This window comes from Weissella sp. ESL1139 (assembly GCF_058506735.1).
Window position 1 is genome coordinate 230687 of the sequence record NZ_CP196375.1, and the last position, 57671, is coordinate 288357.

Genomic DNA, 57671 nt, shown 5'->3' on the forward strand with positions numbered 1-57671 from the left:
CGGAAACTGCGAGGACCATCTCGTAAGGCTAAATACTCTCTAGTGACCGATAGTGAACCAGTACCGTGAGGGAAAGGTGAAAAGCACCCCGGAAGGGGAGTGAAAAAGTTCCTGAAACCATGTGCCTACAACAAGTTAGAGCCCGTTAATGGGTGATAGCGTGCCTTTTGTAGAATGAACCGGCGAGTTACGATACCATGCGAGGTTAAGGTGGAAAGCCCGGAGCCGTAGCGAAAGCGAGTCTGAAATGGGCGCTTAAGTATGTTGTTGTAGACCCGAAACCAGGTGACCTACCCATGTCCAGGGTGAAGGTGTGGTAAAACGCACTGGAGGCCCGAACCCGTACATGTTGAAAAATGTTGGGATGAGGTGTGGGTAGCGGTGAAATTCCAATCGAACTTGGAGATAGCTGGTTCTCTCCGAAATAGCTTTAGGGCTAGCCTCGGAAGATAGCGTGTTGGAGGTAGAGCACTGTTTTGATGCGGGGCCCATCTCGGGTTACTAAATTAAGATAAACTCCGAATGCCAATCACGTATGTCCGGGAGTCAGACAGTGAGTGATAAGATCCATTGTCGAAAGGGGAACAGCCCAGATCGTCAGTTAAGGTCCCTAAGTGTGTGTTAAGTGGAAAAGGATGTGAAGTTGCATAGACAACTAGGATGTTGGCTCAGAAGCAGCCACCATTTAAAGAGTGCGTAATAGCTCACTAGTCGAGTGATTCTGCGCCGAAAATGTACCGGGGCTAAACACACCACCGAAACTACGGGTGCCACGTAAGTGGCGCGATAGGAGAGCGTTCTAAGGGCAGTGAAGTCAGACCGTGAGGACTGGTGGAGCACTTAGAAGTGAGAATGCCGGTATGAGTAGCGAAAGACAGGTGAGAATCCTGTCCACCGTATGACTAAGGTTTCCTGGGGAAGGCTCGTCCTCCCAGGGTTAGTCGGGACCTAAGGCGAGGCCGAAAGGCGTAGTCGATGGCTAACAGGTTGAGATTCCTGTACCAGGTGAACATGTTTGAACAATGGAGGGACGCAGAAGGCTAACAGATCCCAGCGATTGGAAATGCTGGGTCAAGCAATAAGTCTTGAGGTGAGTTAAATGCTTGCTTCTTATAGGACAAGTTGTGATGAGGACCGAAATAAAGTAGGGAAGTCTGTGATGTCACGCTGCCGAGAAAAGCTTCTAGTTAGTGTTTACCTGCCCGTACCGCAAACCGACACAGGTAGTCGAGGAGAGCATCCTAAGGTGAGCGAGTGAACTCTCGTTAAGGAACTCGGCAAAATGACCCCGTAACTTCGGGAGAAGGGGTGCTCAGCGCAAGCTGAGCCGCAGTGAATAGGCCCAGGCGACTGTTTATCAAAAACACAGGTTTCTGCAAAATCGTAAGATGACGTATAGGGGCTGACGCCTGCCCGGTGCTGGAAGGTTAAAAGGAGTGCTTAGCTTCGGCGAAGGTACGAATTGAAGCCCCAGTAAACGGCGGCCGTAACTATAACGGTCCTAAGGTAGCGAAATTCCTTGTCGGGTAAGTTCCGACCCGCACGAAAGGCGTAACGATCTGGGCGCTGTCTCAACGAGAGACTCGGTGAAATTTAAAGACCCGTGAAGATGCGGGGTACCCGCGACAGGACGGAAAGACCCCATGGAGCTTTACTGTAGCTTGATATTGAGTGTTTGTGCAGCTTGTACAGCATAGGTAGGAGCCGTAGAAATCGGGACGCTAGTTTCGATGGAGGCACACGTGGGATACTACCCTCGTTGTATGAACACTCTAACTCACACCACTAAGCGTGGTGGAAGACAGTGTCTGGCAGGCAGTTTGACTGGGGCGGTCGCCTCCCAAAGAGTAACGGAGGCGCCCAAAGGTTCCCTCAGAATGGTTGGAAATCATTCACAGAGTGTAAAGGCACAAGGGAGCTTGACTGTGAGACTTACCAGTCGAGCAGGTACGAAAGTAGGGCTTAGTGATCCGGTGGTTCCGCATGGAAGGGCCATCGCTCAACGGACAAAAGCTACCCTGGGGATAACAGGCTTATCTCCCCCAAGAGTCCACATCGACGGGGAGGTTTGGCACCTCGATGTCGGCTCATCGCATCCTGGGGCTGTAGTCGGTCCCAAGGGTTGGGCTGTTCGCCCATTAAAGCGGTACGCGAGCTGGGTTCAGAACGTCGTGAGACAGTTCGGTCCCTATCCGTCGCGGGCGTAGGAAATTTGAGAGGAGCTGCCCTTAGTACGAGAGGACCGGGGTGGACGTACCACTGGTGTATCAGTTGTTCCGCCAGGAGCATCGCTGAGTAGCTATGTACGGATGAGATAAACGCTGAAAGCATCTAAGTGTGAAACTCGCCTCGAGATGAGATTTCCCATTCAGTAATGAAGTAAGACCCCTTATAGATGATAAGGTAGATAGGCTAGAAGTGGCAGTACGGTGACGTATGGAGCGGACTAGTACTAATGGTTCGAGGACTTAACCAAGTAGCAAGTGGTGTAAGGCAAGAAAATTTAATTATGATTCAGTTTTGAGAGAACTAAGTTCACTCAATAAATACGTGTCGTGATGATGGCACTGAGGTCACACCTGTTCCCATACCGAACACAGCAGTTAAGCTCAGTAGCGCCAAAAGTAGTTGGAGGATCGCCTCCTGCGAGGATAGGACGTCGCGATGCAATTGAAGAAAGACTCACAGTAAAATGTGAGTCTTTTTTGTGTGCCTGATTTCTGAAGTAAAATAATGCATAGCAAAAATATAGACAATAAGTTAGTTTTTGAATTAAATTAACGGCATTGTGTAACCAAGAAGAATATTAATTCGTTATGAACATAAATTATTAATAAATAATTATAAGAGGGGCAGAGAAGAAAAAATTTAGGTATAATGAATTAGAATAATAAGATCGTAGAGGTAATATGATGAGTCATATTGATTTACAAAATAGTATTGATTATCGTAATTTGGGTGCTGAGTTTAAAGGCATGACTAATGATGAAATTATGCAGGCATTAGATCAGCGACGCGGGTACATGATTACGGTTTTGCAAAATTTAAGTCATGATTTTAATAAAGCAACGGCAGTTAGAAACCATAATGCTTTTTCAGGACGAGAAATCGTTTTTTTGAATCCAGATAATCCAATGGATAAGGAGAATGCTGAAGGCGCTAAAAAGTGGAATAAGCGTGGTACTGTTGGAACACAACATTATGAACATATCAGCCATCATCGTATATTAGACTATCAAAAATTATTTGATAAGTGGCATGAAGAAGGATATGTGATTTATGCGGTAGATAATACACCAGGTTATGAATTACATAATGTCTTTGAGACTAAGTTTCCTGAAAAAAGTGTTTTTGTATTTGGTGAAGAACAAATTGGGTTAGCAGATGAATTAATTGAAGCTGCTGATAAAATGATATATATACCACAGACTGGATCGGTTCGATCGTTAAATGTGTCCGTTGCACATGGTATTATTGCAGCGTTGTATACGGCGCAGCATCCAGTTCCTGTAAATTAAAAAAACGAAGTGCAAAAATATTAGCACTTCGTTTTTTAGTTATTACCGATTATAATTTTAGTTCAAATTCTAAGTTATTGTATTGATCACGTTCGCGTATTTGACGATAGCCAAATTCTTGGTTATCCCTATCTAATAAATCAGTATGCCAAGTAATTTTTTCATTAAAATTAGCAAACATCTTTTCTTTCAGCTTGTTAATTAATGAAAGAAAACTCTGGCCTTCTTCTGCTGTCATTGCAGCATAAAGACGTTCATCATTGCCATATTTTTTTGAGATACGCTTTAGTTTAACATTCATGACTTGACGCGTGTAGGCAGGGTTTCTATTTAAACGAACATTGACGTTGATATGATTATAGTGAAAATCACGACTATATTGTAATAACATTGCTAAAAATTTTTCAGCATCTAGCTTGCTTTTTTTGTTTGACATATATATATCCTTAATCTGTTAAAGTTCTCTTAATAGTATAACACGTAATAAATATTATTATTATAAACAAAATTGTAAAAAGGGGTTGCATTATATTTCTTTTGGGGGTATTATATAAAAGTTGTCTTGTGAGGGACATCTTGATTATTAATAATGAACAAAAGTCTGCTGTATATTGATGCTATTTATTTTATAGTAAATCGTATAAAACTTGCAAGCTTTCTTAAAAAACATGTTGACAAATCATTTTAAGTTCTGTATTATTAATTAAGTTGTTAGCAAAACAACAAATGTTGATCATTGAAAACTGAATATCGTTTCGATAGAACAAATGTGTAGGGTTATCAAGCAATTTGCTTGATACAAAAAACATTTGCGAAGTCAATTCGCTAATAAATTCGTTTAACTTCTGTTAAACAAATAACAAATATTGAGTTATACTCAAACTTTTAAAATGAGAGTTTGATCCTGGCTCAGGATGAACGCTGGCGGCGTGCCTAATACATGCAAGTCGAACGCTTTGTGCAAATTGATATGACGAGCTTGCTCTGATTTGATTTTTGATTTCAAAGAGTGGCGAACGGGTGAGTAACACGTGGGTAACCTACCTTTTAGCAGGGGATAACATTTGGAAACAAGTGCTAATACCGTATAATACCAACAACCGCATGGTTGTTGGTTGAAAGATGGTTCTGCTATCACTAAGAGATGGACCCGCGGTGCATTAGCTAGTTGGTAAGGTAATGGCTTACCAAGGCGATGATGCGTAGCCGAGTTGAGAGACTGATCGGCCACAATGGGACTGAGACACGGCCCATACTCCTACGGGAGGCAGCAGTAGGGAATCTTCCACAATGGGCGCAAGCCTGATGGAGCAACGCCGCGTGTGTGATGAAGGGTTTCGGCTCGTAAAACACTGTTATAAGAGAAGAACGGCACTGAGAGTAACTGTTCAGTGTGTGACGGTATCTTACCAGAAAGGAACGGCTAAATACGTGCCAGCAGCCGCGGTAATACGTATGTTCCAAGCGTTATCCGGATTTATTGGGCGTAAAGCGAGCGCAGACGGTTATTTAAGTCTGAAGTGAAAGCCCTCAGCTCAACTGAGGAGTTGCTTTGGAAACTGGATAACTTGAGTGCAGTAGAGGAAAGTGGAACTCCATGTGTAGCGGTGAAATGCGTAGATATATGGAAGAACACCAGTGGCGAAGGCGGCTTTCTGGACTGTAACTGACGTTGAGGCTCGAAAGTGTGGGTAGCAAACAGGATTAGATACCCTGGTAGTCCACACCGTAAACGATGAGTGCTAGATGTTCGAGGGTTTCCGCCCTTGAGTGTCGCAGCTAACGCATTAAGCACTCCGCCTGGGGAGTACGACCGCAAGGTTGAAACTCAAAGGAATTGACGGGGACCCGCACAAGCGGTGGAGCATGTGGTTTAATTCGAAGCAACGCGAAGAACCTTACCAGGTCTTGACATCCCTTGCAAACATTAGAAATAGTGTGTTCCCTTCGGGGACAAGGTGACAGGTGGTGCATGGTTGTCGTCAGCTCGTGTCGTGAGATGTTGGGTTAAGTCCCGCAACGAGCGCAACCCTTATTATTAGTTGCCAGCATTCAGTTGGGCACTCTAGTGAGACTGCCGGTGACAAACCGGAGGAAGGTGGGGATGACGCCAAATCATCATGCCCCTTATGACCTGGGCTACACACGTGCTACAATGGCATATACAACGAGCCGCTAACCCGCGAGGGTACGCTAATCTCTTAAAGTATGTCTCAGTTCGGATTGTAGGCTGCAACTCGCCTACATGAAGTCGGAATCGCTAGTAATCGCGGATCAGCACGCCGCGGTGAATACGTTCCCGGGTCTTGTACACACCGCCCGTCACACCATGAGAGTTTGTAACACCCAAAGCCGGTGGGGTAACCTTTTAGGAGCCAGCCGTCTAAGGTGGGACAGATGATTAGGGTGAAGTCGTAACAAGGTAGCCGTAGGAGAACCTGCGGCTGGATCACCTCCTTTCTAAGGAAAATCGGAACCTACACATTCTATACGAAACGATATTTGGTTTTGAGTGATTAACACTCAATTGAATCATAAGATTCGACCTGGGACTGTAGCTCAGCTGGTTAGAGCGCACCCCTGATAAGGGTGAGGTCGGAGGTTCGAGTCCTCTCAGTCCCATGAAATGGGGAATTAGCTCAGCTGGGAGAGCGCCTGCTTTGCAAGCAGGAGGTCATCGGTTCGATCCCGATATTCTCCATAACAACCTACGGGTTGTTTATTAGTTCTTTGAAAACTGAATCATAATTGTAAATTTTTAAATTCATTTATATTGATAGTATCAATAAAATTGAGCCGAAAAAATACACCGCGTAATTTTTTGAGTTTTTTAAATAAGTTTAAAATCGCTTGTGACCATTGAGTCACAATACTCAAACGAAATCATCAACGAAAGTTGATCGGTTAAGTTATTAAGGGCGTATGGTGAATGCCTTGGCACTAGAAGCCGATGAAGGACGGGACTAACACCGATATGCCTCGGGGAGCTGTAAGTAAGCTTTGATCCGGGGATTTCCGAATGGGGGAACCCAGCTTGTTATGCAAGTTATCGTTTAGTCAATACATAGCTAAACGAAGGTAGACGTTGTGAACTGAAACATCTCATTAGCAACAGGAGCAGAAAGAAAAATCGATTCCGTCAGTAGCGGCGAGCGAACGCGGAGTAGCCCAAACCAGAGTGCTTGCACTCTGGGGTTGTAGGACTACCGTTGTGGAGTTACAAATTTGTTTATTAACAGAATCAGTTGGGAAACTGAGCGAGACAGGGTGATAGCCCCGTATGTGAAAGTAAGCAAACTCCCGTGTAGGATCCTGAGTACGGCCGGACACGTGAAATCCGGTCGGAAACTGCGAGGACCATCTCGTAAGGCTAAATACTCTCTAGTGACCGATAGTGAACCAGTACCGTGAGGGAAAGGTGAAAAGCACCCCGGAAGGGGAGTGAAAAAGTTCCTGAAACCATGTGCCTACAACAAGTTAGAGCCCGTTAATGGGTGATAGCGTGCCTTTTGTAGAATGAACCGGCGAGTTACGATACCATGCGAGGTTAAGGTGGAAAGCCCGGAGCCGTAGCGAAAGCGAGTCTGAAATGGGCGCTTAAGTATGTTGTTGTAGACCCGAAACCAGGTGACCTACCCATGTCCAGGGTGAAGGTGTGGTAAAACGCACTGGAGGCCCGAACCCGTACATGTTGAAAAATGTTGGGATGAGGTGTGGGTAGCGGTGAAATTCCAATCGAACTTGGAGATAGCTGGTTCTCTCCGAAATAGCTTTAGGGCTAGCCTCGGAAGATAGCGTGTTGGAGGTAGAGCACTGTTTTGATGCGGGGCCCATCTCGGGTTACTAAATTAAGATAAACTCCGAATGCCAATCACGTATGTCCGGGAGTCAGACAGTGAGTGATAAGATCCATTGTCGAAAGGGGAACAGCCCAGATCGTCAGTTAAGGTCCCTAAGTGTGTGTTAAGTGGAAAAGGATGTGAAGTTGCATAGACAACTAGGATGTTGGCTCAGAAGCAGCCACCATTTAAAGAGTGCGTAATAGCTCACTAGTCGAGTGATTCTGCGCCGAAAATGTACCGGGGCTAAACACACCACCGAAACTACGGGTGCCACGTAAGTGGCGCGATAGGAGAGCGTTCTAAGGGCAGTGAAGTCAGACCGTGAGGACTGGTGGAGCACTTAGAAGTGAGAATGCCGGTATGAGTAGCGAAAGACAGGTGAGAATCCTGTCCACCGTATGACTAAGGTTTCCTGGGGAAGGCTCGTCCTCCCAGGGTTAGTCGGGACCTAAGGCGAGGCCGAAAGGCGTAGTCGATGGCTAACAGGTTGAGATTCCTGTACCAGGTGAACATGTTTGAACAATGGAGGGACGCAGAAGGCTAACAGATCCCAGCGATTGGAAATGCTGGGTCAAGCAATAAGTCTTGAGGTGAGTTAAATGCTTGCTTCTTATAGGACAAGTTGTGATGAGGACCGAAATAAAGTAGGGAAGTCTGTGATGTCACGCTGCCGAGAAAAGCTTCTAGTTAGTGTTTACCTGCCCGTACCGCAAACCGACACAGGTAGTCGAGGAGAGCATCCTAAGGTGAGCGAGTGAACTCTCGTTAAGGAACTCGGCAAAATGACCCCGTAACTTCGGGAGAAGGGGTGCTCAGCGCAAGCTGAGCCGCAGTGAATAGGCCCAGGCGACTGTTTATCAAAAACACAGGTTTCTGCAAAATCGTAAGATGACGTATAGGGGCTGACGCCTGCCCGGTGCTGGAAGGTTAAAAGGAGTGCTTAGCTTCGGCGAAGGTACGAATTGAAGCCCCAGTAAACGGCGGCCGTAACTATAACGGTCCTAAGGTAGCGAAATTCCTTGTCGGGTAAGTTCCGACCCGCACGAAAGGCGTAACGATCTGGGCGCTGTCTCAACGAGAGACTCGGTGAAATTTAAAGACCCGTGAAGATGCGGGGTACCCGCGACAGGACGGAAAGACCCCATGGAGCTTTACTGTAGCTTGATATTGAGTGTTTGTGCAGCTTGTACAGCATAGGTAGGAGCCGTAGAAATCGGGACGCTAGTTTCGATGGAGGCACACGTGGGATACTACCCTCGTTGTATGAACACTCTAACTCACACCACTAAGCGTGGTGGAAGACAGTGTCTGGCAGGCAGTTTGACTGGGGCGGTCGCCTCCCAAAGAGTAACGGAGGCGCCCAAAGGTTCCCTCAGAATGGTTGGAAATCATTCACAGAGTGTAAAGGCACAAGGGAGCTTGACTGTGAGACTTACCAGTCGAGCAGGTACGAAAGTAGGGCTTAGTGATCCGGTGGTTCCGCATGGAAGGGCCATCGCTCAACGGACAAAAGCTACCCTGGGGATAACAGGCTTATCTCCCCCAAGAGTCCACATCGACGGGGAGGTTTGGCACCTCGATGTCGGCTCATCGCATCCTGGGGCTGTAGTCGGTCCCAAGGGTTGGGCTGTTCGCCCATTAAAGCGGTACGCGAGCTGGGTTCAGAACGTCGTGAGACAGTTCGGTCCCTATCCGTCGCGGGCGTAGGAAATTTGAGAGGAGCTGCCCTTAGTACGAGAGGACCGGGGTGGACGTACCACTGGTGTATCAGTTGTTCCGCCAGGAGCATCGCTGAGTAGCTATGTACGGATGAGATAAACGCTGAAAGCATCTAAGTGTGAAACTCGCCTCGAGATGAGATTTCCCATTCAGTAATGAAGTAAGACCCCTTATAGATGATAAGGTAGATAGGCTAGAAGTGGCAGTACGGTGACGTATGGAGCGGACTAGTACTAATGGTTCGAGGACTTAACCAAGTAGCAAGTGGTGTAAGGCAAGAAAATTTAATTATGATTCAGTTTTGAGAGAACTAAGTTCACTCAATAAATACGTGTCGTGATGATGGCACTGAGGTCACACCTGTTCCCATACCGAACACAGCAGTTAAGCTCAGTAGCGCCAAAAGTAGTTGGAGGATCGCCTCCTGCGAGGATAGGACGTCGCGATGCAATTGAAGAAAGACTCACAGTAAAATGTGAGTCTTTTTTTGTACATAAAAGTTAATGTTGCGTCTTTATAAATAAAAATAAGGAATTAAGTACAACATGAGTTATGAAGATAGCTTATTTTATGGACGGTATATTGTTTGTAATTCAGATGAGTTAATTCATTTACCCCAAGATGCTAAAGTTGAACAAGCGATTAAAAATAAAACTTGCGGGCGTTGCCAAAGTAAAATTTTAAATAATTGGCAATTACCTGATCAAACAACTTATTGTTGGATGTGTGCAAAATTGGGAACAATTACGAGTAATGATTATTTAGTGACCATAGCTGAGCCTAACAAGTTTGATAGGATTATAGAACCATGTGTTTGGCAAGGGGAATTAACAGCTTTACAACAAGAAGTAGCTAATCAACAGATTAAAGCATTAAATGAAGGAACAACTCATTTAACATATGCCGTAACGGGAGCAGGTAAAACAGAAATGATGTTTCCAATGTTAACGCAAGCTATTAAACAAGGTAAACGGATTGCAGTCGTATCGCCACGAGTGGATGTTGTTATTGAACTATATAAACGCATTAAAGCAGCATTTAGCGTGCCGACAATTGCTTTATACGCTAATAGTGATGATCAGTACCACTATACCCAGTTAGTTATTGCAACTACGCATCAACTAATACATTTTAATAAAGCTTTTGATGTTATGGTTATAGATGAAACCGATGCATTTCCATATTCTGGCAATAAGTTTTTAGAAAGTGCTACCCAACATGCCTTGAAAAGTACAGGTGTTAATTTTTATTTGACAGCAACTTTAAATTATAAATTAAGAAAGTTCGTTAAGAAAAACAATGTCGTTGTTTCAATATTACCGCGGCGTTTTCATGGCCAGCCACTACCGAACTTGACGCTTAGCTTCATAAAAAAATGGCGCACAAAGTTGCCAAACAAACTGATTAAGCATGTTTTAAAACTAAAAAAATTAAATATAAAATTTTTACTTTTTGTTCCTGAAATAAAAGATGTCCAGTATGTTATGACGCAATTAATAAATTGTCAGTTGAATGTATTAGGCACTTATTCATCAGATAATCAACGCCTAGAGAAGGTTCAAAAAATGCGTGAAGGAAGTCTAGATGGGTTAATCACAACAACCATATTAGAGCGTGGCGTGACATTTCCAGGTATTGATGTGGTCATTTTAGGCGGAGACGAATCAATTTTTACAACGACAGCACTTATTCAAATTGCAGGTCGTTGTGGACGTAGTTTGGAACGGCCAACAGGAACTATCATGGTCTATTTATGTGAAAAAAATAGACAGATTGTGGATGCAATGTCTGAAATAAATTATTTAAATATGTTGGGTAAAAAATATGAAATGTGAATTATGTCAAAAAAAGATACGACAACCAATGACGTTAAATATGCTAATCAGTTTCTCGAAAAGTAAGAAGTCTCTGTTATGTGATGATTGTTGGGCAGAATTTGAAAACATTGATGGAGCTTCAGGTTGTTTAGAATGTCAAATTGATACTGAATCTGAATACTGCAATGATTGTTTAAAATGGTTTGAGCAAGGGCATACTAAACTACGCAACCAAGCATTGTTTAAGTATAATTTAAAAATGAAAGAATACTTTAAGTGTTATAAATTTGGTGGTGCTTACCATTTACGAAATATTTTTAAAGAGTTGATCCAGGAAAAATTACTGGCAACCCAAGCAGATAAGTTTGTACCGATTCCTATTACTATCGAGACATATAAGGAAAGGGGTTTTAATCAGGTTGTTGGTTGGTTAGAAGGCATAAAATTTGCAGAATTATTAGAATGTCGCTATGCTATAAAAAAGAAACAGTCACATAAGAGTCGTCACGAACGTTTAAGGACAGTACAACCATTTCAATTAGCCGTTTCTTCTTCTGAAGTAAGTGGTCAAGTGATTTGCTTGGTTGATGATGTTTACACAACGGGACGTACTTTGCGGCATGCAAAACAATGTTTATTAGATGCAGGAGCCAAAGATGTGATGTCATTGACTTTAGCTCGATAGTGTTAATTATTCAATGATAACGCTTTCTTTTTTTGTTATTAATGTGTTACAATATAGTTACCGAAGGGATACAAATTTAAACCCTAGGTAGGGCGAGATATAGATTTTTTGGGGATTAATATCTTGCGAATTTAGTCAGACAGGAGACAGAATTATGCTAGAATTTAAGGTACGTGGTGAGAACATTGAAATCACTGATGCAATGGCAGAGTACATCGAAAAGCGTATTTCACGCCTAGAGCGTTACTTAAACACGGAAGCTAAGTATATTGTTCGTGTTAATGTCCGTTCATATAAAGAAGGTACTTTTAAGACTGAAGTAACTATTCAATTGCCATATTTGTTGTTACGTGCAGAAGATACACAAACGGATATGTACCAAACTGTCGATTTTGTTTCTGAAAAATTGGAACGTCAAATCCGTAAGTACAAGACTAAGGTAAACCGTAAGTCTCGTGAAAAGGGATTTAAGGGATTAGCAAATACTGACTTTATGCTTGAACCAGAAGTTGAGGATGAACCTGAGGATAGTTTGAACATTGTTCGTAAGAAGCATGTTGAATTAAAGCCAATGGATGCTGAAGAAGCTGTTCTTCAAATGGAGCTTTTGGGCCACGAATTCTTTATTTTCTTAGATGCAGAAACTGATTTACCTTCTGTTGTCTATAAGCGTCGTGACGGTAAGTACGCTCTAATTGATACGTTGAATGCATAATAAATGTTATATAATTTGTAATCAGGTTTAGTAATTTATATAATTAATTAAGGCTCAATTGCAAATAGCGTGAAAATCATGAAATTGTCTAATTGAGTTTGTGAAATTGGCTCGTAAATTTGATGTTAACTACATCGGATTTATGGGCCTTTTGCTTATTAATAAGCAATTAAAAGTATTTTGTAATGCATGGTGATTAAATAGTTCAAAGCGAATTCTTAAAGCGTAAGCTTTAAAACTATGAAAGCCATAAGATGTACGATTAATTTGCTTAATACGACGATTGATGCCTTCCATACGACCATTTGAGTAGTTGTTTAGGAAGGCATTTTTAATGCCTTTTAAATTCTTTTTGTAACTACTAATAACTGAATCCATTGCGGAATGGTTAAATTGATAGTTTTCTAAAATTGTTTGAAAGTCTTCAAAGGCACGATGACGTTGGGAATTTAAAACAGCTTGATAGACTTCATAAGTCTGTTTGAAGTTGGGAGAAATATCAAATACTAATCGTAATGCATCTTGTGGGTACATAAATTCGTTAATACCTCTAAACCAGCGTGCCTGTTGGAAGTTTAAACGATTTTCATCTGTAATAAAGAAACGCCAGTTTGCTTTGAGCAGTTTATAGATACGACTTTTATGGTTATCTAAACTACGTTGTAAATTAATACGTGTACTTTGAACAGCTTTTAAAGCCAGTTGAATAATGTGAAAACGATCAATAATCAATTGAGCATTGGGAAACATTGTCCGTAAAGGTGTTTGATAGTTTGCATTCATGTCGGTGATAACAAATTGAACATTCTCTCGATTAGCTAGGGCGTAATTGGAAAGGTTCTTTTTAATTTTAGGACCAGTTCGTTTGGAAAATAGTTCAATTAAATCACTGGTCTGGCCATCAATCATTTCAAAACTAAATTGGTTTTTAGCGTAACGAATTTCATCAACACAAATGACACTAGGCAAAGCACGCTCGTAGTTAGTTTGATAGGCTTCAGCAGCATTATTCATTAAGCGATTAATTTTACTAGTAGATAAATGTAAGATGTGTGCAATTTCCTTTTCAGAAATATCACGTTTAGCCAAATCGATAATTTGATAAAGTAATGGACGTGTAATCTTAGAACGTGGCATAAAATCACATGATTGAGCGATTAAACTTTTAAGGCAATTACGACATTGATAACGCTGTTTTTTAACGGATAGTACTTGTTCAAAACCATTAGCTGTGGGTAATTGATAATCGGCTGTATCTTTACCATTTAAATAAACGTTATCTAACAAGGGACAACCACAGCTAGGGCAACGTTCAGGCAGTGTATTTAAACTTGCACGATAGCGCAATACTAAGTGATGATCATGTCCTTTAGGAACCACCTCATTAAAAGTACCGTCATTAGAAATTAAAAAATTGATATTTTTATCTGTCAAACCAACTGAATTTAAGATAGAATCATTTATAGACATCGATAAATACCTCGTTTCTTATTGTGTGGACAACTATATTTTACGCCGGTATTTTTATTGGTGTCTTTTTAATTGTGAAAAAGAGCAAAATAAAAGCGTGAAATTTTTACTTTCACGCTAAAAAGTATAGAGCCTTAATTAAAGAGATAAAGGCTGGGAACTTTTCCTAGTCTTTTTATTATTAAGGAGAGAATTATGGCTAAAAAGAAGTTTATGACGGACAAGCAATACGGCGTTTCGTTAAGCAATTATTTACAAAGTATTGAAGAAGCAGGTAGTGCGGTCGCTCCCTTTTTTGAAAAATTAGATGAAGCTTTAAAATCAGAAAAGTTATCAGAAATGTCAAATGAAGACTTTATTGAGATTGCAACTGAATTTGAGAATACGGTTGAAGTTTATCAAGACGTTGCCATTAAAATTAATCAGATGGCTGCTCCTGTACGATTTATGGGTTCTCATAAAAATTTGCAACAATTATTTGGTTCTTATGTGACTGCCACACAAGCTATGGCCGATTCATTAGATACCACTAATAAGCAAGTAGATATAGCTGCGTTTAGACAATCAGAGAGCGATCAAGATGCTTATCTAGACAAGTTTTTTGCCCAAATCAAACGGATCTTTAGCACGGTGACTGTATAATATGACGAATTTAGATGAGATGACTGATTTGTTGACAATTGATATTGCGCAAACAGTTGGGAAGAATTTATCATTGCCAATTAAAAAAGTAAAAGCGGTTAATAATTTACTTGAAGATGGTAATACTGTACCTTTTATTGCGCGTTATCGAAAAGAAGCAACGGGAAATTTAGATGAAGTACAAATTAGAGACATTCAAGCTGCTACTAAGCAATTAACTGAGTTACAGAGTCGTAAGCAAACGGTGTATAAGGCAATCGACGAGCAAGGTATGTTATCGAAAAATCTACAACAAGCGCTTGTAGATGCCGATTCATTACAAAAAGTCGAAGATATTTATTTACCATATAAGAAAAAACGCCAAACAAAAGCAACTCTTGCTAAAGAAGCTGGCTTAATACCGTTTGCACAGCTAGTCCAAACATTTCCAAATGAAGATTTAAAAAAAGTTGCGCAACAATATGTTAATCTTGAAAAAGGATTAGAAACGGTTGCGGACGTTTTAGCAGGCGTTCATGAAATTTTTGCGGAAGTGATTGGTGAAAATGCCGGCTTACGTGACTGGGTACGTCAGTTTACGTATAAAAATGGTCATTTGACCGCAAAAAAGAAGCGTGGTGCTGATAATAAAGATGGGCAAGGTGTATTTGAGTTGTATTATGATTTCGATACACCACTTAAGAAAGTACAGAATCATCAAATTTTAGCAATTAATCGTGGTGAAAGTGAAGGTGTTTTATCTGGTAATATCAGCATTGATGAAGACGCCATTAATCGCTATTTTAAATTTAGATTAGTGGGGCATAAAACTGGGGATGCTGCTGATATCTTAAATGAGGCAGCCACAGACTCCTATAAACGATTTATTAAACCCGCAATTACGCGTGAAATTCGGAAAGACTTGTTTAAAAAAGCCAGCGATGATGCGATTAAAGTTTTTGGGACAAATTTGTATCATTTATTAATGGCAGCACCTTTACGTGGTCAGATTGTATTAGGGTTTGATCCTGGTATTCGAACAGGTTCTAAATTAGCTGTTGTTGATAAAGCTGGTCAGTTTTTAGATAAAGCTGTTATTTATCCTCACAAGGCCCAGAAATATGATCCACAAGGTGCACGAGACACCATTGTCAGGTTAGTTAAGCAATATAATGTGTCATTAGTTGCTATTGGTAATGGAACGGCCTCACGTGAGTCACAACAATTTATTGCCAATATCATTAAGCATGATTTACCAGAGTTACGTTACGCTGTTGTTAATGAAGCGGGCGCATCGGTATATTCAGCGAGTGATATTGCGCGTTCTGAATTCCCTGAATTACCAGTAGAACAGCGTTCCGCAATTTCAATTGCACGTCGTTTACAAGATCCAATGGCTGAGTTAATTAAAATTGATCCGCAAGCAGTCGGTGTTGGACAGTATCAACATGATTTACCAACCAAAGAATTATCATTGGAACTAGATCATGTATTAGAAAATGCCGTTAATAAAGTTGGAGTGAATTTAAATACGGCTTCTCCACAATTATTGACACACATTGCGGGACTTACAACCACAATTGCGAATAATGTTGTTACTTATCGTAATGAGCATGGCCGTTTTCAATCACGTAATGAGTTAAAGAAGGTAGCTAAATTAGGACCAAAAGCTTTTGAACAAGCCGCTGGATTTTTACGAATTCCAAATGGTAAGAATGCTTTAGATAATACTGATATTCATCCGGAATCTTACAAAATAGCTGAAGAAGTGTGCCAAGCAGCCGGGATTACGACATTGGGTACGCAATCAGAAACTGTCCTCAGGAAGTTTGATACACCGTCATTTGCGACATCAATCAATGTTGGGTATCCGACTTTACATGATATTATTGTTTCGCTAATTCAACCTGGTCGCGATTTACGTGATGATGCACCAATGGCTGCTTTACGGTCGGATGTGTTGACCCTTGATGATTTAAAGGTAGGTATGCAATTACAAGGTACGGTACGCAATGTCGTGGATTTTGGGGCCTTTGTTGATATTGGTGTGCATGAAGATGGTTTGGTGCACATTTCTAAATTATCAAAACAGCATGTAAAGAATCCACATAGTGTTGTTGCTGTAGGCGATATTGTGACGACTTGGGTAACTGAAATTGATAGGAAAAGGCAGAGGATTGGCTTAACTATGGTAGAACCTAATTAAAGGGTATTATGATAGTTATTGCATAGCTAGTTAATATTTGCTAACATGTATGAATATGTTAGTAAATAAGCGAATGTGGCGGAACTGGCAGACGCGCAGGATTAAGGATCCTGTGGTAGAAATACCGTGAGGGTTCGATTCCCTTCGTTCGCATCACGACAAGTTAAAAATTGAGCGCGAGAACAAAGACGGGTTGTATTTGGTGTGTAATGGTGTTTGGCTGTTTTGCGGTCGCCAGACCATAAAGCGGGCAAATCCGTTATATTGAAGGTTTAGCTTTTGTGAACGCGTTTATGCTATAAAACTTACAGGCTTACAATTCAAATAATTTTAGTAAAAAAGGCTGGAACTTTTTCTTCCAACCTCATTTTTTACATACGAATAGCATTGTAAATTAAAATAATAGCGCCAATTGCAAATAAAATGACACCCCAAATAATTTGTGTAATAACACTTTTATCACCAAAATATAAGCGAATGAGGGGAAGTGTATTACCTAAGATTGAAACAAAAATTCCTAGTACTATAAAAGCTAACCCGATTAATCCAAGCATGTTTCCTCCGCAAAAGATAGTTGTGCGTTGACTTTGTATAGCCTACGCACAATAAATTATTTTTTATATGAGGGTTAATGTGGTATTATAGTACCCGAATTAAGGTGTTTTTGTAAACAAAAAATTAATCTTATTTTTCTCAAATCATAAAATAAACAAAAAAATAGTGGTTGTTTGATGATTTTAATTTCATAAAAATATTGACATGTTTCAATTAAAGAGGTAAGATGTTTCTTGTGGTTGCGTTAAGCAATTGTGATTTTGGAGATATACCCAAGTCTGGCTGAAGGGAACGGTCTTGAAAACCGTCAGGTCGGGAAACCGGCGCGAGGGTTCGAATCCCCCTATCTCCTTAGGCATCTGTGATGTCATATCTTAATATTATCGCGGGTTAGAGCAGTCTGGTAGCTCGTCGGGCCCATAACCCGGAGGTCGTAGGTTCAAATCCTACACCCGCAATTTATGGAGATGTACCCAAGTCTGGCTGAAGGGAACGGTCTTGAAAACCGTCAGGTCGGGAAACCGGCGCGAGGGTTCGAATCCCTCCATCTCCTTTTTATAGATAACCGTGTCCTTGGACACGGTTATTTTTGTATTAATGACTTTTGTAAGTATGTGAGAGGTTTAAATTATGCCGATACGTAAAATCCGATATTATCAATACGCGATAGTGATGTTCATTTTGGCGTTGGTAAGTGCTATTTTTCTACCAACCTTCTTAGGTACTACGCCATTAGTGACAACACATATCAGCCATTTAATTATGACGCTATTTGGCGTAGGGGCTGTTATGGTTGTATATTTAGATGACCGTGTGGTTAAGCAAGCATTATATCAACAAAAACAAATGAAGATGGTGACGTTATGGTTGCCAATTTTAGGTCAAACAATTTGGTACCTAGTGGTCTTGTGGTTGTATTTAATTAATTTAAAAGATCATGTCATGTCGACAATGACATTACCAATATTATTTTTGGGGATGTCGTTATTAATGATTTCATTTGGTTTGTTGCAAAACGAAACCTTATCGATCATTGTTAATGAACCTATGAAAAAAACAGCTCGTCGCTTAAATATTGCGACAATCTTTTTGGCAATTTACGCTTTGTTATTCTTTGGGTTAACGGCTAGTTGGGCATATGGCTTAACGATTATGGTTTCTGTGTTAGTCATTGCAGATGCAAATTGGCCCGCACTATGGTCTGGTTGGCATCGTGAAAAGAGTCTAGAAGCATTACCAGAGCAAGGTATTAACTTTAAAGATGTACGGATGATTGAAAAGTTACCTAAGGTGTCATCAATTATTACTGAAAAGAGTGGGGTACTAACAGAAAACCGCATTACAATTCATTCAGTATTGTCATTAGATCCAAGTTATAGTGATTTCGATATTTTAGGCATTGCAACTGGGTTAGTGTCAGCTACACCTTCATCACCATTATCAAAGGCTATTATCGATTATGCAGAAGCACATACAGTTTTCCCGTCAGAAGTTTCTGAACCTGAACTTGTACCAGATGCTGGGGTTCGAGGCGTGATTTTTAATCAACGCCTAGCGATATTGTCAGCTGCTGAAACTATTGCAGAAGGTTACGATGTTGATGAAACCGCTTTGGCTACGTATAAAGAATTAGGAAATTCAGTCAGCTATATCCTTGATGATAAGCATGTTATTGGTGTTATGACTTTTGGTGGCACATTAAAAAAGTCATTGCTTTCATTGAATGATTTCTTGATTGAACGTCACTTATCCATGAAAATTGCCTCAGGAGATACTTCTGGCGCAGTTGAACCATTACAACATTTAATGTCGTCATTAACTGAATTAAAGACCGATTTGACGCCAGTTGAAAAACAGGCACAAATAGATGATTGGTTAGCTGAAGATAATATGATGTTTGTGACCAATCAAGATAATTTGCCTGACGATCCGAATGTGATTACAGTTGCAGTGAATCGGTCGGATATTAATGCGGACATTCATGTGCAAAACATTAACGAATTAAAAAAGGTCTGGGCGACTGCTGATAAGCTAATGCAAATCAATAAAAAGATGTTACGTTGGTCAAGTTTGCCAGTTGTCATTTTGTTATTATTAGCAGCTGGATTAGGTATATTTATTTCACCTTGGTTGTATATATCACCAATTATTTCTGTAGTTATTCGCCTTGTAATGACCTACATTTTACGATTACAAATTAAAAATTAAGAAATAATTCAGATTCGTAAATTAAATGGGCGCTATGTCAGCATGAAAATGTTGATGTGGCGCTTTTTTGTTGTTTACAATAGCGGTCAGTTGCATTGACTTATTTTGTGTAAAAGCCTAAAATTAAATATGTGTTATTAAGCGCAAAAAAACACTATTGATTTGACATAAACGTCAACTCTCTAGACAGGAGAAACAAGATGAACATATTTTTGATCATCCTGTTGTTGCTTGTCGCAATCGTAATTAGTGCTGCAGTTGGTTATCAGGTGGCTAAGACGAGAATTAACCATACACTAACTGTTTCACATCAAACCGCTACAGACATAACGAGTCAAGCTGCTAATGATGCTGAGCAATTAAAAAAGAACGCTCTAGTTGAAGCACGAGATGAAAGCCAACTTTATCAACAACGTATTGAAGGTGAATTACAGGAACGCCGTTCAGCAGTAAAATCACAAGAAGATCGTTTGGTAAGTCGTGAGTCTGTTTTGGATCGAAAAGATGCTTCGTTGCAAAAGCGCGAGGAGGTCATTTCGAGCAAGGAAACAAAGTTAGATCATCAACGACAAAGTGTTAATGATAAGCAGAAGCGTGCTGAAGAGTTAGTTGCTGAACGAGAAGATAAGTTAGTTGAAGTAGCTAATTTGTCTCGTGAAGATGCACGTAATCGTATTTTATCTGAGACTGAAGAGGCTCTTGTAGCTGAACGTGCCGTGATGATTAAGGATAGTGAAGAACAAGCCAGTGCAGAGGCAGATAAGCGTGCTAAGAACTTAGTTGTTAGTGCTATTCAACGTTCTGCTGCTGATATGGTAGCTGAATCTACGGTTTCAGTTGTGACACTTCCTAATGATGATATGAAGGGTCGTATTATTGGTCGTGAAGGCCGTAATATTCGTGCACTTGAAACAGCAACTGGTATTGATTTAATTATCGACGATACACCAGAAGCTGTTGTATTGAGTGGATTTGATCCGGTTCGTCGTGAAATTGCTAAGAATACTTTGGAGAAATTGATTGCTGATGGACGTATCCATCCAGCCCGTATTGAAGAAATGGTTGAGAAGTCTCAAAAAGAGATGGACGAACATATTCGTGAGGTGGGTGAACAAGCTATCTTTGATCTTGGTATTCACAACATGCATCCAGATCTAGTGAAAACAGTTGGTCGGATGAATTATCGAACAAGTTATGGACAAAATGTCCTTGTTCATTCAATAGAAGTCGCAAAACTAACTGGCTTGTTGGCAGCCGAGTTAGGGGAGGACGTTACGCTTGCCAAGCGCGCAGGATTGTTACACGATATTGGTAAGGCTATTGATCATGAGGTAGATGGTTCACACGTAGAATTAGGTGTTGAATTAACAACTAAATACAAAGAACGTCCAGTCGTGATTAATTCGATTGCTTCGCATCATGGTGATGTAGAACCCGAGTCTGTGATTGCCGTACTGGTTGCTGCAGCTGATTCAATTTCAGCAGCACGTCCAGGGGCACGTTCAGAATCTTTGGAAAACTATGTCCAACGTCTACAACAGCTAGAAGCTATTGCAAACGAGTTCAATGGTGTCGAAAAATCATATGCTATTCAAGCAGGCCGAGAGGTTCGTGTTATTGTAGAACCAGCAGCTGTTTCTGATATTGAAGCAACTGTATTGGCTCGTGATATTCGTAATCAGATTGAAAATGATTTAGATTATCCAGGGCACATTAAAGTGACAGTTATTCGTGAATCGCGTGCTATCGAGTATGCTAAATAAGCAATAATTAAACAGGAAAGAGGAGTGTTAGTATAAATGCTAATGCTCCTTTTTTTAATACTTCTTTAATTGAATAGGAATATATAATAAATATGATGATAAAGCTGTTCCAAAAAATGATACTTTTTCTAAAAAAAGGTTTACAAATTTAATGGAAACGCTTACAATAGTATATGTGCTAAGGATACGGGGGAACGTATACAGGACACATGATTTTGAAGTAATTTAACGGAATGGGGACCGTTAAGTTGATATGTCGCATTTCACTCTTACTGTTCGAATTATCATTAAATCTCAAAAAACTTGCTGAAAACTCTTCTCCTTCAGAAAATATGAGAATGGTAATTATAAAATGATTCGAGCAGTAAGAGGGTGATGAGACGACTCAATATCAACATCAACGCTTTCACAATCAAAAAATATTTTGTGGGTCGTCATCCACACCAAATCGTTTTGCGGATACGCAATACGATTTTTTTATTATAAAATAATTAAAAAACAGATTATTAGCATATTTAGTAATTAACGTCTATACTGTACCTATTCCCCGTGGTAGTCAGTGTAATAGCTGGCTGCTTAGTACAATTATTAGTGTACTAGACGTCGTAGATATACGGCGTTTTTTTATTTAATTAAAAAGTGTTGACAAAAATGATAAATATATTAGAATAATAATTATCAATTAAGCAAAGGAGCAAGAATGGTGATTAATATGACGTTAACAACTGAAACGAAGTATTACTTTTGGTTTTTTAGGTGACTATCCGAAATTACCAAAAGCATTTTTGCTAGGTTTCGGATAAAAAAATATCCGAAACCAAATAGATAACAGTTTAGTTGATTAATTAAATTGTACTTTATGAGGAACCGGGTATTTTGATGTAAAATGCCCGGTTTTTTGTGTTTTACATAAATTTAACATCATTGGATAAGGTAGTAGGAATATCAATTTACTAAAAAGGTGGATGAATATGGAGAAGTTAACTAAACGAGAATTTGGAATGGCCATTTTAAATGGTAACGCTAGTGGAATTATTGTTGCGCTAATTCCAGCAGCACTAATTAGTCAGTTATTGGCAGCGATGCCGCAAATAGAAATTGTAAAAACACTAAACATGATGGTATCTTTAGCGCAAAGTGCACTACCTTTGATTGCAGCTTTTGCAGTCGGTGCATTATTGAGATTTGGGACCATTGAAAGTGCTTCAATGGCATTAGCGACATTTATTGCTTCAGGTGTTGTCACAAACCATGGTGGTCAATTTGTTATTAGTGGATCAGGTATTATTTTAAATATTATGCTAACGACTTTAATGGCTAGTTTAGTGACAATCGCTTCGCATAAGTTGTTAGGCCAATTACGAGCAGTCTTCGAACCACTTGCCGTTTTGGTCATTGGTGGTGGTTTAGGTTTGTTAACTTTGCCAATTATGGTGGCGATTCAAAATGCTATTGGGTCAGTTGTTGAAGCTGCAACAAATACGGTCCCACTTGTGATGGGCATCTTGCTAGGTATGTTATTTGCAATTTTGATTGTTTCACCACTTTCATCGGTTGGTATTGCAACTGCAATTGGCTTAGCCGGTGTTGGCTCAGGTGCAGCTAATAGTGGTATTGTGACTGCATCATTGGTCTTGGCTATCATGGGTATGAAAGAAAATTCATGGGGCTTATTTATTGCCCACTTCATGGGTTCACCTAAAATTCAAATGGCTAATATGATTTCTAAACCTAAGTTATTTGTACCAGTGACTGTTGCATCAGCCATCTCAGGTGGTGTTTCGAGTTTGTTAAAAATGGCCGGTACGCCATTTTCAGCAGGATTTGGTATGTCAGGATTTATTGGTCCAATTACTGCTTTAAATGAGTCGACAGGTGGCCATGTTGGGTTACGTGTTGTGATTGCATTCTTCGTGGTGCCAATCGCTTTGGCATTTTTGATGAAGTACATTTTTATAGATAAGTTGCATTTTGTTTCAACAAAAGATGTCAAATTGCCTGAAGTATAAAACAAATAAATCGGTTGCTAAAGCATAATTGCTTTGAGCAGCCGATTTTTTTGAGTAAATTAAATAAATTAATTGACAACATGATATTAGATTGTGTATAGTATTGCTTGTAACATAAATGAAATAATTAAAGTAAACACTAGGAGAAGAACTATGACTGAACCATTACTAATTGCTAATCAGTTAAACAAGAGTTATTTGAGTACAGCAGGTGTAAAACAAGATGTTTTACATGATTTATCATTTTCTGTGAACAAAGGGGAATTTGTGGCTATTATGGGCCCTTCTGGATCTGGTAAGTCAACTTTACTAAATATTTTATCTACCTTGATGGCACCTACCTCAGGTACCGTAACAATTAATAATAAAGATATCTGGCAACTATCAGACAAGGAAGTGTCAAAGTTTCGCGGCCAAGATATGGGATTTATCTTCCAGAATTATAATCTGATTGATAGTTTGACGGTGCAAGAAAATATTAGTTTACCACTAACTTTGCAAAAAGTAGCACCAAAACAAATTAAACAAGCGGTGCAAAAAGTCGCTCAAATGTTGCATATTGAAGAATACTTAAACAAGTATCCAAGTGAATTATCTGGTGGGCAGCAACAACGTGTCGGTGCTGCACGAGCATTGGTACACAATCCATCACTAATTTTTGGGGATGAGCCAACTGGTGCCCTTGATTCAGAAAATGCCCGTGAGATGATGAATTATCTGACAGAAATTAATGCTAATGAAGGCATTTCAATTATTATGGTTACCCACGATGCTTTTTCCGCTTCATTTGCTTCACGAATTTTATTCTTAAATGATGGTCAAATTACCAAAACGATTAATCGTGAAAATCAGCCACGTGAAGTCTTTTATCAACAAGTATTGTCTGAATTAGGCAATTTTAATTAGTAGGAGGGGCATATGTTTGGAATTGCTTTAAAATCACTCCGATCAAAGTGGCGTGATTATATTGTTTTGTTTGTTGGTTTGATTATCTCAGCGGCTATTTTTTACATGTTTAGTGCGATGGCCAACAATAAAGCATTTTTGGAATCAAATTCAATGATTTCACAAATATCGTTTATCTTTAATATTGGTGAAGTTCTGTTAGGTATTATTACGTTTGTTTACCTTAATTTCGCGAATAGCTTCTTACTACGATTAAGACAAGCTGATTATGGTCTCATGTCAATGCTGGGTGCAACTAAGGAACAAATTAGTTCGCTATTAATGCGTGAAACTTTAAGTATCGGTATTATCGCTACGATTATTGGAATCATTCTAGGATTTGCATTGACTTCACTAAGTAGTACCTATTTGATTAATTTACTAGGCGTAGAATTAACGCATTGGCAATCGATTTCAATGAAATCAGTTGTGATTACATTGATTTTCTTTGCTGTACTATTCTTCTTAAATGGTCTTTATAACCGCCGTCGTTTAAAGAAACAAGACACGTTGACATTGTTAACGGCTAATAAGCAAGTTAAACAATCTAAGCCAAATCCAAAACGTGATATGTTATTTGGTTTAATCGGCTTAGCCTTGTTGATTGGTAGTTATGTGTTAATGCCACAAATGAATCATTTGGGGATGCAAGGACTTGTCATTATTTTGATTCTTAATGTTTGGGGAACTTATTGGTTTGTTAGTCGAACATTAAAGATGCTGACAAATTGGATTCGTAAATCATCATTTAGTTTACGTGGCTTACGACTATTCGTGAATGGTCAATTGTCATTCCGGTTACTTGATTATCAACGTATGTTGTCATCAATTGCGATTATGTTTGCACTAGCTTTGGGTGCCATGTCAGTTGGTCAAGGTTACTATCATATGTTGCCACACCAAGCTGAAATTTCATATCCAATGACAGCCGCATATACAACTGATAAAGTTAATACAGCCGATTTAAAAGATGTTACTTGGCAACAAAAATATCACTATGTCGTAAAAGATAATACGATTTATTTTGACGGTGATGAGTTTAATCAAAATAAATTACCAGTGCGTTATTTTGGGTCTAATGGATCATCAAGTCGTACAAAGTGGATGACTGGTGATGAAATGCGCAAGAGTACTGATGCTGAATATTCATTGGAGCAAATTGGAAATCAAATCTTAAATAAGCAATATGGTGCTAAAGTTGTTGTTACACAAAATCAATCAGAAATGGCAGCACAAGGAACGGCGAAAACCATTCAATTTATCAAAGTTTCAGATATGCTAGCCAATGAAAAGGTATTACAACATAATGCGGATGTTCAAGCAAAGGATAATGTAAAGCCAGAGTATGCTACGGGAGCCTATGCAACCTATCAACAACTAAAGGGAGTCTTTGGCGGTGTTGAATTTATGGGAATCTTCTTAGGAATTGGTTTCTTAGCGATGCTAGCAGCTACATTGATGTTTAAGACCTTATCTGGTGTTGCTGAAGATAAGCAACGTTATCGCGTTTTGGCAATGATTGGTACAAGTCAAAAGCAAATTACGCATACGATCGCAACTGATATTGGCATTCTATTCGGTGTACCGATGGTTATTGGTATTTTAGATGTTGTCTTTGGTCTAAAAATGTTTGCACCTTTGATGGGTGGCGCACAAAATATTTATCTTGGTTTCGGTCCCGCACTAACAGGTATTTTAGTGCTTTACCTAATTTATTATTTGCTAACAATTTGGATGTATCGTCGCTTAATAAAAAAGTAATTCGCCATTTTTAGGGAGAATACGTTATAATAGGGACATATTCAAAATGTTGTGGAGTAATGAGACGTCCATACTATAAAAACGCCTATCTAAAACGCGCTAGATAGGCGTTTTTTATTTTATTTTTAATTCGTTAGTTTGGCGCTATAAAGCTCTTTTGAGTAAACGTTTGTACAATAGTTTCGTATTCGCTTGTGAAAACGTTTGCAATTGAAGTTGGTTTAGATTAAAATACTTTTAGAATGAAAATTAAAATTAATGATTAACTCATAGGAGGATTGCCAAATGGCATTATTAGGTGCAATTGAAGCAGGTGGAACTAAGTTTGTGGTGGCTGTTGCCCCAGAAGAAGACCCTGAAGAAGTTGTTGCTCGTGAAAGCTTCCCGACAGAAGACGGTGCAACAACTGTAAAAAAGGTTCAAGAATTTTTTGATCAATATGAAGATATTGCTGCCATTGGAATTGCTTCATTTGGTCCTATTGATATCAAACCAGAAAGTGCAACTTATGGTTACGTGTTAGATACACCTAAGCGTGGTTGGTCAGGTTACGATTTCCTAGGTGCTATGAAAGAATGGCGCGATATACCATATTACTGGACAACTGATGTTAATGCAGCTGGTTATGCAGAATATGTTTCTGGTTCAGCTTCAGACGTTGAAAACGTTGTTTATCTAACAGTTGGAACTGGTGTAGGTGCTGGTATTATTGCTAACGGACAATTCGTTGGTGGTTATTCACATCCTGAAGCAGGTCACATTGTTATGGCTAAGCACCCAGAAGATACGTATGAAGGTTTGTGCCCATTCCATCATGATCGTTGCTTAGAAGGTCTAGCTGCTGGTCCTGCAATGGAAGAACGCTGGGGTGTTTCTGCTAAGGAGTTGCCTGATGATCACTTGGCTTGGAAGATTGAAGCTTACTACCTTGCTCAAGCAGCAATGACATATACAGCCACACTACGTCCAGAACGTATTGTATTTGGTGGTGGTGTACCACACCGTGAAATTTTGTTGCCAATGGTACGTGAATCATTTGCAGAGCAATTGCATGATTATCTAGCTGTACCTGACTTGGACAAATACATTGTTTCAGTTGGTAATGGTGATAATGCTGGAATTTATGGTTGCTTCTACTTGGCAAAGGAATTGCTTGCTGACTAATTAAACATATTTATTTCTCCAAGTTATTTTGGTGAATTTCTTGATATGCGCTATAATAACATAGTTAGTTTTAAGAAGTAGCCAATAAAAAGTGAGAAAATATATGTTAACAGTTATTAAACGATATGAAGATAGAGATGTAATGGCATACGACTATTATATTGAAAATCATCAAAATGTTTATGCTGATGGTGGGCATATTCTTATTAAGTCTATGGGTGGACTAATCACTTGGCGTGCAATTAATGATCAAGATGATTCTTATCTTAAACAGGCGTTGAAAGCTTTGATGATAAAGCGTAATCAAAATGGTGGCGTCTATCCTAAAAACATAAAAGTAATTTTAGCGGATAGCTAAGGAAAGTGGTCAAGACAAAAATGTCTTGACCACTTTTTATTTTGCTTAATTTATGTATTTTGGCTATTTCATTGCTTGATTTAAAGGTGTTTTCCCTATTTTTCACCCAAAACACGAACTATTTTTATGAAAAATACATTTATTTTATGTATTCGTTGTGATATGCTAACCTTATGTTAAGTTTAAGAAATAAAGTTCGAGTTTTAATGGAATTAGTGGGGAAGAGATAGTGGACGTACGGTTTGAACATGTGTCGTTAACTTATAATCGCGGCAACGAAATTTTACACGATATTGATTTTCAATTACCTGATGGTGAATTGACAGCTTTGTTAGGACCTAGTGGTGGTGGAAAATCAACAATTTTAAATTTAATTTCCGGTTTATTACAAGCGACTTCTGGAAAAATTTATTTTGGCGATACTGAAGTAACGAAACAGACAGCGTTACAACGTGGTGTTGGAATGGTTTTTCAAAACTATGCCCTATATCCTCACATGTCAGTCATTAATAATATTGCGTTTCCAATGAAAATGGCAAAAGTAGACAAGAAAACAAGATTAGCAAAAGCTCGTGAATTGGCATCGCTTGTGCGGGTAGATGACCAATTAGAAAAGTTTCCTAGCGATTTATCTGGTGGCCAACAGCAACGTGTCGCAATTGCGAGAGCATTAGCGAAAAATCCAGCTATTTTATTGTTAGACGAACCTTTGTCTAATTTGGATGCGCGTTTGCGTGTTGAGATGCGTGAAGAAATTCGACGTATTCAACAAGCAACTGGGGTTACAACAGTATTTGTTACCCATGATCAAAGTGAAGCGATGCATATTGCCGATCATATTATGCTATTGAATGATGGTGTTATTCAACAGTTCTCAACGCCACAAACATTATATGAAGTGCCAGCTAACCGTTTTGTTAGTCGCTTTATTGGTGATCCAATTATTAATGATCTTGCAGCTAGCGACTTGGCCGAAACATTAGATTTGCCAGCTGAAGCAACTACTGTTGGTATTCGTGCTGAAGCACTTGTTGCAGCTAATCCAAATTTGCCACAAGTAGAAGTCACAGTAAAGGAGACCCAAGTTTTCGGTCGTGAGTTCCAAGTACGCTTGTTATTAAATGGTCATGAAATAATTGCGGCAACTGATTTAGGTTTGGCACCTGGTGAAACGGGGATGGTTAGCTTAGATGGTAAGGGTGTCCATATATTCAATCAACAAGGTAATCGCTTAGAGTGGGAGGTGGCAGCATTATGATGAATAATGTCAAACCAACTTGGCGCGATAATTTAAAAGCTTTATTGTATTTGGCACCGATGTTAATTATTTTGGGTATATTTAATTTTTATCCGATTATTAAAAGCTTTGTGATGAGTTTTTATACAGATTATAATTTTTTCACCAACAAAGTAAATGCCATGGGTTTTGATAATTTCAAGTTTTTGTGGGAAGATCAAAATTTTCATGATGCTGTTTGGCATACTTTAATTTTTGTTGTTGGGGTAGTGCCTATCGAAGTGGCCTTGTCATTAATTATAGCGGCGTTGTTACATCGTATTAAATTTTTGGGTGGTTTCTTTAGAACCGTTTATTTTTTGCCTTTTGTGACGAGTATTGTTGCTATTTCAATGGTTTGGCGCTGGATTTATAACAAAGATGCCGGATTGCTAAATTATTTATTGGGTTTCATCGGAATTCACTCCATTGATTGGTTGAATGATCCACATTATGCAATGGCTGGCTTAGTTATTTTAGCCATTTGGAAGGGCTTAGGTTTTAATATTTTACTTTTCCTCGTTGGCTTAAGTAATGTTGATCAACATCTTTACGATGCCGCCATGATTGACGGTGCGAGTGGTTGGCAACGGTTTAAAAATATTACGTTACCAATGATTTCACCAATGACGTTCTTAGTAACCGTTAATGCAGTGATTGGTTCATTTAAAGTGTTCGACGAAATTTTTTCACTTTTTGGTGGTCAGCCAGGTCCGGGAAATTCAGCGATGACGGTTGTGTATTACCTATACCGAATGTTCTATGAGCAAAATCGCTATGGGGTTGCGGCAGCCAGTGGTGTCATTTTGTTTATTATGATTTTGATTGTGACACTTATTCAAATGTGGTGGAGCAAGCGTCATGTTCATTATTAGAGAGTAGGGTAACACATGCGAACAAAGAAAATAGCAATTTATACTGTCTTAACAATCGGGGCAATTACAATGCTCTTGCCATTTTTTTGGATGATTTCGACAGCTTTCAAAACAGGTTTCGAAGCTTTGCAAACACCACCAACTTGGTTACCTAAAAATTTGCAGTGGCAAAACTGGGTTTCTGCCTGGCATGCTGCACCATTTACAACATATCTTGTAAATTCTGTTGTGGTGTCATTTACAACAACATTAGGGCAACTATTTACGGCTATTTTGGCTGCCTTTGCCTTTGCTAAACTAAATTTTACTGGTAAAAAGGTTATTTTTAGTTTATTGCTAGCAACGATGATGGTACCAGCAGAAATGTTAATTATTCCTAATTTTGTGACTTTATCACAAATGCGTTTGATTAATACGTATGGTGCGTTGATTATTCCATGGTTAGCAAGCTTCTTTGCAGTATTTACACTAAGGCAAAGTTTTATGAGTGTTCCTGATCAATTGTATTATGCCGCTAAAATCGACGGTGCCAGTGATTGGCAGTTCCTATGGCGTATTTTAGTGCCTAATGCTAAATCAGCAATTACCACAATTGGGTTGTTGCAAATAATTGGTTCGTGGAATTCATTCATGTGGCCATTGATTGCAACAAATACTGAATCAATGCGTACATTGCCAGTTGGGTTGCAAGCCTTCTCAAGTGAATCAGGTGTTAATTATCCTGAACTAATGGCTGCTTCAACCTTTGTCATTTTGCCAATGGTTGTTTTGTATTTGTTGTTGAACAAATACGTCATCGCTGGTGTTGCCAATGGTGGTTTAAAGGGTTAAAAATTATGATTTACTCACATTAATTTGTGAGTAGTTGACTGCGATAAGATGATTGTCGTGGTCAACTGCTCAAAAATATAAATGGATATTTATTGAACAGTATTTTAGATAGTTGTATGGATATTTGGGTAATAGAGACAAGGGAGAATCTCATGACTAAGATGTGGACAAAAGCAATTGCAACTTCAGCACTAACGTTATTAACAGCAGGAGGCGTCGTGACAGCATTACCAACTGCGGTTGATGCAGCTAGTAAACCAGAAAAGATTACTTTCTGGCATGCGATGTCAGGTCCTTATCAAAAGGCTTTAAAAAAGCAAATTAATGAGTTTAATAAGTCACAATCAAAGTATAAAGTTGTGGGAACAGCTCAAGGTGATTACAAAACTTTGAATCAAAAAATTATGGCGGGGGCTAAGTCAAAGACCTTGCCAACCATGGCACAAACAACTTATACGCAAGTACCTGATTATGAAAATAATGGTATCGTGCAAGATGTTGATTCTGAACTAAAAGGAAAAGACGGACTATCTAAGAAAGATTTAAAGAATATCTATCCAGGATTTTTGGAACAATCAAAATATAATGGGCACTATTATTCAATGCCATTTTCTTCATCATTACGCGTAATGGCATATAACAAAGACATTTTGGACAAGTATAATTTGTCAGTCCCAAAGACATGGGATGATGTGCAAAAAATGAGTCAAACGTTAAAAGACCATAAAATCGCTACAGTTGGTTATGATCAATCATTTGATGCTGAATGGCAAGCGATGACTAAGTCAGCTGGTAAGCAAACAATTACACCTGGTGGCAAAGTTAATATTAATTCAAAGGCTGCCAAGCAATCAATGAATGACATCATGTCAATGGTCAAGGATGGTACTGCTAAAACTGCTGGTGCTGATATTTATGGGACAACTAATTTTGTTAATGGTAAGACAGCGCTATACATGCTATCATCAGCTGGAATCACAGCAACAAAGCAAGCAGCACCAGACAACTTAAATTGGGGAACAGCAGTTATTCCTGAGTATAAGGGTGAGCAACACTCAATGCTAGCTGGAAACAACCTTATTTTGACATCACAGGCTGATAAGAAACAAAGTGCGGGTGCCTTTGCTTTCATGAAGTTCTTAATTTCAGATAAGCAAACTGAACAATGGGCTGAAGATACTGGTTATATTCCAGTAACAAAGAAAGCCGTTAAGTCAGAAGATTATAAGACATATCTTGATAAGAATCCACTAGCAAAGGCTGCAACTGATTCATTGCCAGGTGCCTTTGCTGATACACCATTCGTGGGTTATCAAGAGTACCGTACTGATATGCTTGAATCAATTGATAACATGTTGACTAAGGATACTAATCCAAATAAGTCACTTAATAAATTGGACAAGCAAGCTAACAAAATTTTAAAGGATAACCAATAATGCAAACAACTGTGCGTGTATTACAAGGTTTGGACACGATTGGTGGTAACATTGTTGCTTTTGAAAGAGCAAGAAGTCGGGTCGTAATGGATTTTGGAACGACTTTTGGATTAACTGATAAGTCGGCAAATCAGTTAATGAATGAGGGGATGTTGCCGAATATACCTGAATGGTTTTCTAGTGAAGTTGAAACGGACTTTGCTAATGAAGCAATTTTTATTTCCCATTTGCATATTGACCATATGGGTGCCTTGCAGTATCTTGCTAAAACGGTTGATGTTTATATGAGTCCAGAAGCGATTGGCTTGTATCGCACATTACAATCACTAAAGCGTGAGCCAATTACTAAAGCCAACTTAATAACAATTAAGCCAGAAGAGCCGGTCCAAATAGGCGGTCTAACGGTTACTGCCTATTTGTCAGATCATGATATATCTGGTGCATATATGTTCCGTGTTCAAGATGGTGTACATGAATTTGTGCATAGTGGAGATGTTCGCTATGATGGTATGCATCCAGAACGGGTTGATTATTGGACAAAAATCTTACATGACCATCAACCGGATTTGTTTTTTATTGAAGGTACGGAATTTAGCTTTGAGAATGATGGTCAAAAGCGGGCAACTGAAGCTAGTCTACTGGCAGATTTTAAGACAGCTATGCGAAAGGCAGATCAACAATTAATTGTTATTAATCCTTATCAGCGTAATACTGAGCGATTACTCAATTTACAACAAGTAGCTGAAGAGATGGGCCGGCAATTAGTCTGGAATCATGAATTTGCAACGATTATTGAACAGCAAACACAAAAAGCTGTTCATGAAATTAAGCGCGATATATCTTGGGCAGATATTAAACAAGCCCCAAATCAATATGTTGTACAAAATGATTTTAAAGATTTACATAATCTAGATGGTTTTGCTGATTTTATTTACTTGCATATGAATGGTGAGCCGTTGGGAGATTATGATGAGCGTTATGCAATTTTAGAAGATTACTTGGCACAAAAACATATTGCACTAAATAGAATGGGCGCTAGTGGGCATGCAATACCAAGTGATTTAATAAAAATTGCACAACAAGTTAATGATAAGTTAACAGTACCATGGCATTCGTTTAAACCATTACGAGTTAATGATGCTTTAAAAGAAGCAGGATTAAAGACTTATTTGCCAACTATAAATGAAACAATGCTATTTGAAGATTAGAATCAACTTTTTATTAAAGAAAAATTAGAAAAATGATTGATTTTATTATTTTTAATGCTATACTTAGCATTAAGTCATCAATCTTATTCATATTTTCTACTCTTAAATAGATGATGAAAATGACTTCGTACTTCGTAGTGGAGGCGAAGTCTTTTTTGTGCAACTTAAGTTTAGTTTGAGGCTATTTTATATTAATTTTAAGTCGTCACCTTTATTATAGAAACTGTTGATAGGGAAGCCCATCCTTATTAACACAAGCCCATACTCATAGAAATTTACCTAATTATTTAAAGTATGTTTACTTTAAGTATTCTACTCCTAAGAAAAGATAGTCTATTGCCCAGTAGGTTATGATTAAAAACCGCTTATTAGTGATATAACTAGTAAGCGGTTTTCTATATATTTATAAGGAAATTCTAATTTTATTAGGCATTACTTGATTTTAGTAATAAAAATGGATAACTTATATAATAACAGGGACTTTGCTAAATAACAGGAGGGCAAATATGAGTGATAACGACAGTAGTGGTAAACGAATAAAATGGGGGCGATGGATCATCGCATTAATCGTCGTTCTGATAGTAGTAGGCGGTGGGATTTATGGTCATAAAGTTTATCGTGAGGCACATCCGAAGTTATTAACGACTGCACAAATTAAAGACAATTTGGGTGTTCATTTAGATAATAAACTAATTGATTCACAAAAAACGGCGAATAAAAAATATACCGCTGCTGCTAAAGATAAACAATATACTAGTGATAATATGTTTGTTCAAACTAATCCGTATAAAACTTCACCATTAACGGCTAAAGTGATTTTCCAAACTGAAAATCCAGCAAAGGTAAGTTATACAGTAGCTGGTAAAACACAAGATACATCAATTACAAATTCAGTTGATAAAGAAACGAAAGTCCATAATATTAATGTTGTTGGGTTATACGCGGATACTGATAATCAAGTAACGTTTAAAATAACTGATCAAAATGGTAAAACGGAAGAGAAAAATATTAATATTAAGACGCAGGCACTTCCAAAGAATTTAGCTGATGTTAATATTAATGTGAAAATTGCTAATAAAGAGCAAATGGCACTTGGTGATAATAGCTTAACCGTCTTTACCAGAACGACAAAGGAGCCGTTTGCGATTGACGCGGATGGTCAAATTCGTTGGTATTCAACGGCATATAATCAACATATCTTTAAGACTTTGAAAAATGGTCATTTGTTAATTTTGCGTAAGCAAAACAATAAAGAACTAGTTTATAACGATTTAATTGAAACGAATTACATGGGTAAAATCTATCGTAATTATCAATTTAGTAATAAAACGTCATCAACCGAGAACTTGAAGTCAAAGAATAAGTCTGATGGTGAAACAACAGCTGTGCACCACGATGTGATTGAGTTGCCTAATGGCAATTTACTAGCAACCGTTTCTGATGGTTCAAAGTATATCGAAGATACGATGGTTGAAATTGGTCGTAAGTCAGGTAAGGTTGTCCGGGTTATTGATTTCAAGAAGATTTTCCCAGACGCAACGTATGCCAAGTATGATTCAACCAAGCGTAGTGATGGTCGTGTTGATTGGTTGCATCAAAATGCTATTAATTACGATAAGAAGGATAATAGCATTATCATTTCTTCACGTCATCAAGACTTAGTTATGAAGTTTAACTACAAGACAATGAAGCCAAAGTGGATTTTGTCAGGAAAGCCTAAGGCAGACTGGCCTGAGAAGTGGCAAAAGTATGTTATGAAGTATGATAAGGGCACACCAATTAATGGTGGTCAACACGATGCTAGAGTCGTACCAGGTTCTCAACATGGGGATGAAGAAACAATTTCATTCTATGATAATAATTACGCTGTCACATACGGTGATAAAAAGGCTTCAACTAAATATTCAGCTGGACGTGAAGTCAAGATTAACTTGAAGAATATGACAGCTAAAGAAGAGTGGTCATATGGTCAAGAATTAGGCGAAGCTAACTTTACTGATCGAATTGGATCAAATCGTAAGTTAGACAATGGTAACTATTTGATTGACTTTGGTTATCTAAATGCTAAAGATGGTGATGCTTCAAATGTTCTAGAAGTAACGCCAGAAGGTTACCAAGTATTTAATGTAGAGCTATCAAACTTGCAGTCTAAGGGATATGTTTATCGTGCATATCGCATTAATATCTCATAAACGTTATCAAGTCTTGCATAATAATGTTTAAAGCGCTAAACTTAAATAATTATGAGAAAAGGTGGTTAAATAATGAGTGAAATTACCCAAGAACAATTAGCAGCATTTAAAAAGTCTGTTGCTGAAAGCCCAAAAGCAGACGTATTACGTGGTGCTGTAACAACTAATGGTATTTTAAAGTCAGCTCGTGATAATCAACGTGCTGGTGAATTAACACCAACTTTTAGTGTCGATCTAGAAAGCTCACCAGTTGCAAATCAATTGCAATCTGGTCGTTGCTGGATGTTCGCAGCATTAAACACAATGCGCCATGATATGAAATCAGTTCATGGTTTGCCTGGTGATTTTGAATTATCACAAAGTTACACATTTTTCTGGGACAAATTCGAAAAAGCAAATTACTTCTACAACAACATTGTTGCCACTGCTGATAAACCAACAACTGATCGTGAAGTAAGCTTCTTGCTTGCAACGCCACAACAAGATGGTGGTCAATGGGATATGATTGTTGCAATTATCGAAAAGTATGGTGTTGCCCCACAATCAGCATTCCCTGAATCACAAGCTTCATCACATTCTGCAGAGCTTAACCGTTTGTTTAACAGTAAATTACGTAAAGATGCTATTGCATTGCGTAAGTTAGTTAATGGTGGTGCTTCAGAAGCTGATGTTGATGCAAAGATTGAAGCATTGAATAAAGAAAATTACCACATGCTTTCACTAACATTTGGTGAGCCACCTCTATCATTTGATTTTGCATACCGTGATACAGATGGTGAATTCCATCGTGAGCAAGATATCACACCAAAGGACTTCTTTAAGAAGTACATTGGTTGGGATTTGAGTGATTACATTTCAATTATCAACGCCCCAACTGATGACAAGCCTTACAATCAAACATATGGTGTTAAGATGTTAGGCTCAGTTGTTGGTGGTCGTGATGTTAAGCACTTGAACTTAGATTTGGATACCTTTAAGAAGTTGGCAATTAAGCAACTTTCTGCTGGTGAAAATGTTTGGTTTGGTGTTGATATGGGACCTAAGTTGGACCGTGCGGCTGGTTTGATGGATACAAAGTTGTACGATGAAGACAGCTTGTTTGACATCGACTTTAGCCTAACTAAGGCAGAACGTTTGGATTATGGTGATTCATTAATGACTCACGCTATGGTTTTGACTGGTGTTGATCTTGTTGATGGTCAACCAACTAAGTGGAAGGTTGAAAATTCATGGGGTGACAAGAACGGTCACAAGGGTTACTTCACAATGTCTGATGAATGGTTCGATGAATTCACTTATCAAGTTGTTATTAAGAAGGAATACTTGCCAGATGAATTACGTGACATTTACGAAAATGTTACACCTAAGGAATTGGCACCATGGGATCCAATGGGAGCTTTGGCATAATTTAATTAGTTAAGTAATAGAGGTCGAGATATTTATATCTCGACCTTTTTTGATTAATCAATAATATTATTGTTATAAACTATACTCGACCTAGTTTCTGTTTCACTTCGTGTTTTTGGTTTATAATAAGACAAACAAATACTGAAGAGGTCCATATGTTAAAAGAAAAATTATCAGCAGCATCGCAAAAACTAACGGCTGCGCTAGAAACTGAATCAGTTGAAAACTTATTGCAACCAATTTTAGTTGCGGGGATGCAACGTGGCTTTCAAGCAGCATATTTGTATATTATTGGCGCTGCTTCTGGTGTTGAAGCGGCTGCACAACCAGCAGCTTGGGTTGATCAAGTGGAGGGGATAGCTAATGAGCAATTTACCAAAGTTGTTGCTGATTTAGAAAAGCCTAAAAGTACAATAAATAAAGAGGTTTTAAGCATGCTATCTGAAGAATCGCATGCAATTTCTGCTCATCAAGGTAATGTGGTTAAAGCCGAAAATATTGTTATGCCCTATTTTAATGGTTGGTATTTGGGTTATTATCATGCACTATTAACGATGATGACTATCGACGTGATGGATGGTAGTCAAGAGGAAATGGCAAAGAATGCATCTGATCAAGCAATGCAAGCAGTAACTGTTGAACGACAAAGTTTCCAAAAACAACCGGTGTATCAGAGTAGTGTTTTAAAGGAGATTTTAGTAACTTTAAATTGACAAGAATAGGGTGAAAGTAAATGGCAGCGTATTTTAAGTTAAACATTGTTGATGATTTAGCATTAGTGGTTCCTGAATACAATATGGCAACCGAAGTATATGAACTGATTATGAGTGACTTGCCACATCTTGATCCTTTTCTTGGCTTTAAAGAGATTGTCACAGATGTTAAGTCTGAAGCAGATTATATTAAATTGAAATTTCAAGGACTTGTCGCAAATACGGATCGGCTATTTTTTATTACCAAGCAAGATAAAATAATTGGCACTGTTGATTTGCATAATATGCAAATGGATGATAAGACTGCTGAAATTGGTTATTGGTTACACTCAAGTTACACCCAGCAAGGCATTATGACCAAAGCTGTGCACACATTAATTAACTATGCATTTGAAAATTTACAATTAAATAAAGTGACGATTATGGCAGATGTGGCAAATACTGCTAGTAATAAAGTTGCGCAAAGACTCGACTTTACGTGGTTAGGTATGCGACCACAAGACAAAGTCATGCACCACGAAATGCATGATATGAATGAGTATTATTTGCTGCGTCAAGATTTTAAATAATTTTTTAAGCGTATTAAGCTGATAAAATTTAAATAACTGGAGGGTGTCATGGGAACAAGAAAAGATAAGGTGATTGCGCTAGTTAGCATTGTTATTGCTTGTTTATTTGTTGTTGGCGGTACAACCTATTGTTATTTAACTTGGCCATTAAAGATGGCGAACCATATTTTAAAACCAGAAACGCAAGATGAAGACCAAGCGATTGTTTATAGAACGATGACGTTACCAAATGATAAAATTGCCTATACTGTGCGAGCTGATACGCATAAGTTAGCCCATTCATATAATTTAAGGGATCCCGCAAGGTTAACTTTTGATGATGTTGAAAATGACGATGGCTATCATCTGGGCTTTAAATATAATTTTAATAAAAAGCAAGTGAGTTACTTTTATTATGAAACAAATGACGAAGGCTTTCATTTAAAGACAACTAGTATTGCTCAGCAAACGTATAAACTTGATGATAATGGTCGTAGAGGACGATTAATCAAACAACGGGTTAATTTAAGTCAGCAAGATCATGCTGATCATCGTTCAAAAGGCGATTTATTAAATCATTTGCAAAAGCCTAAAAAAACTGAAAAATACCTATTAGATCATCGGATTGATTTTAAAGTGTTAAAAGACAAAACTACTCAAGATATTGAAGATTTGCGCTGATAAATAAAGTAGTTTACTTTAAAATTCTAGGTGGATAGTATCGCACAATCTAAATTTGTTAAAGCCCCCAATGTCTGATAAAATATACTTAGTTGTGTAACGGGGTCGTTACGGAATCGACTGGCATTGTTTGGGCTGGTACTGCGTTTAGGGGTTGTGGCCCTATAATCCACTCAGTAGAATTAACTGCAAAAAATTCAAACAATAATTACGCATTAGCTGCCTAAAAAACAGTTGGCGTTGCTTAGATTAGTTTTAGTTGCAAGCTAATTTAAGTCTCAAATGAAGCAACCTGCGCTAAATTATCTCCGTCTGGGGTAGTTTAGAAGAGGATAATCAGGCTGGCTAATTCGATCGCTTGGCAAAGTGGCGTGCGATTAGTGAGATTAAAATAGCCTTGCTATGAACGTAGAGGTGTCGGTTGCAAGATGTTAGGACAGGGGTTCAACTCCCCTCGGCTCCATAAGGGAAAATTTTGGTATGATTGCTATTTCAACGGAAACGCTGTTATATCAATGTTTATCAGACGCTCGATTTTGTTAGCTGTTATGGTGCTTTACTAAATGTTTTGAAAATATTTGGCACTAAGTTTAAATCCCACTAAGTTATTCTATCTAGATAGAATAACTTAGTGGGACTTTTTGTTTATTATGATGTTAATTCAGCAGATGTTGAAATATTTTTTTCTCGAATTTTATCAATTATGAGATAACCAAATAAAATAAACCAACTTAAAACAGAAATGATAATCATTAATTTAAATAGATAACTAGTCTTGTATTGTAATGTCAGTGAGTTTTTACCTTTGGTACCATTAAGTTTTAATGTACCAATTGACGTTTTAGGTATATCCGCATTATGTAATTTTTGACCTTGAAATTTAGTACTTGTATCTCTGTAGACAAAAACTGGTATCTCAATTGGATGATTTTTATCCTGGTACCAAGAAATACGTATAACACCATGAGTGAGCACCGTCTTTTTAAATTTACGATGTTGTGCTAAAACGTGTTTGGAATACAAATCATAATAATGTCTAATATTAGTCGACTTAACCGGCACGTAGTCTGGTGTCGTGCGGTCTATGGTATGAATCAATTGCCCCAGTTTGTGACTATGCCAAGCTGGTAGTAATGCCGTTGGGGTATTCACTGGATGATTATTTAACGGGTTAAGGGCTAAATTTTTTGGGTTTGTTGAAGCACTTTGAGCAATTGTTGTTGTGCTGCGTGTATTTAAAATAACATCATCTGAAACGCAGGTTGTTAAACTGAAAACACTGATAATTGACAACATAATGAGAACCAACTCAGATGCTTTTTTAAATGTTTCTGGTAGATTGTTCGTTAATTCATGGATTGCTAGAATAGCACCGATTAAGACAAAAGCATCCCCAATAATTGTGAATCTATATGAAAATTGCAAAAAATGTTGAATAAAAGGTAATTTCTTTTGAACTAACGGCCAAGGCATTATGTTACTACCAAGGAGGAAGTAAGTCAGTCCTGATAAAATCAGTATTTTACTAAGACTAGTTATTTTTCTACCATATAAGAATATAATCGTTAAGCCCAACATAATCATAATTGCCAAAGTATTATCAGTAAATGAAATACGATTACCAAAAAATTGTAAATCACTGTTCGTTAACACATTAAATGGATTAAAAATTTTGTTAGTGAGATCAAATTTAGTTGGCGGCATAAGAATGTTACGACTTGAAATTTGTAGGAAGGGTAAAATGCTGTTTAGACATAATATTAATGTTGTAATAATAGCTGTTAATAAGTAACGAAACAGTGCTTTTTTGTGATAGGTCTTAATAAAGCCAATGATGAACGCGGAAATTAAAACTGGTACATCAAATAAGGCACTTAATAAGTGACCTTGGATTTGTAAGCTCACGGCTAATGCTAAAATAAGGGCATTTTTAAACTTAAATTTTTCTTGTAGCATGTCGATCATTGGTAAAATCATGAGTGGCATACATGCCAGTCCTAATGATCGCCAACTAGCTTTAATTATGAACGCAGCGACAGCATTGGAAGTTAGATAAATGGTTCCTAACGCAACGCTTGTTTTGGTGCTTAAACCTAATTTTTGGGCAACTAGATAAGTCGTTATACCAGCAACAAATAGCAATAAAATATTGAGAATTACTTGAAATTTGAACCAAGATCCGGCTATTAATAGAATTGCACCAAGTACATAGGTCAAAAAAGGACTATACAAAGCATTGACGATTCGACCAGATTGTTGAAACGAATATAAATTAAGTGTTGAAAAATTAAGATGCTTAATTTGCATGGCTGCTTCATATATTCTGTTATAGTGAAAAATTCGATCAACACCTAAAAGTGGCATTTTGTTTAAAATAATAGGACTAGAAATAAATATCGCAACAATAAAAAATATAATAATTGGTTGAATATGCTTTTTCATGATATTCCTCTATAATTTTAATTTTTCAAGTAATTTAGCATGGCAACCATAATTCTAAATAAATTGTTTAATTGATAAAAGCTAGCGTTAATGCCAAAAATTCGTATTTATGTGTTTTTATAGTTTGTTTATTGCTTTTAGTTCGTGTATAATTTGATATTGGTGGTTTGGAATAGTTTAAGATAATAAAACACGAACATTTATTTTAGGAGTTATAAATATGGAAATTACAACTGTTTTTGATTATGAAGATATTCAATTGATCCCCAATAAATGTATCATTGATAGTCGATCAGAAGCTGATACTTCAGTAACTTTAGGGAATTATACGTTTAAGATTCCGGTAGTGCCTGCCAATATGCAGACAGTTATTGATGATGCGCTAGCTATGAAGTTAGCAAAAGCGGGCTATTTTTATGTTATGCATCGCTTTAACCCAGAGACTCGCTTAGATTTTGTGAAGAATTTCCAAGAAGCTGGGCAGATTGCATCAATTTCAGTTGGGGTAAAAAAAGAAGAATATGACTTTATTGACCAATTGAAAGCAGCTGACTTGATGCCAGAATATATTACAATTGATATTGCACATGGTCATTCAGACTCAGTAATTGAAATGATCAAGTATATCAAGCAAAATTTGCCAGAAACATTTGTGATTGCTGGTAATGTTGCAACACCTGAAGCTGTTCGTGATTTGGAAAATGCTGGTGCAGATGCAACCAAAGTTGGTGTTGGTCCTGGAAAAGCTTGCATTACAAAGTTAAAGACTGGTTTTGGAACAGGTGGTTGGCAATTAGCAGCATTACGTCTATGTGCGAAGGCTGCTAAGAAGCCAATTATTGCTGATGGTGGTATCCGTTATAATGGTGATATTGCAAAGTCGGTACGTTTTGGTGCAACGATGGTTATGATTGGTTCATTGTTTGCTGGTCATGCTGAGACGCCAGGGGATATTGTGGAATTAGATGGTGCGAAGTATAAGACTTACTTTGGTTCTGCTTCACAATTCCAAAAGGGTGAGTACAAGAACGTTGAAGGTAAGAAATTATTAGTACCATACCGTGGTGCAATTATGGATACTTTGACTGAAATGGAACAAGATTTACAATCATCGATTTCGTATGCAGGTGGTCGTCAACTAAAAGACTTACGCTATGTTGATTATGTGATTGTTAAAAATTCAATTGTGAATGGTGATTCATACTAATTATTAATAATATCAACTGGCAATGATTTTCGTTGCCAGTTTTTTGTTTGGTAAAAAAGTAGCTACTGAAATTTACGACCTTAACGTGCATGGCATCCAAAAATTAGGTATGATATGATTGGTTACGTTTATTGAAGGGAGTTACATATGCAGGTGTTACAAAAATGGCTAATTGATAATTTTGATTGGCAATCAATTGGTCTTGCTTTACTTATTGTCATTTTGGCGATTATTGTGACTAAGGGCATTGTTAGTCCAGTATTCTCTCAAATTGTGAAACATATATCTAAGAAAAATGAAATTTGGCGTGATATATTAGTTGCTTTTGAACGGCCACTTAAAATTGTGGTATTAGCTTTGGGAATTGTGTGGGCCTTACATGTTGCGCATGCACCACGTATTGTTTTGCATTATGCAAATGATATTAATAAGTCAGTTTTGATTTTTAGTATTGGTTATGGAATTTATTCATTAATGGACTTTGTAACTGATTTGCTTAAATATTTTGGCACTAAAGTTCATATTGAAGTTGATTCAATTGTCATGCCATTTTTAAAACGCACACTGCAATTTATCGTCATGGCGTTAACAGTAACGATGATTTTATCTGATTGGGGTATTAATGTTAACGGTGTGTTTGCAGGCCTAGGATTAGCCGGCTTGGCTGTTTCAATGGCTGCCCAAGATCCGATTAAAAATTTGTTAGGTGGAATTGTCATTATTACGGAAAAGCCCTTTCAAATTGGCGATAACATAGAATCGCCTTCTGTTGCGGGTGTTGCTGAGGATATTACATTCCGTTCAACGCTTGTACGTACTGGTGATGGTGCATTAGTAGTTGTGCCCAATGCAACGTTATCAAATGAGCCGATTACGAATTGGTCACGGATAGCAACTCGCAAAGTGGCCTTAACCTTTTATTTATCATTGGAGACACAAACAAAAGAAATTGTGGCCGTTTCAGAAGCAGCAACCGAAAAGTTGTCATTAGATGATGATTTTGTTGAAGATTCTGCTCATGCTTTGATTAGCCAAGTCTTACCTGAAGGGTATGAGTTCCAGGTAAATGCCATGTTAAAAATGAATGCCGATACGGATTTTGCTGGTAAGAAGGCGGAAGTTAATATGGAAATTATGCGGATATTGGCCGCACATAATATTAAATTAGCCGTTAATGCGCGACCAATTGTGAAACCATAATTGACTTAATTTCTAGAAACGAGTATAGTTTTAGACAATCAAATATAGCTTTTTTAATCGTCAGACGAGAGCTGACAAAGGAGCGCGAAAAAATAAGATCATGACAGAATCGCGCCAGGAGTATGGCGCGATTTTTTTTAGCAATGAGGAGGAAAAATGGCAGAGGAATTTGGACACGTTCGGGCTATCGGACCAGAAGTGCGAACAATGTCAAAGTGGGATATGTTTGCAACCTGGGTTGGGGCAAATGCTAACAATGGTACATGGTATATTGGTGGTGTTATTGCAGCAGCGGGGATGTACACAGCTTCAACAACATTAATTGCGACGGGAATTATTTCATACATCTTTTTAGCCTTGGCTTCTTATATGGGATATAAAACCGGATTACCAATGATGGCTTTGACACGTGCATCTTTTGGGTTGAAAGGGTCATATGGACCATCAATTATTAATATTGTGCAATTTATTGGTTGGGCAGCGGCGAATACCTTTATTGCTGCAATCTCAATTTCAGTTATTTTTAAAGATTTGTTCGGTTGGACAGCTTATGCTGACGGCGGTAAAGCCGGGTTAGTAATTGGTATTATCATTATGTCATTGTTGCATTTGGCTTCAATTTCCTTAGGACAAAAATCAGTTCAGATGATTGAACGTGTTGGTATTGTTTTAGTCATCATTTTTGTGATTTGGGAAGCAGTCGTTGTTTTCCAGAATGTGTCATTAGATCAAATTTTTACGTGGCAACCACCTAAGCATGTGCGGATTTCTTCAGGAGCGGCTGTTGATATTTTAGCTGCTTTTAATTTAGCGTGGGTAACAGCCTCATCAGACTTTTCACGATTTGCTAAGAAAAAGTCTAGTGCGACGACATGGTCATTTCTTGGGGCTAATGTTGGTTTATTCAGTTTTGCTTTTATCGGATTATTGGCGACAATTGGAACGGCGGTCATGAATCAATCATTTGATCCAAACGACTCTGATCCATCAACAATCGCTTCTAAACTAGGTTTAGGAATCATTGCTTTATTGGTAATTGTTATTACGTCTACGACAGCAAATGCTGTTAATTTGATGGCGGCAGGTTCAGCATTAACTAATATTTGGCATAAATTAAAGTTGACACCAGCACTGTGGATTGTCACATTAATTGCAACACTTGTTTCATTTATTCCGCTATTATTTGCAACTTTCCTAGATGCTTTTACAGCGTTCTTGGATTATATTGGTATGTTCTTAGGACCAGAAATTGCCGTTTTCTTAGTTGATTACTTCATTATTCGTAAGGGTAAGTATGAGATTAGTGAAATCACAAAAGTTTCTGGTAAATATTGGTATCAGGGTGGTTTCAATTGGCTTGCCATTGTATCTTGGATTATTGGTATTGTTCTATACTTTAGTTTGAAATCAGTCAGCTGGATTAGTGAAACCATTGGAGTAACCTTTGTCACGATGATTTTGTCAGGAATCATCTACTATGTTTTGACGAAAATGTTCAGTAAACAAGCAAAGTAGACATTATTTTCGTACAATATATTTGAGGATTATAAATAATGAAATATTTAATTGTTACGGAAAAACCATCAGCTGCTAAAAATTTCATCAAGGCCTTAGGTGGGGTGACTGGCAATTTTGCAGGTTATGATTATCATATTGTCAATTTGCACGGGCATATGATGACATTTAAAGAGCCTGAAGCAATGGTCAGTGAAGATAAACAGACAGCGTATAAGTCATGGACATTGAAATATTTACCTTGGCAACTTCATGAGATGAATTGGCAACGTACCTATCTAAAACAACGGCAACCTCGCACGGGGCGGTTGAAATCAACCAGAAGTGAGCTAACAGCTTTAAAAGAAGAAAGTAAACAACACTACGATGCATTAGTGATTGCAACTGATTCTGATCCATCAGGTGAGGGTGATTTATTAGCTTGGGAAGTGATCGATGCAATTCATTGGCAAGGTCAAGTATTACGCGCTAATTTTGTTGATGAAGCACCAGGAAGTATTCAAAAAGCGATGCGTCAGTTAACAGATGTCTCTGATAAATGGCAACATGGTGCTTATTTAAAAGGGGAAACCCGCAGTCGTTGGGATTTTGCTTCAATGCAATTGACACGGATTGCAACGACTTCAGCGAAAAAAGCTGGTTATAAAGTGGTTGCACGTGAAGGACGTTTAAAATCTGTGATTGTATGGAAAATTTATGCACAAATGCAAGCCATCAAGAATTATGTGAAACAACCTTTTTATGAAGTTTGTTTCATTGATCCGGCTAAGCATATTTATAAGCGCCAGGTTCCTAAAGATACAACACCAAGTTGGCGGTATGCGGATAAAACACAAGCACAAGGTGATTTGCAACAATATGATGTGGCTGATGTGGTGAATGAGCAACATCAAACGCGCCAGCAAGTACCAGATAAACTTTTAGATTTGGCTGGGTTAGCGGCTATTTTAGCGCCACGTGGTTTTGATAGTAAGGAAATATTAAGAACTTATCAAAAAATGTATGAGGCGCAGATTGTATCGTATCCGCGTACTGATGATAAAACCGTCACACCAGAACAATTTACTGAATTGTTAGGAAAAGTTGATCAAATAGCCGATGTTGTTGGTGTTGATAAGCGTTTATTAACGCATCGGCAACCACGAACAACGCATGTTAAAGCAGCTGGTTCACACGGTGCTAATCGTCCAGGATTAAATGTGCCGGATAGTCTAGCTATGTTATTTAAATATGGGCCTAGTGCAGCGGCTATTTATGATGTTTTAGCTAAAAATTATTTAGCAATGTTGGCAGAAAATTATGTTTATGATCATGTCACTGCTCAATTACGGCAGTATCCAGATTTTAAAACGGCTTTCAATGTGCCAATTGCACTTAATTATAAGCTTGTGTATGATGCACAAAAGGCGTTACAAGTTGATGAAGCAACGGTAGATGAAACTAGCCAACAAGTCGGCCCACAAGCTGAACCATTTATTAATGAAGGTGTTAATAAAAAGCCAAGTTATCCCACAACAAAGTGGTTAATGGCATTTCTAGAAAAAAATAATGTCGGAACTGGTGCTACTCGAGTATCAACATTATCTGAGATGAGCCAAGGGCAAAAGGCTATGATGCACGAGAAGAAAGGCCGGCTAACTTTAACAGAAACGGGTAACGTTTCAGCGGTGCTGGTCGCTGGTACTTGGATTGCTTCCCCAAAAATCACCAAACGCTTGTTTGAAATGATGGATGAGGTGGGTGAATTCAAATTATCAATGGCAAAGGCTTTATATTCTGTGACACAGGTTGTGGCGCATGATATGCCAATCATGGTTGAAAATGCGCAAAAATTAGAAGCTGCACTGGGCAAACCTAAACCAGTTAAAGCCCGACGTAAAGCTAAACCATCTGAAAAGGTGCAAGGAAATTTTGCTGGCCAAGCAATTCAATTTTCAAAAACGTGGAGTGATCACACTTTTTCAGATGAGGAAATTCAAATATTATTAGCGGGTGGTGAAATTAGTTTTGCTTCTAAAACCAAGCGAGGTAAGCCATACACTGCGACTGGTAAACTCGCAAAACAAACATATAAAGGTCATTCATATTATGGGTTTAAGTTAAAACCAAAATTATAAAGGAAAGTATAGGGGACTGGGAGAATGTTAATTAAACAAGTTTTAATTGAAAATGCAACTGAACAACAAGATGTACGTATTGTTGATGGTAAATTTGCTGAAATTGCCAATCATTTAGAGGCAAATGCAAATGAACAAGTGATTGAGGCGACTGGTAAATTAATGTTGCCACCATTTGTTGATCCACATGTGCATTTAGATTCAACCATGACAGCAGGTGAACCTGAATGGAATGAAAGTGGTACGCTATTTGACGGTATTCGTATTTGGGGTGAGCGTAAGCAAACATTGTCGCATGAAGATGTGAAACAACGGGCGATTAAAGCACTAAAAATTCAAGCTGCCCATGGTTTGCAATTTGTGCGTTCGCATGTTGATGTGACCGATCCTAATTTAGTTGCTTTGCGGGCTTTGCTTGAGGTGCGTGAAGAAGTGAAACCATGGATGACGTTACAATTAGTCGCTTTCCCACAAGATGGAATTTTGTCATTTCCAAATGGTAAAGAATTAATGACTAAAGCTGCTGAAATGGGTGTTGATGCCATTGGTGCTATTCCACATTTTGAGTTTACGCGTGAATATTCAGTAGAATCATTACATTTTGCCTTTGATTTGGCACAAAAATATAATTTATTAATTGACGCACACACAGATGAAATTGATGATCCAGCTTCTCGTGGATTAGAAACTTTAGCCATGTTGGCGTTAGAAACTGGTTTGAAAGAACGAGTAACCGCATCACACACAACTGCGATGGGTTCATATAATGATGCATATGTTTCAAAATTAATGCGTTTGCTAAAGTTATCTGATATTAATTTTGTTTCAAATCCACTAATTAATATGTACTTGGGTGGACGTTTTGACACCTACCCTAAGCGCCGTGGTTTAACTCGTGTAAAAGAGTTGGACCAAGAAGGCTTAAATGTTGCCTTTGGTGAAGACGATATTAAGGATCCTTGGTATCCAATGGGAAATGGTAATATGATGGATGTTTTGCACATGGGGCTACATGCTACGCAAATTATGGGCTATTCAGAAATTATGAATTCATACCGTTTTATTACTAAAAACGGTGCGCGTGCGCTACAAGTTTCAGATCAATATGGCATTGAAGTCGGCAAACCAGCTAATTTCTTAATTTTCAATGCAGATAATTGGTACAATACATTGAATGAACGAGCTGAATTATTATATTCGGTCCATGAAGGAAATGTATTGATTAAAACGACACCTGCTGAAGTACAAATGGATTTGCCAGAATAATTGAAAAAAATCTCTTGAGGTTAAATTTTAGTTTTAGCTTTAGGAGATTTTTTGCTGTAAATGGGTTTATTACTTTGTTGGTTCATCAGTGTTGCATCAACGGGATAGTACTGGCAGGAAATATTTGACACCATCGTTGTATAATGAGTATGTGAAAGTTTTTATATAAATAGACGAAATTAATAAGTATAAAGTTGAAGGGTGTCATATGAATTTATTAATGATTGAAGATAACACCTCTGTATCGGAAATGATGGGGATGTTTTATAAAAAAGAACAATGGAATGTTGTTAATGCTTATGATGGTGAAGAAGCCTTAAAATTGTTTGATGAAAATAAACCAGGCTGGGATGTCATCGTTTTAGACTTAAATTTGCCAAAAATTGATGGGATGCAAGTCGCTTTAAAGATTCGTGAAAGTACGTTGACAGTACCGTTGATTATGTTGACGGCGCGTGATTCAGATTCTGATCAAGTGTTGGGATTTGAAGTTGGCGCTGATGATTATGTAACTAAGCCCTTTAGTCCAATCACACTTATCGCTCGTATAAAAGCCTTGAAACGGCGTGCTGATTTGCAGTCAACGGCACAAGATGAAAATGTTGCTGATGATTTTGATGTGAAGACACATACTTTTAAATTGAACTCACGTACTCGTGAAGCCTATATTAATGATGTGTTGATACCAGATTTGACGCCTAAAGAATTTGATCTATTACGGGTGCTTTCGCAAAAGCCACGCCAAGTTTTTTCTCGTGAACAATTGTTACAACTTGTATGGGATTATGAATACTTTGGTGATGAGCGTACGGTTGATGCCCATGTCAAAAAGCTACGTCAAAAAATTGAGAAAGTCGGACCACAAGTTATTCAAACAGTTTGGGGCGTTGGGTATAAATTTGATGATTCAATTTTACCTGATAATCCAAGGAAATAATTGGGAGTTAAAAGAAGATGAAAAGTAGACGACTTGAAACGATGTCTATTGTTTTGGCAGGCCTTCTTTTAGTGATATTTATCATAGCTTTAATCAGTAAGAGTAGTATCACGATACTACTCTTATTATGTATAGTGTTGATTTTAAATATTATCGTGGTCGGATTAGCTATTAAACAAAGAAAAAAGCTAACGCAACAAGCAGATGAGATTGCGAAATTAAACCAACAATTTATTGTGCAACAAAATGAAGAATCACAGATGTTAGCTAATGTCTCTCATGAGATGCGGACGCCATTGACTACAATTATGGGGATTACCGAAGGCTTACAGTATGGTGTTATGGAAGGCAACGAGCAACGCTCATATGATTTAATTAAGGAAGAAGCTGATCGGTTAACGCGGTTAGTAAAATCAATTCTTTCATATGAACGAATGCGTCAAGGAGCGGTCGTTAGTCAACCTGAAAACTTTAATGTCACCGCATTAATTAGTGAGCTGGCTGAAAAAATGTGGTCACATGCAACCATGGATGGTAATGAAATTCAAAATTTGTGTGAACAAGATGTCTATATATATGCTGATCGTGATCAAGTAGAACGTATTTTGATTAATATTTTAGCGAATGCTTTGCAATTTACTAAAAATGGGATTATTTCCGTGTCAGCGACAGTTATTGATAATCAGGCTCATATAAAGATTGCGGATACCGGTATTGGTATGACTAAAGAACAAATTGACAAGATTTGGCAACGTTATTACAAAGTAGACCCTTCACGAACACGTAAAGGGGAATCTGGTTTGGGGATGGCAATTGTCCATGAGTTAATTGATGCTAATCACGGTACAGTAACAGTGTCGTCAAAAGTAGGTGTGGGAACTACTTTTGAGGTAGTTTTGCCACAAGAATCAAAATAAGATAATTAGGTTTCATTAGTTATGAAAACGGTTTATTTATGTACAATTAGAAACAAATAGTTATGTTAAAATACAAATATATTGATTTTATGTATGAAAAAGGGGATTAAATATGACAATATCAGTTCATGAAATTGGGGTTATGCCAAATGGTGATTTGGCAAAGCAAATTGTATTAGAAAATAAAAATGGTCATCAATTGGGTGTTACAGATTGGGGAGCAACATGGCAATTCTTTAAGACCAAAGATGGTAAAGATTTGATGTTTGGTTGGCAAACAACTGATAAGCTATATGATTTACCATACTCGGTTGGTGGTGCTATTGGTCGTGTCGGTAATCGTATTACTGGTGCAACTTTCACTTTAAATGGTAAGCAATATCATTTGAAGGATAATGAACTTGGTAATGCCTTGCACGGGGGTCGTGACAGCTTTTCAAATCGTATTTGGGAATACACACTTGATGAAGATAAAACATCAGTAACCTTTACAACAACAATGACTAAGGCGATTGATAACTTTCCAGGTACGATGCCAACATCAATTACTTATACATTGACTGATAATGATGAAGTTATTTTGGATTTTGCTGCCGAATCTGATGAAGATACGTTGTACAATCCAACTAGTCATGGTTACTTTAACCCAGCTGGTATTGATACAGATGCTCGTGATTTGAATTTGCGAATTAATTCACAACGTCGCCTAGAATTGCGCGATGAGGACACGACACCAACTGGTAACTTCTTAGACAATGCTAATACACCTTATGATTTTAATGAGCCAACACGAATTGGTGATAATTTAGCACGGTTAGATGGCCCATATGATGTTAAGTTTGATGAGGCTTTTGAAGTTAATCAAGTTCCTGGTGAGCCAGTAGCTGTTGTGTCAGATCCAAAATCAGGACGGAGTGTTGAAGTCTATTCAGACCGTAATGCGGTTATTTTCTTTATCGCTAATCCAGAAGTTGCTGATCATGAAGGCGATCCTGAGTGGTTTGATGCACATCCATATAATGCCATTGCGTTAGAAGCACAGACCTTATCAGATGCCATTAATCATAAAGGATTTGGTGATATTGTCTTGCCAGCAGGTAAGAAACAAACATATCAAACAACTTATAAATTTACTAATTTAGATTAAAACGAGTACCTTTGAAAAAAGGTGATAACCCTTTCAATTTTATTAACGAACAGTTATAATTGGTCTATACCGTGATATAAAAATTAATGGGAAATACAGGAAGAAGGACTTAATTATGACAACATTATCATTTGATACTTCAAAACTTGAATCATTTGTTGGTGAAGACGAATTATCAATGATGCAACCAATGGTGACCGTTGCAGATGAATTACTACGTAAGGGTACTGGTGTTGGCGCAGAGTTTACAGACTGGCTACACTTGCCAACTGATTACGATAAGGATGAGTTTGCTCGTATCAAGGCGGCAGCTAAGAAAATTCAAGGAGATTCAAAGGTATTAGTTGTTATTGGAATTGGTGGTTCATACTTAGGAGCTCGTGCAGCAACTGATTTTTTGAATGACTACTTTAATAATTATTATGCCGATGAAGACCGTGATTTCCCACAAATTTTGTTTGCCGGAAACTCAATTGCACCTGCATACTTGAACAGTATGATTAAGTTGATTGGTGATCGCGACTTTTCAGTTAACATCATCTCAAAGTCAGGTACAACAACAGAGCCTGCTGTTGCTTTCCGTGTTTTCAAGCAAATGTTAGAGAAGAAGTATGGTCAAGAAGGTGCACGTGAGCGTATCTATGCTACAACCGATGCACAACGTGGTTCACTAAAGACGTTAGCTGATACTGAAGGATATGAAGAATTTGTTGTCCCTGATGGTGTCGGTGGTCGTTTCTCAGTTTTGACAGCTGTTGGTTTGCTACCAATTGCTGCAGCTGGTGGTGATATTGATCAATTAATGGCTGGTGCCGCAGCTGGTGAAAAAGCTTATGCTGATGCAGACTTGACTAAGAATCCTGCTTATCAATATGCTGCTTACCGTAACATTTTGTACCGTAAGGGTTATACAACAGAATTGTTGATTAATTATGATCCAACTTTGACACAATTTGGTGAATGGTGGAAGCAATTGCAAGGAGAATCAGAAGGTAAAGATGGTAAGGGTATTTTCCCAGCATCTGGAAACTTCTCAACTGACTTGCACAGTTTTGGTCAATATATCCAAGATGGTCGTCGTAACTTGTTTGAGACGTTGGTTCGTGTAACTGAACCAGTTTCTGATGTGACAATTCCTGAAATGGATGCTGATGATGGTTTAGGTTACTTACAAGGTGAGCAAATGAGCTATGTTAACCGTACAGCTTCAGAAGGTACTTTATTAGCGCATGTTGATGGTGGTGTACCTAATATGGTCGTTGAAATTGATAAGCAAAATGAATTTGCATTAGGAAAAATGATTTACTTCTTTGAGGTAGCTGTTGGTATTTCAGGTTACTTGAATGGTATTAATCCATTTAACCAACCAGGTGTTGAAGCATACAAACGCAACATGTTTGGCTTGTTAGGTAAGCCTGGTTACGAAGAGCTAACTGATGAATTGAAGGCTCGTTTATAATTAAATTTAAGAAAATCGAAGCATTTAATGTTTCGATTTTTTTGATAAAACAGATGTAAAATAGTATTAAAATGAATTCAGTACTGGTTTTTATTTTAAAAACCTGCTAATATAATTCAGAAAGACATAAATTTAGGGAGAATTCAATCATGGCAACTATTGGTATGAATGACTTGAAAACAGGTTTAACAATTTTGTATAACCAATCAATCTGGCGCGTTTTGGAGTTCCAACACGTTAAACCAGGTAAAGGTGCAGCCTTTGTGCGTTCAAAGTTGAAGAACTTGCGTACTGGCGCAGTTAACGAAGTAACTTTCCGTCCAGGTGATAAGTTTGAGACGGCAAATATTGATCAAACTGAAATGCAATACTTGTACGCAGATGGTGATCAACATGTATTTATGGATAATGAAACATATGATCAAATTTCTATCCCAGCAGACAAGATTGCTGATGCATTGAAGTTCTTACTTGAGAACATGACGGTTAAGATTACCACTTATAATGGTGAAATCTTGGATGTTGAATTGCCAAAGACTGTTGAATTGACAGTTAAGGAAACGCAACCAGGTATTAAGGGTGCTACTGCTAATGGTGGTGGAAAGCCAGCAACAATGGAAACTGGTCTAGTAATTATTGTGCCTGATTTCATCAACGAAGGTGATAAGCTAGTTATTAACACTGATAATGGTGGATCATATACTTCACGTGCCTAGTCTTTATTAGGGAAGTTAGGTATAATAGTGATATCAATTGAGAAAGCGCCGACCGGCAGCCGGCCGGTGCTTTCAACTTATTTAGGAGGTTCGTTCCATATGGCAGAAGAGACAATCGTACTGGCACATTCAGATGAGGTAGCTGGCGAAACGCTGGTTAGCATGCGTGTGTTAGAGATTATCGCAGGATTGGCAGCACAAGAAGTGGCAGGCGTTGATCGGTTGCGCGGTTCATTAACAGAACGTGCGCAAGAAGCCTTTGGACGACGTGTACACAGTAAAGGTGTTGAATTGCAACAAACTGAATTAGGCTTAGATGTTGATGTGTACGTATACCTTAACTACGGTGTAAGTGTCCCAAAGGTTGCACATGCGATTCAACAGCGCATTAAGTCACAGTTTGCGGCAATGACTGAGTTAACAGTTAATTTTGTAAATGTGCATGTGCAAGGCGTTGTTTCAGAAAAACCAACGTCAACAATCGATGTTAATAATTTATTTGGTGAAGAATCAGATGCGGAAGGAATAGAGTAATGACCGAATTAAATCGACACCAAATTCGTCAAGCCGCTTTTCAATCACTTTTCGGATTAGCCTTAAATCCAACAGCTGATGTTGATACGACTATTTCGCAAGTATTGGCTGGCGACCCAGAAGTTGAATGGACACAAGACATTCCGTCAGATTTGAAGTCTGTCGTAACAGGTGTTATTGATCATCAAGATGATTTAGATTTAACGATTTCAGAGTATTTGTCAGAAGGCTGGACTTTGGATCGTTTAAATACAACGGATCTTGTGTTAATACGTTTAGCAATTTATGAGACTAAGTTTACTGAAGTGCCTGCAAAAATTGCAGTTAATGAAGCACTACAATTGGCACATGATTTTACGGATGATAAATCACGTAAATTCATTAATGGTATTTTGAATAAAGCCTTGACTTTAAATTAGCCAAGCGTATAATGAATATTTGTTAGGAAATAAAGTAATAGCGTACCCGCTGTTCACCTAGTTAAGATTACTTGGCAGGTTAATTCTCTTTATGATTAAAGATGATAAATGGCGGGTTGTCGTGTGTAGCGATAAGCCGCTTTTACTTTATGGCAAGTTTTTTCGGAGGTAAGGATCATAGCAAACGCACGCCAACAACAACAAAAAGATTTAATCAATGATCGTATTCGCGCCCGTGAAGTTCGTTTAATTACGGATGACGGGGATCAAGGTGTCATGTCTAAAGCAGACGCTCAACGCCTTGCTGATGACGCTGATTTGGATTTGGTATTGGTGCAAGCCAACGCTAAGCCACCAGTAGCTAAGATCATGAACTATGGAAAGTTCAAGTTCGAAGCACAGAAAAAGCAACGAGAGCAACGAAAGAATCAAAAAGTTGTCAATGTAAAAGAAATTCGTCTTAGTCCAACTATTGATGTTAATGACTTTAATACAAAGAAGAACAACGCAATTAAGTTCTTGAACAAGGGTAATAAAGTTAAGGTGTCAATTCGTTTCCGTGGACGTGCTATCACGCACAAGGATATTGGACGTGAGGTAATGAACCGTATGGCAACGGAGCTTGAGGAAATTGCTAAAGTAGAGTCACGAGCTAAGATGGAAGGGCGCAGCATGTTTATGGTGCTTGCACCCAGAGAAACTAAGTAATTAAACCAGTTTGGAGGACATATCAATGCCTAAGTATAAGACACACCGCGCTTCAGCAAAGCGTTTCAAGAAAACTGCCAATGGTGGCTTGAAGTCAGCTAATGCCTATACGTCACACCGTTTCCACGGTAAGACTAAGAAGCAACGTCGTCAATTGCGTGGTACTTCAATGATGAACCACACAACTTTGAAGACTTACACCAACATGTTGGGCCGTTAATTATAATTATTTAGATAGTTATAATAGGTTCTGAATAAAGAAATAGAAATTACTGGAGGAAATACCCATGCGAGTTAAGGGTGGTAACGTTACGCGTTCACGTCGTAAGAAGATGATTAAGTTGGCCAAGGGTTACCGTGGTCAACGTCACATCAACTATAAGGTTGCTAAGCAACAAGTTTGGAAGTCATGGTTCTATGCATTCCGTGACCGTAAGCAAACAAAGCGCAACTTCCGTAAGTTGTGGATTGCACGTATCAATGCTGGTGCACGTATGAACGGTTTGTCATACTCACGTTTCATGAACGGTCTATCATTGATGGGCTCAACATTGAACCGTAAGATGTTGGCTGAACTAGCTGTTTCAGATTTCGAAGCTTTCTCAGCTTTGGTTGAATCAGCAAAGAAGGCATTGGCCGAAGATGGTCAAAATGTTGCTGAAAAGTCAGCTGCTACTTTGGAGAAGGGTGTTGCTATCAACGCTGCATCATCAAAGTCAGCTGCAAAGCCAACAGAAAAGAATACTGTTGCTGAAATTAAAGCATACTTGTCAGAAAACGGCATTGACTTTGCTTCTTCAGCAAAGAAGGCTGACTTGTTAGCTTTGGTTTAATTCTTAAAATTATTGAAAAACACTGTGACTTTGTCATGGTGTTTTTTTGTGTCTTTAATACTATACTTGGCTGAGTAATATCATACTGTAGCCCAATGTTAAAGCTGGTACAAAGGGAACGACTTTTTGATCACTAAGAAAATGGCATACTATTTGAATGGCGCAAGCAATTGTACATATCAGCCAAAAGTCGTACAAATCTACATAAAGCAATAAAATTGCAATAATATCCAAATCACCATTGCCAATATAATGTTCATGGGTAAATGTATTGAGTGCTAAGCAAATTGTGTAACCACTAAAAATAGTTATTAGGGGCACGTTATAGAACAAAGAGCCAACGAATAATGGTACTATCAACCAAGTGCTATTGATTTCATGGCGGTAAAAATCTTGGTAAGATAAATAAATTAAGATTAATAAAAAGATAAAATCAAAAACCATAGGCAAACCTTCCTGAGCGTTTGATAAAAAAAGACGCGGCAAGCACTGATTTTTCCAAAAATGATACGCCCGGAATTGTTTGCAAAACAAACGTTATTCTACCAACGTTTTTTATGATAAAAAGGTTGCATCTTGTACGGGTGAGTGGTATATTATTAATTGTGCTTTTAGTTAGCAGGGTGTTTGCGGTTACGCGACGTGCTGAACTCGTAAACGAAAAGTACCAGATCAGGTCTACGTGGTGTTGTGGTTTAATAAATGACACGCCTGGAAATGTGGACTAAATACTATAAAATAAAAAATTTGAAAGGGGACTCTTCGAAATGCCTACAATTAACCAATTGGTTCGTAAGCCTCGTAAGTCACAGAGCTCAAAGACAAAGTCACCAGCTTTGAACTACAGTTATAACTCTCAATCTAAGAAATCCACTCGTGTTGCTTCACCACAAAAGCGTGGTGTTGCTACCCGTGTTGGTACAATGACACCTAAGAAGCCTAATTCAGCTTTGCGTAAGTATGCTCGTGTACGTTTGTCAAACTTGATTGAAGTTACTGCATACATCCCAGGTATTGGACACAACCTACAAGAACACTCAGTTGTTTTGGTTCGTGGTGGTCGTGTTAAGGACTTGCCTGGAGTTCGTTACCACATCGTTCGTGGAGCACTAGATACTGCTGGTGTTGATGGTCGTATGCAATCACGTTCTAAGTATGGTGCAAAGCGCCCTAAGAACAAGAAGAAATAATTAAGGGAGGACTTATATAATGCCACGTAAGAGTTACACTAAGCAGGCTGAAGTTCTGCCAGATCCAATTTATAACTCAAAGCTTGTTTCACGTTTGATCAACCGTTTGATGGTCGATGGTAAGCGTGGAACTGCTTCAACAATTCTATACAATGCTTTCAACCGTATTCAAGAAACTACTGGTAACGAACCATTAGCTGTCTTTGAAGAAGCATTGAACAATATTATGCCCGTATTGGAAGTTAAGGCTCGCCGTATTGGTGGTTCTAACTACCAAGTTCCTGTCGAAGTTCGTCCAGAGCGTCGTGTGACATTGGGATTGCGCTGGTTAGTGCAATATTCACGTGCCCGCGGTGAGCATACTATGGAAGACCGTTTGGCTAAGGAAATTATGGATGCTGCCAACAACACTGGTGCATCTGTTAAGAAGCGTGAGGATACGCACCGTATGGCTGAAGCCAACCGTGCCTTTGCTCACTACCGTTGGTAATAACCAAATTTGTGGCTGCAGTCAAATGACAGTAGCCACTTTTGGTGTATT

At 38.3% G+C, this 57671-nt stretch carries 45 protein-coding genes, 6 tRNA genes, 5 rRNA genes, 1 other RNA gene and 1 pseudogene (1 of these 58 cut by a window edge); 53 read left to right on the forward strand and 5 right to left on the reverse strand.

Going from position 1 to position 57671, the window contains the following annotated elements; translation table 11 throughout:
- From ACSYSF_RS01035 to ACSYSF_RS01045, 3 genes are all read left to right on the forward strand, one after another.
- Positions 1-2476, forward strand: a 23S ribosomal RNA gene (locus tag ACSYSF_RS01035); it begins 440 nt to the left of the window's first position.
- 75 nt (positions 2477-2551) lie between these two features.
- A 5S ribosomal RNA gene (rrf, locus tag ACSYSF_RS01040) occupies positions 2552-2668 on the forward strand.
- A gap of 244 nt (positions 2669-2912) precedes the next feature.
- Entirely contained in the window at positions 2913-3518 is a 606-nt protein-coding gene (locus ACSYSF_RS01045; protein WP_489868276.1) for a TrmH family RNA methyltransferase, read from the forward strand.
- Positions 3519-3567: 49 nt separating this feature from the next.
- Here ACSYSF_RS01045 and ACSYSF_RS01050 read toward each other — a convergent pair whose 3' ends face one another.
- Positions 3568-3954 carry a hypothetical protein gene (locus ACSYSF_RS01050; protein WP_489867897.1) on the reverse strand — a complete coding sequence of 129 codons (387 nt, stop codon included), beginning with the start codon at positions 3952-3954 and terminating at the stop codon, positions 3568-3570.
- A 450-nt stretch (positions 3955-4404) separates the two neighbouring features.
- Between ACSYSF_RS01050 and ACSYSF_RS01055 the strand changes: the two genes are divergently transcribed.
- From ACSYSF_RS01055 to hpf, 8 genes are all read left to right on the forward strand, one after another.
- Positions 4405-5978: ribosomal RNA gene (locus tag ACSYSF_RS01055) — 16S ribosomal RNA — on the forward strand.
- Positions 5979-6066: 88 nt separating this feature from the next.
- Positions 6067-6140: transfer RNA gene (locus ACSYSF_RS01060), tRNA-Ile, on the forward strand.
- A gap of 6 nt (positions 6141-6146) precedes the next feature.
- A tRNA-Ala gene (locus ACSYSF_RS01065) sits at positions 6147-6219 on the forward strand.
- Between the two features lie 201 nt (positions 6220-6420).
- Positions 6421-9336 (forward strand): 23S ribosomal RNA (locus ACSYSF_RS01070).
- A gap of 75 nt (positions 9337-9411) precedes the next feature.
- Positions 9412-9528: ribosomal RNA gene (gene rrf, locus ACSYSF_RS01075) — 5S ribosomal RNA — on the forward strand.
- The 16S, 23S and 5S rRNA genes sit together here with 2 tRNA genes alongside, the layout of an rRNA operon.
- A 96-nt stretch (positions 9529-9624) precedes the next feature.
- Entirely contained in the window at positions 9625-10914 is a 1290-nt protein-coding gene (locus ACSYSF_RS01080) for a helicase-related protein (RefSeq protein WP_489867898.1), read from the forward strand.
- Between the two features lie 28 nt (positions 10915-10942).
- Entirely contained in the window at positions 10943-11581 is a 639-nt protein-coding gene (locus ACSYSF_RS01085; protein ID WP_489867899.1) for a ComF family protein, read from the forward strand.
- Between the two features lie 154 nt (positions 11582-11735).
- Positions 11736-12296, forward strand: a complete 561-nt coding sequence (hpf, locus tag ACSYSF_RS01090) for a ribosome hibernation-promoting factor, HPF/YfiA family (RefSeq protein WP_489867900.1) — start codon at positions 11736-11738, stop codon at positions 12294-12296.
- Positions 12297-12425: 129 nt separating this feature from the next.
- Here hpf and ACSYSF_RS01095 read toward each other — a convergent pair whose 3' ends face one another.
- Positions 12426-13766: an ISL3 family transposase gene (locus ACSYSF_RS01095; protein ID WP_489867045.1), complete on the reverse strand. Its 1341-nt coding sequence runs from the start codon at positions 13764-13766 to the stop codon at positions 12426-12428.
- A 195-nt stretch (positions 13767-13961) separates the two neighbouring features.
- On the opposite strand from ACSYSF_RS01095, the gene ACSYSF_RS01100 reads away from it, so the two are divergent.
- The 3 genes from ACSYSF_RS01100 (at position 13962) to ACSYSF_RS01110 (ending at position 16746) form a co-directional block, all read left to right on the forward strand.
- Positions 13962-14408, forward strand: a complete 447-nt coding sequence (locus ACSYSF_RS01100) for a hypothetical protein (RefSeq protein WP_489867901.1) — start codon at positions 13962-13964, stop codon at positions 14406-14408.
- A gap of 1 nt (position 14409) precedes the next feature.
- Positions 14410-16593 carry a Tex family protein gene (locus ACSYSF_RS01105; RefSeq protein ID WP_489867902.1) on the forward strand — a complete coding sequence of 728 codons (2184 nt, stop codon included), beginning with the start codon at positions 14410-14412 and terminating at the stop codon, positions 16591-16593.
- Positions 16594-16662: 69 nt separating this feature from the next.
- Positions 16663-16746: transfer RNA gene (locus ACSYSF_RS01110), tRNA-Leu, on the forward strand.
- Between the two features lie 218 nt (positions 16747-16964).
- On the opposite strand, the gene ACSYSF_RS01115 is transcribed toward ACSYSF_RS01110, so the two are convergent.
- A complete protein-coding gene (locus tag ACSYSF_RS01115) occupies positions 16965-17147 on the reverse strand; it encodes a hypothetical protein (RefSeq protein ID WP_489867903.1) in 183 nt (60 codons plus the stop codon).
- A gap of 263 nt (positions 17148-17410) precedes the next feature.
- Between ACSYSF_RS01115 and ACSYSF_RS01120 the strand changes: the two genes are divergently transcribed.
- From ACSYSF_RS01120 to ssrA, 21 genes are all read left to right on the forward strand, one after another.
- Positions 17411-17500, forward strand: a tRNA-Ser gene (locus ACSYSF_RS01120).
- Between the two features lie 32 nt (positions 17501-17532).
- A tRNA-Met gene (locus ACSYSF_RS01125) sits at positions 17533-17606 on the forward strand.
- A gap of 5 nt (positions 17607-17611) precedes the next feature.
- Positions 17612-17701, forward strand: a tRNA-Ser gene (locus tag ACSYSF_RS01130).
- Between the two features lie 77 nt (positions 17702-17778).
- Entirely contained in the window at positions 17779-19356 is a 1578-nt protein-coding gene (locus ACSYSF_RS01135) for an HAD family hydrolase (protein WP_489867904.1), read from the forward strand.
- A 200-nt stretch (positions 19357-19556) separates the two neighbouring features.
- On the forward strand, positions 19557-21119 hold the full coding sequence (gene rny, locus ACSYSF_RS01140; RefSeq protein ID WP_489867905.1) for a ribonuclease Y: 1563 nt from the start codon (positions 19557-19559) through the stop codon (positions 21117-21119).
- Positions 21120-22090: 971 nt separating this feature from the next.
- Positions 22091-23128, forward strand: a complete 1038-nt coding sequence (locus ACSYSF_RS01145; protein ID WP_489867906.1) for a PTS sugar transporter subunit IIC — start codon at positions 22091-22093, stop codon at positions 23126-23128.
- Between the two features lie 153 nt (positions 23129-23281).
- Complete coding sequence (locus tag ACSYSF_RS01150) at positions 23282-24034, forward strand: ABC transporter ATP-binding protein (RefSeq protein ID WP_489867907.1); 753 nt, start codon at positions 23282-23284, stop codon at positions 24032-24034.
- A 12-nt stretch (positions 24035-24046) separates the two neighbouring features.
- Positions 24047-25834 (forward strand): FtsX-like permease family protein, encoded by a 1788-nt coding sequence (locus ACSYSF_RS01155; protein ID WP_489867908.1) that lies wholly within the window; start codon positions 24047-24049, stop codon positions 25832-25834.
- Positions 25835-26119: 285 nt separating this feature from the next.
- Complete coding sequence (locus ACSYSF_RS01160; RefSeq protein WP_489867909.1) at positions 26120-26998, forward strand: ROK family protein; 879 nt, start codon at positions 26120-26122, stop codon at positions 26996-26998.
- A gap of 103 nt (positions 26999-27101) precedes the next feature.
- Positions 27102-27356, forward strand: coding sequence for a hypothetical protein (locus tag ACSYSF_RS01165; protein WP_491737236.1), 255 nt, complete (start codon positions 27102-27104; stop codon positions 27354-27356).
- A gap of 229 nt (positions 27357-27585) precedes the next feature.
- Positions 27586-28614 (forward strand): ABC transporter ATP-binding protein, encoded by a 1029-nt coding sequence (locus tag ACSYSF_RS01170; RefSeq protein ID WP_489867911.1) that lies wholly within the window; start codon positions 27586-27588, stop codon positions 28612-28614.
- Entirely contained in the window at positions 28614-29507 is an 894-nt protein-coding gene (locus ACSYSF_RS01175; RefSeq protein WP_489868277.1) for a carbohydrate ABC transporter permease, read from the forward strand. Before ACSYSF_RS01170 ends, ACSYSF_RS01175 begins: the two co-directional genes overlap by 1 nt.
- 15 nt (positions 29508-29522) lie before the next feature.
- Entirely contained in the window at positions 29523-30338 is an 816-nt protein-coding gene (locus ACSYSF_RS01180; RefSeq protein ID WP_489867912.1) for a carbohydrate ABC transporter permease, read from the forward strand.
- A gap of 152 nt (positions 30339-30490) precedes the next feature.
- Positions 30491-31774 carry an ABC transporter substrate-binding protein gene (locus tag ACSYSF_RS01185; RefSeq protein WP_489867913.1) on the forward strand — a complete coding sequence of 428 codons (1284 nt, stop codon included), beginning with the start codon at positions 30491-30493 and terminating at the stop codon, positions 31772-31774.
- Entirely contained in the window at positions 31774-32982 is a 1209-nt protein-coding gene (locus ACSYSF_RS01190; RefSeq protein ID WP_489867914.1) for an MBL fold metallo-hydrolase, read from the forward strand. The genes ACSYSF_RS01185 and ACSYSF_RS01190 overlap by 1 nt, the downstream gene beginning before the upstream one ends.
- Before the next feature lie 506 nt (positions 32983-33488).
- On the forward strand, positions 33489-35174 hold the full coding sequence (locus ACSYSF_RS01195) for an aryl-sulfate sulfotransferase (protein WP_489867915.1): 1686 nt from the start codon (positions 33489-33491) through the stop codon (positions 35172-35174).
- Positions 35175-35243: 69 nt separating this feature from the next.
- Entirely contained in the window at positions 35244-36581 is a 1338-nt protein-coding gene (locus ACSYSF_RS01200) for a C1 family peptidase (protein WP_489868278.1), read from the forward strand.
- A 155-nt stretch (positions 36582-36736) separates the two neighbouring features.
- Positions 36737-37294 carry a hypothetical protein gene (locus tag ACSYSF_RS01205; RefSeq protein WP_489867916.1) on the forward strand — a complete coding sequence of 186 codons (558 nt, stop codon included), beginning with the start codon at positions 36737-36739 and terminating at the stop codon, positions 37292-37294.
- Positions 37295-37314: 20 nt separating this feature from the next.
- Positions 37315-37863 (forward strand): GNAT family N-acetyltransferase, encoded by a 549-nt coding sequence (locus tag ACSYSF_RS01210; protein WP_489867917.1) that lies wholly within the window; start codon positions 37315-37317, stop codon positions 37861-37863.
- A gap of 48 nt (positions 37864-37911) precedes the next feature.
- Positions 37912-38523 carry a hypothetical protein gene (locus tag ACSYSF_RS01215; RefSeq protein ID WP_489867918.1) on the forward strand — a complete coding sequence of 204 codons (612 nt, stop codon included), beginning with the start codon at positions 37912-37914 and terminating at the stop codon, positions 38521-38523.
- Positions 38524-38624: 101 nt separating this feature from the next.
- Positions 38625-38989, forward strand: a transfer-messenger RNA (tmRNA) gene (gene ssrA / locus ACSYSF_RS01220).
- Positions 38990-39171: 182 nt separating this feature from the next.
- On the opposite strand, the gene ACSYSF_RS01225 is transcribed toward ssrA, so the two are convergent.
- A complete protein-coding gene (locus ACSYSF_RS01225; RefSeq protein WP_489867919.1) occupies positions 39172-40965 on the reverse strand; it encodes a hypothetical protein in 1794 nt (597 codons plus the stop codon).
- Positions 40966-41185: 220 nt separating this feature from the next.
- Here ACSYSF_RS01225 and ACSYSF_RS01230 point away from each other — a divergent pair, with 220 nt between their 5' ends.
- The 16 genes and pseudogenes from ACSYSF_RS01230 (at position 41186) to ACSYSF_RS01305 (ending at position 55940) form a co-directional block, all read left to right on the forward strand.
- Complete coding sequence (locus tag ACSYSF_RS01230; RefSeq protein WP_489867920.1) at positions 41186-42172, forward strand: GMP reductase; 987 nt, start codon at positions 41186-41188, stop codon at positions 42170-42172.
- 147 nt (positions 42173-42319) lie between these two features.
- The gene (locus ACSYSF_RS01235; RefSeq protein ID WP_489867921.1) at positions 42320-43372 is read left to right on the forward strand and encodes a mechanosensitive ion channel family protein; all 1053 of its coding nucleotides are present in this window, start codon (positions 42320-42322) and stop codon (positions 43370-43372) included.
- Positions 43373-43528: 156 nt separating this feature from the next.
- Positions 43529-44887, forward strand: coding sequence for a cytosine permease (locus ACSYSF_RS01240; RefSeq protein ID WP_489867922.1), 1359 nt, complete (start codon positions 43529-43531; stop codon positions 44885-44887).
- 35 nt (positions 44888-44922) lie between these two features.
- Positions 44923-47004, forward strand: coding sequence for a DNA topoisomerase (locus ACSYSF_RS01245; protein ID WP_489868279.1), 2082 nt, complete (start codon positions 44923-44925; stop codon positions 47002-47004).
- 24 nt (positions 47005-47028) lie between these two features.
- The gene (codA, locus tag ACSYSF_RS01250; protein ID WP_489867923.1) at positions 47029-48270 is read left to right on the forward strand and encodes a cytosine deaminase; all 1242 of its coding nucleotides are present in this window, start codon (positions 47029-47031) and stop codon (positions 48268-48270) included.
- A gap of 208 nt (positions 48271-48478) precedes the next feature.
- Positions 48479-49207, forward strand: coding sequence for a winged helix-turn-helix domain-containing protein (locus ACSYSF_RS01255; protein ID WP_489867924.1), 729 nt, complete (start codon positions 48479-48481; stop codon positions 49205-49207).
- A 17-nt stretch (positions 49208-49224) separates the two neighbouring features.
- Entirely contained in the window at positions 49225-50124 is a 900-nt protein-coding gene (locus tag ACSYSF_RS01260) for a sensor histidine kinase (protein WP_491737237.1), read from the forward strand.
- Between the two features lie 112 nt (positions 50125-50236).
- Positions 50237-51271, forward strand: coding sequence for an aldose epimerase family protein (locus ACSYSF_RS01265; protein ID WP_489867926.1), 1035 nt, complete (start codon positions 50237-50239; stop codon positions 51269-51271).
- 115 nt (positions 51272-51386) lie between these two features.
- Entirely contained in the window at positions 51387-52730 is a 1344-nt protein-coding gene (locus ACSYSF_RS01270; RefSeq protein WP_489867927.1) for a glucose-6-phosphate isomerase, read from the forward strand.
- Between the two features lie 149 nt (positions 52731-52879).
- Positions 52880-53446, forward strand: a complete 567-nt coding sequence (gene efp / locus ACSYSF_RS01275) for an elongation factor P (RefSeq protein ID WP_489867928.1) — start codon at positions 52880-52882, stop codon at positions 53444-53446.
- 99 nt (positions 53447-53545) lie between these two features.
- Positions 53546-53980: an Asp23/Gls24 family envelope stress response protein gene (locus tag ACSYSF_RS01280; RefSeq protein WP_489867929.1), complete on the forward strand. Its 435-nt coding sequence runs from the start codon at positions 53546-53548 to the stop codon at positions 53978-53980.
- Positions 53980-54399, forward strand: a complete 420-nt coding sequence (gene nusB / locus ACSYSF_RS01285; RefSeq protein ID WP_489867930.1) for a transcription antitermination factor NusB — start codon at positions 53980-53982, stop codon at positions 54397-54399. The genes ACSYSF_RS01280 and nusB overlap by 1 nt, the downstream gene beginning before the upstream one ends.
- Positions 54400-54576: 177 nt before the next feature.
- On the forward strand, positions 54577-55107 hold the full coding sequence (gene infC / locus ACSYSF_RS01290) for a translation initiation factor IF-3 (RefSeq protein ID WP_489868280.1): 531 nt from the start codon (positions 54577-54579) through the stop codon (positions 55105-55107).
- Between the two features lie 25 nt (positions 55108-55132).
- Positions 55133-55327 carry a 50S ribosomal protein L35 gene (gene rpmI, locus ACSYSF_RS01295; RefSeq protein WP_489867931.1) on the forward strand — a complete coding sequence of 65 codons (195 nt, stop codon included), beginning with the start codon at positions 55133-55135 and terminating at the stop codon, positions 55325-55327.
- Positions 55328-55394: 67 nt separating this feature from the next.
- Positions 55395-55808: pseudogene (gene rplT / locus ACSYSF_RS01300) on the forward strand (50S ribosomal protein L20); the annotation flags it as partial.
- On the forward strand, positions 55785-55940 hold the full coding sequence (locus tag ACSYSF_RS01305) for a HeH/LEM domain-containing protein (protein ID WP_489868281.1): 156 nt from the start codon (positions 55785-55787) through the stop codon (positions 55938-55940). The pseudogene rplT and the gene ACSYSF_RS01305, both read left to right, overlap by 24 nt.
- Positions 55941-56000: 60 nt before the next feature.
- Here the strand turns inward: ACSYSF_RS01305 and ACSYSF_RS01310 are convergent, their stop codons facing one another.
- Complete coding sequence (locus ACSYSF_RS01310) at positions 56001-56384, reverse strand: hypothetical protein (RefSeq protein ID WP_489867932.1); 384 nt, start codon at positions 56382-56384, stop codon at positions 56001-56003.
- Positions 56385-56707: 323 nt separating this feature from the next.
- On the opposite strand from ACSYSF_RS01310, the gene rpsL reads away from it, so the two are divergent.
- A complete protein-coding gene (gene rpsL, locus ACSYSF_RS01315) occupies positions 56708-57130 on the forward strand; it encodes a 30S ribosomal protein S12 (protein ID WP_489867933.1) in 423 nt (140 codons plus the stop codon).
- Between the two features lie 19 nt (positions 57131-57149).
- On the forward strand, positions 57150-57620 hold the full coding sequence (gene rpsG, locus ACSYSF_RS01320) for a 30S ribosomal protein S7 (RefSeq protein ID WP_489867934.1): 471 nt from the start codon (positions 57150-57152) through the stop codon (positions 57618-57620).
- Positions 57621-57671 lie beyond the last annotated feature (51 nt).

Coding starts and splice junctions, on each gene's coding strand:
- ACSYSF_RS01235 (WP_489867921.1), top strand. CDS start 42,320: ATGCAGGTGTTACAAAAATGGCTAATTGATAATTTTGATTGGCAATCA.
- ACSYSF_RS01210 (WP_489867917.1), top strand. CDS start 37,315: ATGGCAGCGTATTTTAAGTTAAACATTGTTGATGATTTAGCATTAGTG.
- ACSYSF_RS01095 (WP_489867045.1), bottom strand. CDS start 13,766: ATGTCTATAAATGATTCTATCTTAAATTCAGTTGGTTTGACAGATAAA.
- ACSYSF_RS01240 (WP_489867922.1), top strand. CDS start 43,529: ATGGCAGAGGAATTTGGACACGTTCGGGCTATCGGACCAGAAGTGCGA.
- ACSYSF_RS01115 (WP_489867903.1), bottom strand. CDS start 17,147: ATGCTTGGATTAATCGGGTTAGCTTTTATAGTACTAGGAATTTTTGTT.
- ACSYSF_RS01270 (WP_489867927.1), top strand. CDS start 51,387: ATGACAACATTATCATTTGATACTTCAAAACTTGAATCATTTGTTGGT.
- ACSYSF_RS01255 (WP_489867924.1), top strand. CDS start 48,479: ATGAATTTATTAATGATTGAAGATAACACCTCTGTATCGGAAATGATG.
- ACSYSF_RS01310 (WP_489867932.1), bottom strand. CDS start 56,384: ATGGTTTTTGATTTTATCTTTTTATTAATCTTAATTTATTTATCTTAC.
- efp (WP_489867928.1), top strand. CDS start 52,880: ATGGCAACTATTGGTATGAATGACTTGAAAACAGGTTTAACAATTTTG.
- hpf (WP_489867900.1), top strand. CDS start 11,736: ATGCTAGAATTTAAGGTACGTGGTGAGAACATTGAAATCACTGATGCA.
- rpsG (WP_489867934.1), top strand. CDS start 57,150: ATGCCACGTAAGAGTTACACTAAGCAGGCTGAAGTTCTGCCAGATCCA.
- codA (WP_489867923.1), top strand. CDS start 47,029: ATGTTAATTAAACAAGTTTTAATTGAAAATGCAACTGAACAACAAGAT.
- ACSYSF_RS01080 (WP_489867898.1), top strand. CDS start 9,625: ATGAGTTATGAAGATAGCTTATTTTATGGACGGTATATTGTTTGTAAT.
- ACSYSF_RS01045 (WP_489868276.1), top strand. CDS start 2,913: ATGAGTCATATTGATTTACAAAATAGTATTGATTATCGTAATTTGGGT.
- ACSYSF_RS01260 (WP_491737237.1), top strand. CDS start 49,225: ATGAAAAGTAGACGACTTGAAACGATGTCTATTGTTTTGGCAGGCCTT.
- nusB (WP_489867930.1), top strand. CDS start 53,980: ATGACCGAATTAAATCGACACCAAATTCGTCAAGCCGCTTTTCAATCA.
- ACSYSF_RS01175 (WP_489868277.1), top strand. CDS start 28,614: ATGAATAATGTCAAACCAACTTGGCGCGATAATTTAAAAGCTTTATTG.
- ACSYSF_RS01105 (WP_489867902.1), top strand. CDS start 14,410: ATGACGAATTTAGATGAGATGACTGATTTGTTGACAATTGATATTGCG.
- ACSYSF_RS01225 (WP_489867919.1), bottom strand. CDS start 40,965: ATGAAAAAGCATATTCAACCAATTATTATATTTTTTATTGTTGCGATA.
- ACSYSF_RS01085 (WP_489867899.1), top strand. CDS start 10,943: ATGACGTTAAATATGCTAATCAGTTTCTCGAAAAGTAAGAAGTCTCTG.
- ACSYSF_RS01165 (WP_491737236.1), top strand. CDS start 27,102: ATGTTAACAGTTATTAAACGATATGAAGATAGAGATGTAATGGCATAC.
- ACSYSF_RS01050 (WP_489867897.1), bottom strand. CDS start 3,954: ATGTCAAACAAAAAAAGCAAGCTAGATGCTGAAAAATTTTTAGCAATG.
- rpmI (WP_489867931.1), top strand. CDS start 55,133: ATGCCTAAGTATAAGACACACCGCGCTTCAGCAAAGCGTTTCAAGAAA.
- ACSYSF_RS01160 (WP_489867909.1), top strand. CDS start 26,120: ATGGCATTATTAGGTGCAATTGAAGCAGGTGGAACTAAGTTTGTGGTG.
- ACSYSF_RS01150 (WP_489867907.1), top strand. CDS start 23,282: ATGACTGAACCATTACTAATTGCTAATCAGTTAAACAAGAGTTATTTG.
- ACSYSF_RS01180 (WP_489867912.1), top strand. CDS start 29,523: ATGCGAACAAAGAAAATAGCAATTTATACTGTCTTAACAATCGGGGCA.
- ACSYSF_RS01205 (WP_489867916.1), top strand. CDS start 36,737: ATGTTAAAAGAAAAATTATCAGCAGCATCGCAAAAACTAACGGCTGCG.
- ACSYSF_RS01100 (WP_489867901.1), top strand. CDS start 13,962: ATGGCTAAAAAGAAGTTTATGACGGACAAGCAATACGGCGTTTCGTTA.
- ACSYSF_RS01190 (WP_489867914.1), top strand. CDS start 31,774: ATGCAAACAACTGTGCGTGTATTACAAGGTTTGGACACGATTGGTGGT.
- ACSYSF_RS01265 (WP_489867926.1), top strand. CDS start 50,237: ATGACAATATCAGTTCATGAAATTGGGGTTATGCCAAATGGTGATTTG.
- ACSYSF_RS01195 (WP_489867915.1), top strand. CDS start 33,489: ATGAGTGATAACGACAGTAGTGGTAAACGAATAAAATGGGGGCGATGG.
- ACSYSF_RS01135 (WP_489867904.1), top strand. CDS start 17,779: ATGCCGATACGTAAAATCCGATATTATCAATACGCGATAGTGATGTTC.
- ACSYSF_RS01185 (WP_489867913.1), top strand. CDS start 30,491: ATGACTAAGATGTGGACAAAAGCAATTGCAACTTCAGCACTAACGTTA.
- ACSYSF_RS01155 (WP_489867908.1), top strand. CDS start 24,047: ATGTTTGGAATTGCTTTAAAATCACTCCGATCAAAGTGGCGTGATTAT.
- ACSYSF_RS01215 (WP_489867918.1), top strand. CDS start 37,912: ATGGGAACAAGAAAAGATAAGGTGATTGCGCTAGTTAGCATTGTTATT.
- ACSYSF_RS01145 (WP_489867906.1), top strand. CDS start 22,091: ATGGAGAAGTTAACTAAACGAGAATTTGGAATGGCCATTTTAAATGGT.
- rny (WP_489867905.1), top strand. CDS start 19,557: ATGAACATATTTTTGATCATCCTGTTGTTGCTTGTCGCAATCGTAATT.
- ACSYSF_RS01280 (WP_489867929.1), top strand. CDS start 53,546: ATGGCAGAAGAGACAATCGTACTGGCACATTCAGATGAGGTAGCTGGC.
- rpsL (WP_489867933.1), top strand. CDS start 56,708: ATGCCTACAATTAACCAATTGGTTCGTAAGCCTCGTAAGTCACAGAGC.
- ACSYSF_RS01230 (WP_489867920.1), top strand. CDS start 41,186: ATGGAAATTACAACTGTTTTTGATTATGAAGATATTCAATTGATCCCC.